This window comes from Pantoea rwandensis (assembly GCF_002095475.1).
Taxonomy (GTDB): Bacteria; Pseudomonadota; Gammaproteobacteria; order Enterobacterales; family Enterobacteriaceae; genus Pantoea; species Pantoea rwandensis.
In genome coordinates this window covers 1-57,671 of record NZ_MLFR01000024.1, presented here as the reverse complement: position 1 = coordinate 57,671, position 57,671 = coordinate 1, and the positions used below count along the sequence as shown (strand labels likewise).

The window sequence follows — 57,671 nt, the reverse complement described above, 5'->3', positions numbered from 1 at the left end:
TGTTGACGCAACTTTCTGGTGGCGAATGGCAGCGCGTTAGGCTGGCTGCTGTGGTATTGCAGATGCATCCGGCGATCAACCCTCGTGCAAAGTTGCTGATACTGGATGAGCCGATGACAGCGTTGGATGTCGCGCAGCAACGTGCGGTGGATAAACTACTCGTCGACCTGTGCTCTGCGGGTCTTACCGTGATTGCCAGCAGCCACGACCTTAATCACAGTCTGCGTCACGCGAATGCTGTATGGCTAATGCACGAGGGCAGGGTTGTACGTCAAGGAGAGGCTAGCAGCGTGCTCACTGCAGCACATCTGGCGCCGATCTACCTGACTGTCTTTGAACAGATAGAGACAGCACAAGGCCCGCTGCTGTTTATCCCTTGAATATCGTTGCCTGAAAGGCAGATTTGCCGCTAAAGTGTCTGCCGGGCGACGGATTTAAGGACTATTCTGATGCGACTGGCGATTTTTATTCTGATTATGCTGTTGGCTGGCTGTAGTAGCCATCGTGCGCCCCCTCCAAATGGACGCTTGTCTGATTCCATCACCGTGATCGCTCAACTTAATGAGCAGTTGAATCACTGGCGCGGAACACCCTACCGTTACGGTGGTTTAAGCCGTGGCGGTATTGATTGTTCAGGTTTTGTTTATCTGACTTTCCGTGATCAGTTCGCCATGCAGCTGCCACGATCAACCCTCGATCAGACCGATATTGGTACGCGTATTGATAAAAGCGATTTGCTGCCTGGCGATTTGGTGTTCTTCAAAACCGGAAGCGGGGAAAATGGCCTGCACGTGGGTATTTACGATACGGACAACACTTTTATTCACGCGTCGACCAGTCAGGGCGTCATCCGCTCCTCACTGGATAATGTTTATTGGCGCAAAGTATTTTGGCAGGCTCGGCGCATCTGATTGGTTATCCTGTCAGCCTCGACCTCAGATTATGTCTGATGGAGTGCGGGGGAGGACTTATTGAAAGATGAGTCCCCGATTTACCTCTCATTTAAAATGGCACTTTACCTATAGTGGCTTTAATACTAAAAATAGCGCTTAATATATTTAATCATTGCGGATATTAACCTTGGCTATTTGGCTTAAGTATTATTAAAGGCTTAATCAGGCATAAATCATCCTCTCTTCCAACGTTTGGTACTATTGCCTGGTTGTTTTCATTGATATACGATGCGCCAATTGCCACTTCATCTGGCTGTAGAAATGAAAGTCCATTTATCTGCCGACTATCAGTCGGAAACCTGGTTTTATCCAGCATACACTTTGGCGGGTCAGCTGACTTCGGTCGAGCTGGTCACGCAATTCGTTCACGACAGCGCTCCAATTACGCTGCCGCAGGATCTGCTGTTGCCGCAGCTGGATGACGCCCAGCAATTACGCTTACTACAGAGCCAGCTTTCATTGCTGGAAAAGTACCGTGACTTTTTTGAGCTGCATCAAATTACCGCATTGGTTCGTATTGATGATTCCATGGCTATGACGCTGCTGGAAAGCGAATTTCTGTTAAGGAAATTTAAACAACTTCCTTTTATTATTCTGGATATAAACGAAACCTTTCCTCAATTAGCCAAAGGGAAAGATCAGCCCCTGCTCGCTGCGCTTCAGCGTGAATTTCGTTTATCGCTTTCACAGTTTGGAGCAGGTAAAGCACCGGCGACAGCGGTGTATGATAATCTTTTTAGTGTGTTAAAACTGGATAAAGCCTTTATTCAGGGGCTTGCAAAACGTACATCCTTTACGCCATTCATTCAAACGGTGATAGATAACTTCTCTGACTATGCTGACCAAATGATTATATGTGGTGTAGACAATAGTCTGATGCTAGAGAAAGTGAGTGAAATCCATGGCGCACATTTGCAGGGCAGTTTGTTCCCGGTGGTTAAAGCGGAACGGTTAAGCGATCTTATTTATCCCGATGTGACTCTGCACAACCCCTCTCAGCAGTAAACCTTCATCTGTTATCCGTGCCGCGTCGGCGTTACACTCATCACTACTTTTAAAACTCAATGCAGGTGCGTGATGTTTGTGCGCCCTCGGGAGTATTAATGCAATTTATTAATCGTTGGCAGCAAGAATTGCCCGGATTCTACACCGCGCTGGCCCCAACACCGTTGGCTGGCGGGCGTCTGTTTTACTACAATGCGCCACTGGCGAACGACATGGCGCTAGACGAGTCTCTCTTTCAGGGGGAAGGCCACGGTGTCTGGAGTGGTAGGGCATTATTGCCTGGGATGGCTCCGTTGGCGCAGGTCTACAGTGGACACCAGTTTGGTGTGTGGGCTGGGCAACTGGGAGATGGACGCGGAATCTTACTGGGCGAACAGCAACTGGAGAAGGGTCGTAAACTCGACTGGCACCTAAAAGGTGCGGGTCTGACGCCATACTCTCGTATGGGTGATGGTCGCGCTGTTATTCGCTCGAGCGTACGTGAATTCCTCGCTTCTGAAGCGCTACACCACCTTGGGATACCCACTACGCGCGCGCTCGCGCTCGCGATTGGTGATGAGCCGGTGTTGCGTGAAACCCAGGAACGCGGTGCGATGCTGATGCGCATTGCGGAAAGCCATCTGCGCTTTGGTCATTTTGAACACTTCTATTATGGTGGCGAACAGGACAAGGTTCGTCAATTGGCCGATTTCGCCATTCATCATCACTGGCCGCACTTAAAAGATGACGCCGACCGCTATCTGTTATGGTTTACCGATATCGTTAAACGCACCGCCAGCTTAATTGCCCAATGGCAAAGCGTTGGCTTCGCGCATGGCGTGATGAATACCGACAATATGTCGATTCTTGGATTGACACTGGACTACGGTCCCTATGGCTTCCTGGACGACTACCAACCAGGCTTCATCTGCAATCACAGCGATTATCAAGGCCGCTACGCGTTTGAAAATCAGCCAATGATTGGACTGTGGAACCTGAATCGTCTGGCACACGCGTTATCAGGGTTGATGACGACGGAACAGCTCAAGCAGGCGCTTAGCCATTACGAAACAGAGCTGATGCGAGTCTGGGGTGAGAAGATGCGCGCCAAGCTGGGGCTGTTAACAGCCGATGCCAATGACAATGCGATCCTCACTCAGCTACTCTCGTTGATGACGCAAGAACACAGTGATTACACCCTGACGTTCCGACTGCTGAGTGATACGCAGCAGCAAGAAAGCCGCTCTCCATTGCGTGATGAATTTATCGATCGTGAAGCCTTTGACCGCTGGTACGACAGCTATCGTCAACGTCTGGTGCAAGACGAGGCGACTGATGAGCAACGCCAGGCCGTGATGAAAGCCGCTAATCCAGTGCTGGTGTTGCGTAATTATTTGGCTCAGCAAGTGATTGAAGAGGTTGAGAGAGGGGAAAAAACGGCGCTGGAAACCCTTCATCTGGCCTTACAGCAACCGTTTAATGACGCTGCCGTTAGCGCTGAATTACGCCAACGGCCGCCAGAGTGGGGTAAAACGCTGGAGGTAAGCTGCTCTAGCTAAGCTAATTAGAACCGGCTGTCTACGGCGGCAGCCAGTTTCTCCAGCACTTCCGCACTGTCTTCCCAGCTCAGGCAGGGGTCGGTAATTGATTGACCATAAGTTAATGGCTCCCCGCTGACCACTTTCTGATTGCCTTCCTGCAGGAAGCTCTCAATCATCACACCCGCCACAGCACGAGAACCAGCGCGTATCTGTGCGGCAACTTCATCCGCGACGTCACGCTGCCGGCGATGCTGTTTCAGGCAATTACCGTGGCTGAAATCGATAACTAACTGCTCTGGCAAATTGAAATCACGCAGGTTGGCCGCTGCCGCATTGACGTCTTCCACATGGTAGTTTGGCTGACGGCCGCCGCGTAAGATGACATGACCATGCGGGTTTCCGCTGGTCTGATAAATGGTCATTTGGCCATGTTTATCCGGTGACAGGAACATATGGCTGACGCGAGAGGCGCGAATCGCATCGACCGCGATCTGCACATTGCCATCTGTACCGTTTTTGAAACCGACTGGGCAAGAGAGCGCAGAGGCCATTTCCCGGTGAATCTGGCTCTCGGTGGTGCGTGCGCCAATCGCCCCCCAGCTGATCAAATCGGCAATAAACTGCCCGATCACCATATCGAGGAATTCAGTGGCGGTAGGCATGCCGATGGCATTGATATCCAGCAGCAACTTACGTGCGATGGCGATGCCACGATTGACGTCGAAGCTTCCATCCAGATCCGGATCAGAGATCAGCCCCTTCCAGCCCACCACGGTACGCGGTTTCTCAAAGTAGGCGCGCATCACGATTTCCAGACGGTCTTTATAGCGCTCACGCAACACATTCAGACGTTCAGCGTACTCAATCGCCGCTTTTGGATCGTGCAGCGAGCAGGGGCCGATAATGACCAGAAGGCGTGGATCTTCACCCGTCAGAATACGGGCGATGCGTTGACGAGCGGCGGTAACATTGGTGGCAATCTCTGCTGAGATAGGGTGCTCTTGAGCAAGCGCCGCTGGCGTCAGCAGGCTGCCGATGCGCGCAGTACGCAATTCATCAGTCTTGTTCATTGGGATTCTCAAAATTCTGTTCTTCGCAACGGTGAAATACCGGGAAGTGATGGTGGTCACAATAAACCAATAGCTCGCGAATTCAACCCACTAAACAGAAAGGTGAGCAAAACATAACGGAAGCCAGGCTTTACGGCCTGGCTTACACATTAATACATACTGCGGCGCAGCCCCATAATGTCGAGGATTTTGGTGGCAATTTCCTCCACCGAATAATTGGTGCTGTTGAGATAGCGGATCTGATGCGTGCGGAACAGCGCTTCGACTTCACCGACTTCCAGGCGGCACTGACGCATTGATGCGTAACGGGTATTTTCAGCACGTTCCTGGCGGATAGCGGCGAGACGTTCGGGATCGATGGTTAACCCAAACAATTTGTGTTGATGAGCACGTAACGCCGGCGGCAACTTAAGGTTATCCATATCATCGGCGATGAAAGGATAGTTGGCCGCACGAACACCAAACTGCATCGCCAGATAGAGGCTTGTCGGCGTTTTGCCGCAACGCGAAACGCCAAGCAGAATGACTTGTGCGTCTTCTAGACCGCGCAATGAAATCCCATCATCGTGGGCCAGGGTGTAATCAATCGCGGCAATACGCGCATCATATTTACCCAAGTTGCTGGCAGTAAGGCCGTGGGTACGATGCGCCACCGGCATTGAAGGGACGCCCAACTCGCTTTGTAATGGCCCGACTAAGGCCTGCACGATATCCTGGCAAAAGCCTTCGCTTTCCAAAATGATCTCTCGGACATCTGGCGTCACAATTGAAAAGAAGACTAAGGGCCGCACACCGCTCTGCTGGTAGAGCGCGTTTATCTGCGCCTTAACCGCTTGTGCGCGCTGCACATTCTCTACAAACGGCAAGGTGACACTGGTGGTATCAACAGGAAACTGGGACAACACGGCATGACCTAAAACTTCCGCGGTGATGGCGGTGCCATCAGAGATGTAGAACACACTACGTTCAGTGCTCATAGGCGGGGAATCCTCTTGTTTACTTTTGCGTAACAATATCGTCTTCAATATTTCATTTTAATTAATAATAAAACGAAATATCCATGTCGAAGGTGATAATGTCGTCAATGAGCATCACTTTGATAACGCATATTAGGTGAAATGCTGTTTTAAAAACGGCTATTTACTCGCATTTTTTGTTTATCATCAAAAATAAAATCTGAACGTGTTGCGCAACAAAAATCAATGCCTAACCCTCTGAAAGTGTGAAAAATATCGCAATGGCAGTTTGTTAGCACTAAATAAGTGCGTTGCGCAACGTTAGGCCCGCCGAGTACTAATCTGATTTTGTCTTTCTTTTTCTGCTTTAACGATTCAACACTTAGTCTTTATTAATTGGTTGTGCCAAGCTGTTTTGGCTTATAGCAAAATGTTCCATGTGCTCCAATCATTTAAATGAAGGATAATCTCAATGTCCAATCAAGACCAACAGTCGCTAGTGCTCTGGTACAACCAGCTTGGCATGCATGATGTTGATCGCGTGGGGGGCAAAAATGCTTCCCTGGGAGAAATGATTACTAACTTGTCGTCACTGGGTGTATCCGTGCCAAACGGTTATGCGACGACATCTTACGCCTTTAATCTGTTTCTCGATCAAAGCGGACTGAACCAGCGTATTTATGATTTGCTGGACAAAACGGATATTGATGATGTTGAAGAGCTGGCGAAAGCTGGTAAACAAATTCGTCAATGGGTTGTCGATACACCTTTCTTGCCTGAGCTTGAGGAAGCGATTCGCACCGCCTACGAGCAGCTCTCTTCTGATGATGCTGAGGCTTCGTTTGCGGTACGTTCATCGGCCACCGCTGAGGACATGCCAGACGCCTCCTTTGCCGGGCAGCAGGAAACATTCCTCAACGTGCAAGGGTTTGACGCGGTGCTGGTGGCCGTGAAGCACGTTTATGCTTCTTTATTTAACGATCGTGCCATCTCATATCGTGTACACCAAGGCTATGACCATCGTGGTGTAGCTTTGTCTGCCGGTATTCAGCGCATGGTGCGATCCGATCTCGCTTCATCGGGCGTGATGTTTACTATTGATACCGAATCCGGTTTCGACCAGGTGGTCTTTATCACCTCGGCGTTCGGCCTCGGTGAAATGGTGGTTCAGGGTGCGGTTAACCCTGATGAATTTTATGTGCACAAACCGACGCTGGCGGCGAATCGCCCGGCCATTGTGCGCCGCACCATGGGCTCCAAAAAAATCCGCATGGTGTACGCCGACTCGCAAGAGCACGGTGAACAGGTACGCATCGAAGACGTCGATCAGGAGCAGCGCGATCGCTTCAGCCTGACCGATGACGAAGTGCAGGACCTGGCGCGCCAGGCGGTGCTGATTGAACAGCACTACAAACGCCCGATGGACATCGAGTGGGCGAAAGATGGACACACCGGCAAGTTGTTTATCGTGCAGGCCCGTCCAGAAACGGTGCGTTCCAATGGTCAGGTGATGGAGCGTTACAACCTGCAAGGAAAAGGCAAAGTTCTGGTTGAAGGACGTGCCATCGGTCATCGCATCGGCGCCGGTGAAGTGAAGGTGATTCACGATATCAGCGAAATGCATCGTATTGAGAAAGGCGATGTGCTGGTGACGGATATGACCGACCCGGATTGGGAACCGATCATGAAAAAAGCTTCCGCGATTGTGACTAATCGCGGCGGTCGTACCTGTCATGCTGCGATTATCGCGCGTGAGTTGGGTATTCCGGCAGTAGTGGGTTGTGGTGATGCGACCGACCACCTGAAGGATGGGCAAAAAGTCACCGTTTCATGTTCGGAAGGTGATACGGGTTACGTCTACCACGATCTGCTCGACTTTGAAGTCACTAGCTCGCAAGTGGATACCATGCCGGACCTGCCTCTGAAAATCATGATGAACGTCGGTAACCCGGACCGTGCATTTGATTTTGCCTGCCTGCCCAATGAAGGGGTCGGTCTGGCGCGTCTGGAATTCATTATCAACCGTATGATCGGCGTGCACCCGAAAGCGTTGTTGGAATTTGACCAGCAGACGCCTGAGTTGCAGCAGCAGATTCGTCAGATGATGAAAGGCTTTGACAGTCCGGTTGAGTTTTACATTGCACGTCTGACTGAAGGAATTGCGACGCTGGGTGCCGCGTTTGCGCCTAAGCGAGTGATTGTCCGCCTGTCGGATTTCAAATCGAACGAATATGCCAACCTCGTCGGTGGCGAACGTTACGAGCCAGAGGAAGAGAACCCGATGCTGGGCTTCCGTGGTGCTGGACGCTATGTGGCTGACAGCTTCCGTGACTGCTTCGCATTAGAGTGTGAGGCAGTGAAACGTGTGCGTAATGAGATGGGTCTGACGAACGTCGAAATCATGATTCCATTCGTACGAACTGTGGATCAAGCCGCGGCGGTGGTGGAAGAACTCGGTAAGCAGGGGCTGAAACGCGGTGAGAACGGATTGAAGGTGATCATGATGTGTGAGATCCCGTCAAACGCCTTGCTGGCTGAACAGTTCTTACAGTACTTCGATGGTTTCTCAATTGGTTCGAACGACATGACGCAGTTGGCGTTGGGTCTGGATCGTGACTCTGGCGTAGTTTCTGCACTGTTTGATGAACGTAATGAAGCGGTGAAGGCGCTGCTGTCAATGTCGATTCAAGCAGCGAAGAAACAGGGCAAATATGTCGGCATTTGTGGTCAGGGGCCGTCGGACCACGAAGACTTCGCTGCATGGCTTATGGAGCAGGGTATCGACAGTCTGTCGCTCAATCCAGACACCGTGGTACAAACTTGGCTAAATCTGGCCGAATTGAACGCCACGAAACAGTGATCAGCTAACAATTAGGACGCATTCATAAGGATTCTGAAGCGTCCTTGCTAAAATCATCAAGGCCAGCATTGCTGGCCTTTTCTTTATGCATAAAAAACACAAAAAAAAGCCCATCACAGGGGATGGGCAAAGACTACACACAGCAATTCTTCACTTTACTCAGGGGAAAAAGGTTGTTTATAAATCAGTGGTTTGATTTCAAACATAGGAAACATGTTATTCATCAGGCCTGCTGGCGTCTTTAAGAATCCTCTTATTAGTTTAAAGCTGATAATCTTTTGTGGCCTTTTTTAACGATTGCATCGCACAATTCAGTTCGAAAAATAATCATTCCGTAAGCGAAACTCTACTAAATCGGCTAAATCTGCGTTTTTTCTTAAAAATCGCTTATGGAAAAAAAGTGATGTGGTAGGAAACTATGTGGTGGGGATTAACATGTATTAATGCCCAGTGAGTAAGGCAAGGGGTGTGTTGAAGAAAGCGGTGCCATGAACTGCACCGCTTGATTTAATTTTGGAGGTTAATCCTCGTCATGTTCAGCAAGGGCTTCGATAGCCGTCTGCGGATCATCATCAGGGGCGGGCGCTTCATGCATCCATACGGAAACCAAACGATAGGATACCGCCAACACTACCGGACCAATAAAGAGTCCGATCATGCCAAAAGCTATCAAGCCGCCAATAACGCCGGAGAGAATCAAGATCATCGGCAAATCTGCACCCATCCGAATCAGCATCGGACGAAGCACGCTGTCCAGTGTGCCGACCACGCAGCTCCACACCAACAGGATCGTGCCCCATGTTGTGTCGCCACTCCAGTAGAGCCAGATGATCGCTGGCACTAGCACCACTAACGGCCCGAGCTGCACCAGACACGTCAGAATCATCAACACCGTGAGCAAGGTGGCATAGGGAATGCCCGAAATCGCCAAACCAATACCGCCCAGTACACCCTGTACTAGCGCGGTGACCACTACGCCTAAAGCCACAGCACGAATGGCCTGACCGGCCAGCAGCACTGTCGCATCACCTCGGCGCCCACCCATGCGGTAAGCAAAATGGCGAATGCCGTGACCGACCTGCTCACCTCGCCAGTAGAGCAATACGCTAAACAGGAGCATCACGGCGAGGTGAATCATAAAGCGGCCAAAGTGCCCGGCCTGTGCCACAAAGAAGCCGGTGGTGCGTCCAATATAGGGCTGTAATTGATTTAATATCGCTGTCCCGCCGCCATCGACCATTTTGTGATAACTGGAATAGCTTTTTTTACCAATGTAAGGAATGTCGCGCAGCCAGGCAAAATCAGGCAGTACGAGGTGGCGCTGAGTCGCCCAGGCAATCACTGGCGCACTGTTATCGATCAAGCCACTGACTAACAACGCAATCGGAATGATAAACAGCAGAAGTAACAGAATGGTCATGGCGATGACCGCCAGCGATCGTTTTCCCCACAGCAGATGCTGCAAACGAATCATTAATGGCCAGGTGGCAATCACCACCATGCTGGCCCAGGCAAAGCCAAGAATAAACGGCTGTACGACCCACAGACAGGCGATGATCATGATCAAAATGAACATCAACGAGAATAGCAGTTGCGGTAGATCCATACCGCGTTGCAGGCTTTTCATCACAACGTTATGACCTCAATTAATCCTTCATGGTGGGCCGCGTTGGCCCTGATTAATGATGATCTATTTCCTGAAATTTAAACAGAAAAAAGCAGGCTTTGCGGGGGGCATTCCTGAAAAAACAGCGGGAGACAAAAAAGTATGATAAAACCAATGGTTGAAAAAAATAACCACGCAAACGTTTACAACATCTCGGTCACGCAATAATGATCCCACAGATTTCCCAAGCACCCGGCCTCGTTCAGCTGGTGCTGACATTCCTGCAGTCATTGAAAGAGCAAGGTTTTACCGGCGATACCGCCACAAGTTATGCCGATCGGTTGTCGCTCTCGACCGATAACAGCATCTATCAATTGTTGCCTGATGCGGCACTATTTCCGCGATCAACCGCAGACGTCGCGTTGATTGCCCGATTAGCAGGCGAAGCGCGCTTTAATAGCCTGACGTTTGCGCCACGCGGCGGCGGAACAGGCACCAATGGTCAATCGCTCAACCAGGGCATCGTGGTGGACATGTCGCGCTACATGAATCGCATCCTTGAGATCAATCCTGAACAGGGTTGGGTGCGGGTCGAAGCGGGCGTTGTGAAAGACCAACTTAATGCATGGCTAAAACCTTATGGTTTTTTCTTCTCGCCAGAACTGTCTACCAGTAACCGCGCCACATTAGGCGGCATGATTAATACCGATGCTTCGGGCCAAGGCTCGTTGGTTTACGGTAAAACATCCGACCATGTCGAAGGCTTACGCGCCGTCTTGCTCGGTGGTGATATCCTTGATACCCGTGCCATGCCCACCGAGTTAGCTGAGCAGCTGGCCGCCACACCCACGGCAGAGGGGCGCATTTATCACGAAGTGTTGACGCGTTGTCGTGAGCAACGCGATTTAATTCTGGAAAAATTCCCGAAACTCAACCGTTTCCTGACCGGTTACGACCTGCGCCATGTGTTTAGCGATGACCTGCAAACCTTCGACCTGACGCGCCTGTTGTGCGGTGCAGAAGGCACACTGGCATTTATTACCGAAGCGCGCCTTGATATCACGCCAATCCCCAAAGTGCGTCGTCTGGTGAATATCAAATACGATTCGTTCGACTCTGCACTGCGCAATGCACCCTTTATGGTTGAAGCGAAAGCGTTGTCTGTCGAAACCGTTGATTCGAAGGTGCTTAACCTGGCGCGTGAAGATATCGTCTGGCATTCAGTCAAAGAACTGATTACCGATGTGCCTGATAAAGAGATGCTGGGCCTGAATATCGTCGAATTTGCCGGTGATGATGGTGAGTTAATTGAACAGCAGGTGAGTCACCTTTGTGCACGCCTGGAAGAGCTGATGCAGCAGCACCAGGGCGGGGTCATCGGCTATCAGTTGTGTAATGATTTGAGCGGCATTGAGCGTATTTATAATATGCGCAAAAAAGCGGTGGGACTGCTGGGGAACGCCAAAGGGCGGGCCAAACCGATTCCGTTTGTTGAAGATACCGCGGTTCCACCAGAACAACTGGCTGATTATATCGTTGATTTCCGTGCCTTACTCGACAGCCACGGTTTAAGCTACGGCATGTTTGGCCACGTTGATGCGGGAGTGTTACACGTGCGTCCGGCGCTGGACATGTGCGATCCGCAGCAAGAGCTATTAATGAAACAAATCTCCGACGAAGTGGTGGCTTTGACAGCACGCTACGGTGGACTGCTGTGGGGCGAGCACGGCAAAGGCTTCCGCGCGCAATACAGCCCGGAATTTTTTGGCGAGACGCTGTTTAACGAGCTGCGGCGCATTAAAGCGGCTTTCGATCCCGACAACCGCTTAAATCCCGGCAAGATCTGTACGCCGCTCGGCAGTAATGAGCCGATGATGCAAGTCGATGCAGTGAAGCGCGGGACTTACGATCGTCAAATTCCCGTGAACGTGCGGACAGACTGGCGGGGCGCGATGGAGTGCAACGGCAACGGTTTATGTTTCAACTTTGATGCGCGCAGCCCAATGTGCCCATCGATGAAAATCACCCGCAACCGCATTCATTCCCCTAAAGGGCGTGCGACATTAACGCGCGAATGGCTGCGCTTGCTCTCAGAGCAAGGTGTTGATCCCGGTGTGCTGGAACAGGCGCTGCCGAAGCAAGGTGCAAGTTTGCGGACGTTAATTCAACGCACCCGCAACTCCTGGCATGCTAAGCACGGTGAGTATGATTTTTCGCATGAGGTGAAGGAGGCGATGTCAGGTTGCCTGGCCTGCAAAGCCTGTTCTACTCAGTGCCCGATAAAGATCGATGTGCCGAGTTTCCGCTCGCGCTTCCTGCAGCTTTATCACACCCGTTATTTGCGACCGATGAGTGATCATCTGGTGGCCACCGTAGAGAGTTACGCGCCACTGATGGCGAAAGCACCTAAAGTGTTCAACTTCTTCCTGAAACAGCCGTGGGTTCGCGACCTGAGTAAAACGCATATTGGTATGGTGGATTTGCCTCTGCTTTCCACGCCGAGCCTGAAACAGCAGCTCAGTGGTCACCCCGCGATGAACCTGACGCTCGAGCAGCTTGAATCCATGGATGTTACTCAGCGTGAAAATTGCGTGTTAGTGGTTCAGGACCCTTTCACCAGCTACTACGAAGCGCAACTGGTGACCGATTTCGTGAAGTTGATTGAGAAGTTGGGTTATCGCCCCGTACTGCTGCCATTTTCACCGAACGGAAAAGCGCAGCACGTTAAAGGCTTCCTGCAACGTTTTGCGCGCACGGCAGGTAAAACGGCTGAGTTCCTTAACCGGGTGGCAAAACTCAACATCCCAATGGTGGGTGTCGATCCGGCTACTGTGCTCTGTTATCGCGATGAATATAAAGAAGTGTTGGGCGACCAGCGTGGTGAATTTAACGTACAACTCGTGCATGAATGGCTCGAGCAGGCGTTGGCCGCTCGTACCGAACAAATTGCCAGTGGTGAGGCGTGGTATCTGTTTGCACACTGCACGGAAGTGACGGCGCTGCCTTCTACACCAAATCAATGGCAGGGGATATTTGCTCGATTTGGTGCAAAACTCGAGAACGTCAATGTGGGTTGCTGTGGTATGGCAGGGACTTACGGCCATGAGAGTAAGAACCTGGAGAATTCGCTGGGCATCTACGAACTCTCATGGCATCCACAATTACAGAAGTTGCCGCGTCAGCGTTGCCTGGCGACGGGTTTCTCCTGTCGAAGCCAGGTAAAACGTGCGGAAGGCAATGGTATGCGCCATCCACTACAAGCATTGCTGGAAATGATGTAAACAAATTGTAGGAGCCGTCACAAAGCTGGATTAGAATATCCAGCCTGCGTGGCGGACGAAATCACTCTGCAGGCTGGTGGCTTGATCCCACTGGCCGCTGAGCGCCAGTTGATGACACAAGCGAGTCAAAGACAGGCGCGCCAGTTGATAGGCCTGAATACGGAACAAACGGTCGCGATCGGCATTCCCCATCTCCTGCACTAAGCGGTGATGGAGCTTGCCCATGGCATGTAAATAGCTTTGGTCGTCGCCGTTGAGTTCGCAGATTTCTGCCATATCCAGGCAGGTGTCGTTAAAGCGGCGCAGTTGGTCGATAGTACAATCGGTGCGGGTGAGCTTAGCCTGAGCCATATAGAAGTCGACGGTGATATCACGCACCGAAAACTTATATTCATCGATTTTGTGCTGTAACCAGGCCGAGACGGTAAGCGTCATATCGCTACCTTTAATGGGTTAATGATAATCATTATCATATTCAACCACGGCAGGAATGCAATTCCCGCAATGAAATTTTATTGATTTCCTTTGCCTGTTACTAAAATCGGCAATAACAATCTCTTTACATTTGATAAAGGCGTAACCTATCAATCAGAGTGATAACGTAAAGTTGGATTTTTAAATTTTACGGCATTTGAACGGGTTACGCAGGCAAGGCGCGCACGGGATTGCCGCCCACAAGCTGGTGTGAAGGGACTATGCTTAATAAAGCAACAGTAAAAAACAGCACGAGATGATTATCCCTGCAAAACAAGAGGTTGAAGTGATATCCGATATCACTACCATAGGGGGATAGCCTGAAAAGGCCCAGACATACGAGGTAGCAACATGTCATCAGTAAATGCAGCTTCTTTTTCACCCGAAGATTTCGTCTGGAAAGGGCTCACGCTGACCGAATCGGCAGCGAAACAGATTCTTAGCCTGGTCGAGCAGGACCCTGAAGTTAAAGGCCTGAAACTGGGTGTGAAGCAGTCCGGCTGTGCCGGTTTTGGGTACGTTATGGACCTGGTGAAAGAGCCTGCCGATGACGACCTGACGTTTGAGCAATTCGGCGCAAAATTGTTTGTGCCACTTCAGGCGATGCCGTTTGTTGACGGTACCGAGCTGGATTATGTCCGTGAAGGCCTGAACCAGATTTTTAAATTCAACAACCCTAAAGCTCAGCACGCCTGCGGGTGCGGTGAGAGCTTTGGCGTCGAGTAAGTGAAATATGTCACGACATAGCGAAGCATCTGACGATGTACAAATGTGGGAAGGTAGCCTGAATTACAAAGAAGGTTTCTTTACCCAGTTGCAAACCGACGAATTGGCACATGGCATCAACGAAGATGTCGTGCGCGCAATTTCGGCCAAACGTAACGAACCTGAGTGGATGTTGGAATTTCGTCTCAAGGCCTTCCGTGCCTGGTTAGAGATGGAAGAACCACATTGGCTGAAAGCGAACTACACCAAGCTCGATTATCAGGATTACAGCTATTACTCTGCGCCGTCCTGCGGCAATTGTGATGACAGCTGTGCCTCTGAGCCGGGTGCAACCCAGACTTCTGGCAGCGTTGCTTCCAGTGACTACCTGACCAAAGAAGTGGAAGACGCGTTCAACCAGTTGGGCGTTCCGGTACGTGAAGGTCGCGAAGTGGCAGTTGACGCCATTTTCGACTCCGTTTCCGTTTCTACTACCTATCGTGACAAGTTGGCGAAGCAGGGCATTATTTTCTGCTCATTCGGTGAAGCCATTCACGATCATCCAGAGCTGGTGCAGAAGTATCTCGGCACGGTGGTTCCGCACAACGACAACTTCTTTGCTGCGTTGAACTCTGCGGTGGCCTCAGACGGTACGTTCGTTTACATCCCGAAAGGCGTGCGTTGCCCAATGGAGTTGTCGACTTACTTCCGTATTAACGCCGCGAAAACCGGTCAGTTTGAACGTACCATTCTGATTGCCGATGAAGACAGCTATGTGAGCTACATCGAAGGCTGCTCCGCGCCTGTGCGTGATACCTACCAGCTGCATGCCGCAGTGGTAGAAGTTATCATCCATAAAAATGCTGAAGTGAAGTACTCCACCGTTCAGAACTGGTTCCCAGGCGGTGAAGGCGAGGGCGGTATCCTCAACTTCGTGACCAAGCGTGCGCTGTGTGAAGGCGACCACAGCAAGATGTCCTGGACCCAGTCTGAGACCGGTTCAGCGATCACCTGGAAGTATCCAAGCTGCATTCTGCGCGGTGATTACTCTGTAGGCGAGTTCTACTCGGTTGCACTGACCAGCGGTCGCCAGCAGGCGGATACCGGCACCAAAATGATCCACATTGGTAAAAACACCAAGTCGACCATTATCTCGAAAGGGATATCTGCCGGTAAGAGTGAAAACACCTACCGTGGTTTGGTGAAAATCATGCCTACCGCCACCAACGCGCGTAACTTCACCCAGTGTGACTCAATGCTGATTGGCCCGGATTGCGGTGCGCACACTTTCCCGTATGTGGAAACGCGCAACAACACTGCCCAGTTGGAGCATGAAGCGACGACGTCGCGTATTGGTGAAGACCAGATGTTCTACTGTCTGCAGCGCGGTATTAGCGAAGAAGATGCGATCTCAATGATCGTCAACGGCTTCTGTAAAGACGTTTTCTCCGAGCTGCCACTGGAATTTGCTGTGGAAGCGCAAAAACTGTTGGCTATCAGCCTTGAGCACAGTGTGGGCTGATGCCACACGCGTTGCCGGAAGCAATGTGAAGGAAAGAATATGTTAAGCATTAAAGATTTACAGGTTAGTGTTGAAGACAAAGAAATTTTGCGCGGTCTGAACCTTGAAGTGAAACCGGGTGAAGTTCACGCCATCATGGGACCTAACGGTTCAGGTAAAAGTACCCTGTCTGCAACACTGGCTGGTCGTGAAGATTACGAAGTCACTGGCGGTTCTGTTAGCTTCAAAGGTAAAGACCTGTTGGAGTTGGAGCCGGAAGAGCGCGCGGGTGAAGGCATCTTCATGGCGTTCCAGTATCCAGTCGAAATCCCTGGTGTGAGTAATCAATTCTTCCTGCAGACGTCGGTGAACGCCGTACGTAAATACCGTGAGCAGGATGAGCTGGATCGTTTTGATTTCCAGGACTTCATCGAAGACAAAATTAAACTGCTGAAGATGCCAGAAGATTTGCTGACCCGTTCAGTCAACGTCGGCTTCTCGGGTGGTGAGAAGAAGCGTAACGACATCTTGCAGATGGCGGCGCTGGAACCTGAACTGTGTATTCTTGATGAAACCGACTCCGGTCTGGACATCGATGCGTTGAAAATCGTGGCAGAAGGCGTGAACAGCCTGCGCGACGGTAAGCGTTCATTCATCATCGTGACGCACTATCAGCGCATCCTGGATTACATCAAGCCAGACCATGTGCACGTGCTGTATCAGGGCAAAATCGTTAAGTCTGGCGATTTCTCGCTGGTTAAACAGCTGGAGGAGCAAGGCTATGGCTGGCTTACCGACGAAGAGTGATAACGCCCTGCAACAGTGGCATCACCTGTTTGAGTCGCGCGGTGACGCGCGCTCATTACAGGCACAGCAGCACTGGCAGCAATTAATGCGTCTCGGCTTGCCAACGCGCAAGCATGAGAACTGGAAGTACACCGCGCTGGATGGTCTGTTGGCCCATCAGTTCGTGTTGCCAGAAGAGCAGGCAGTTACCGCTGAGCAGGTCGCTGAACTGGCGCTGCCGCTGGACGCCATTCAGTTAGTGTTTGTAGATGGCCGTTTTCAGCCTGAGCTGAGCGCGCGCGACACTGAACTGTTTGACGTGCAGCACAGCCGTGCTGCTGAACGCCGTCCTTTGCCTGCGGCCGTGCAGCCGGAAGTGTTCCTGCACCTGACCGAGAGCCTGGCGGAAGAGGTCACCTCCATTCGTTTGGCGCGTGGCAAATCTGCGGCTCGACCGCTCTATTTGCTGCACATCACCAGTGGCAAAGCCGATGCGCTGAATACCGTGCATCATCGTCACCATTTAGAGCTGGAACAAAGCGCTGAAGCCGAGGTGATTGAGCACTATGTGACGCTGAACGGTGCCTCGCACTTTACCGGCGCGCGTTTTACATTTGCTGTCGCAGACAATGCCAAGCTGAAACACATCAAGCTGGCCTTTGAAGAGAGCAGCAGTTACCACTTTGCGCACAATGACATTGTGATTGGTAGTGATGCGCAGGTCAGCAGTACCAGCTTCCTGCTGGGTGCCGGCTTGTCACGTCACAACACCAGCGTGCAGCTCAATGGTGAAAATACTGAGCTGGCACTGAACAGCCTGATCTTGCCGATCAATTCAGAAGTGGCGGATACCCGTAGCTATCTGGAGCACAATAAAGGTCATTGCCTTAGCCGTCAGCTGCATAAAACTATCTCACGTGACAAAGGCCGTTCAATCTTCAACGGTCATATCAAAGTGGCGAAGCACGCACTGAAAACTGACGGACAGATGACCAACAACAACCTGTTGCTCGGTCGCCTGGCGGAAGTGGACACCAAACCACAGCTGGAAATTTATGCTGATGATGTGAAGTGCAGCCACGGTGCCACTATTGGTCGTATTGACGACGAGCAGATGTTCTATCTGCGCTCGCGCGGTATTACCGAAGAAGCGGCGCAGCAGATGATCATCCATGCGTTCGCGGCGGAGTTGACCGAACTGCTGGAAGAAGAGTCACTGCGTCAGATAGTATTGCAACGCATTGCTGCGCGTTTCCCCGGAGTTGAGTCATGATTTTCGATCTCGAACGAATCAGAGCGGAATTTCCGATTCTGAAACGTGAGGTCAACGGACATCCGCTGGCCTACCTTGATAGCGCGGCCAGCGCTCAGCGCCCGCTCGCGGTTATCAATGCGGAAAGTTATTTTTACCAGCACGGCTACGCAGCCGTGCATCGTGGTATCCACTCGCTGAGTGCTCAAGCCACCACCGACATGGAAAATGTGCGCACGCAAGCTGCACGCTTCCTCAATGCGGCAACGCCTGAAGAGATCATCTTCGTTAAAGGCACCACTGAAGCGATCAATTTGGTTGCTAACAGCTGGGGCGGCAGCCAATTGCAGCCGGGCGATAACATCATCATCACGGAGATGGAGCATCACGCCAACATCGTACCGTGGCAGATGGTGGCGCAGCGTACCGGCGCTGAAATTCGCGTTTTGCCTCTCAATGAGCAAGGTGAGTTAGCGCTGGAGCAACTGGCGGGACTGATTGATAGCCGCACGCGTTTGCTGGCGGTGACGCACGTCTCTAACGTGCTGGGTACGGTCAACCCGGTGAAAGCGATTGTCGCCCAAGCGAAAGCTTTGGGCGTAGTGACGTTGGTGGACGGTGCACAAGCCGTGATGCATCACCAAGTGGATGTGCAGGACATTGACTGCGATTTCTACGCCTTCTCAGGCCATAAAATTTATGGCCCAACCGGCATTGGTGTGCTGTATGCGCGTAAGGCGCTGCAGGAAATCATGCCGCCTTGGGAAGGCGGTGGTTCGATGATCGATCAGGTGGTACTACCAACTGGCACCACCTGGAACAGCACACCATGGCGTTTTGAAGCAGGTACACCTAACACCGGCGGTATTATTGGATTAGGTGCGGCACTGACGTGGATCAGTGAAATTGGTTTAGACGTGATTAATGAGCGTGAAAGCGCGCTGATGCGTTACGCATTGGATAAGCTCGCCTCGGTGCCCGATCTTATCGTCTACGGCCCTGAACAGCGGAGCGGCGTGGTTGCCTTCAACCTTGGCAAGCATCATGCGTTTGACGTCGGCAGTTTCCTTGATCAATACGGGATTGCCATCCGCACTGGCCATCATTGCGCGATGCCGCTGATGCGTCACTATGCGGTACCAGCAATGTGTCGTGCCTCTTTTGCTTTGTACAACAGTGAAGAAGAAGCCGATCGCTTGGCAGCAGGTTTGACCCGTATTCATCGTCTGCTGGGTGGTTGAGCAGATATCAGGAGTAATCCATGGCGAATTTGCCAGACAAAGAGAAACTCGTGCGCAACTTTAACCGTTGCGCAAACTGGGAAGAGAAGTACCTCTACATCATTGAGCTCGGAGCGAAATTACCAGAATCCTCTGAAAGCTTACAGCAGCCAAAGTATGTGATTTCAGGTTGCCAGAGCCAGGTGTGGATCAGGATGACCCCGCAAGCGGATGGCTCCATCGCCTTTGAAGGTGACAGTGATGCCGCTATTGTTAAAGGTTTGATTGCCGTCGTGTTTAGCCTGTATCAAGGGCTGAAATCACAAGAAATTCTCGACCTGAACGTCGGTCACTGGTTTGGCGAATTAGCGCTGACCCAGCATCTCACACCGACACGTTCGCAAGGATTGGAAGCGATGATTCGCGCGATCCGTCATAACGCTCAAAGCCTCAGCTAAGATACACTCTCCAGACCCCGGCATGACCGGGGTCCGTTCCATCCGACAAAGAGAAAATTGCATGAAACCAGCGTTACGTTTAGCCGGTGCATTGCTGTTGTCCTGCTTCGGGCTTTCTGCACCTGCATTTGCTACGGAATATCCCCTGCCAGCCGATAACAGCCGTTTAATTGGCGAGAACACCCTGACCACTGTCCCAGACGACAAACGGCCCTTAGAGAGCATTGCATCGCACTATAAGATTGGCATGCTGGGCATGTTAGAGGCGAATCCAGGTGTGGACCCTTGGTTACCTAAAGCCGGTACGCAGTTAACCGTCCCGTTGCAGATGCTGCTGCCGGATGCCCCGCGAGAGGGCATCGTGATAAACCTTGCGGAACTGCGCCTGTATTACTATCCGAAAGGTGAAAATCGCGTGGTGGTGTATCCGATCGGTATAGGCCAATTAGGCGCCGCAACACCGAGTATGGTTACCAGCATCAGCCAGAAGATCCCCAATCCTACCTGGACACCCACCGTCAATATCCGTAAACGATATGCCAAAGAGGGCATTACCTTGCCTGGCGTGGTGCCAGCAGGTCCGGATAACCCAATGGGGCTGTTTGCCATGCGTTTGGCGCGCGGTACCGGGCAGTATCTGATACATGGCACCAACGCTGATTTCGGTATTGGCATGCGCGTCAGTTCCGGTTGCATACGTTTGCGTCCCGATGACATTGAAGCGCTGTTCAACAGCGTGCCCAAGGGAACGCGAGTACAGATTATTAATGAGCCGATCAAATATGCAGTGGAGCCGGATGGAAAACGCTACGTAGAGGTGCATCAGCCGCTTTCACGAAATGATAAAGACGATCCACAGACCATGCCGATTGCGTTGACGGCAAAATCGAAGGCGTTCATCAATAGTCAGAAAAGCGACACCGCACTGATTAAAGAAGTCATTGCGCGTCGTTCTGGGATGCCTGTGCTGGTCAGCAGTGGCGAGCCGGTTAATGAGGAGACCACGTTACCTGCCGTGCTGCAAACGCAGCAGAATGGGGCACAGGTGGGACAAGCGACAATTAGCCAGGCAATGGGCGAAGCTGCCGCAAAACCTTAATTCAGGGGCCAAATTCAGGACAAAAAAAATGGTGCCACATGGGCACCATTTTTCAAACCAGAACTCTTACTTACGGTAAGAGTGAGCCTGGTTGTCCAGACGCTGGTTAGCGCGAGCTGCGTCATCTTTAGCAGCCTGAACGTCAGAACGGATTGCGTTCACGTCGTTGCTCAGCTGGTCAACTTTAGCGTTCAGAGTCTGAACGTCTGAAGACAGCTGGTCAATTTTAGCGTTGCTTGAGCAACCAGCCAGCAGAGTTGAACCCAGAATTACCGCGCCCAGTACCAGTTTAGTACGATTCATTATTAATACCCTCTAGAATTGAGTTAATCTCCATGTAGCGTTACAAGTATTACACAAAGCTTTTTGAGTTGAGAATAAATTTTTGATGAGAACATGCTTAAATTTGATCGTTCGCTCAAAGAAACAGCGTTTCGCAGAAGATGATGAAAATATTTAGCTAAAACAGAGAGATTTAATCGGACTAACCTTAATTGTGCGGGATATTGAATAGTTATTATCGATTGGAAAATTCTGGATTTTGTATTAGCGCAGGAATAAAAAAAGCGCCAAAAAAAGGCGCTTTTAAATAAAACTTCAGCTAAAAATCAGATTAGGTGGACAGATGCCGTGTTGGTCGTGCCACTTGGAACCAATGCACCCGATACCATCACCACAACGTCGCCTTTCTGCGCATAGCCACTTTCCAGTGCCATTTCTTTACCAATACGGTAGAAATCATCCGTAGAAGCAATTTCGGTCACCAGACGTGTCTCAACGCCTTTGCTCAGAATTAGCTGGCGTGCGGTGGTCGCATTGGTGGTCAGCGCTAAAATGGTGGCATCCGGGAAGTACTTACGAATGGCTTTCGCTGACTTTCCGCCTTCGGTCGCCACAACAATTAATGGTGCTTCCAGTTTTTCTGCGGTCTCTACTGCACCGCGGCACACCGCTTCAGTGATGCGCAATTTGCGTGAGTCTTGCAGTTCATCGATACGTGACTTCATCACGCGGTCGGTGCGCTCACAGATGGTCGCCATGATGGTGACAGATTCAAGTGGGTATTTACCCTTGGCACTCTCACCAGACAGCATCACTGCATCCGTACCGTCCAGGATGGCGTTCGCCACATCGCCAGCTTCGGCACGGGTAGGTCGCGGGTTTTTGATCATTGAATCGAGCATCTGCGTAGCGGTAATCACCACTTTGCGCGCTTTATTACACTTCTTGATCATCATCTTCTGCGCGAAGATCACTTCTTCAACCGGGATTTCAACACCCAAGTCGCCGCGCGCAACCATGATGCCGTCAGAGGCTTCAAGGATTTCGTCGAAGTTATTCAGGCCTTCCTGGTTCTCGATTTTGGAGATGATCTGAATATGCTCACCGCCATGTGCTTTCAGGTGTTCACGAATTTCCAGCACATCAGAACGTTTGCGGATGAACGAAGCCGCAACGAAATCGACGCCTTGTTCACAACCGAAAATCAGGTCGCGTTTATCTTTTTCGGCCAGTGCTGGCAGCTGGATAGAAACACCTGGCAGGTTAACACCTTTGTTTTCGCCCAGGTCACCGTTGTTCAGTACGTTACATACGACAGTGTTTTCAGTCACTTCAGTAACCTGCATACCAATCAGGCCATCATCGACCAACACGGTGTTGCCGATTTTCAGGTCTTCGGTGAAACCTGCATAGGTAACAGCAACACGTTCGCTGTTACCAATCACTGATTGATCGGTGGTGAAAGTGAAAGTCTGACCGGCTTTCAGTGAAACATCGTTGCCGCCTTCCAGTTTCATGGTGCGAATTTCAGGACCTTTGGTGTCCAGCAGAATCGCGGCCTGACGACCGGTTTTTTCCATGACGGCACGCATGTTAGTGATGCGCTGACCATGTTCGGCGTAATCCCCGTGAGAGAAGTTCAGGCGCATGACGTTCATGCCCGCTTCCAGCAGTTGAGTCAGCATCTCTTCAGATTCGGTTTTCGGACCGATAGTACAAACAATCTTGGTCTTTTTCATGTCAGGTTTTCTGTAAGTTGTGATGGATGATAGAGGTCGGGATTCGCCGCGCTTGGCAGCGAAGTGAAAATGTGTGTGGTGTTGGTTTGGATCGTACAGAAGTAAGAATAGGTGACAGAGACTAAGCGTGCAGAGAAGTTATGCAGTACGCGAGGGAACTGGCAGAGCAGTGTTGCGCAAATCATTTGAGTTGTTTGCATAGGCACGTTAGCGCTGAAACCTTTCAGGTGGACAACGCGGCATAGTATAGACGCTAAGTATGCGAAAACCAATATAAAAGCTAAGAGAGAAAACGATTCAGATCAAGGAAAGAGGTGTTGCGCAAAGAGAGAGAAAACTAAGAGTGGTGCGCTCTAATGGACTCGAACCATCGACCCCCACCATGTCAAGGTGGTGCTCTAACCAACTGAGCTAAGAGCGCAACATGCTGTCAGGGCGACAGCGGGGACGAATATTAACGGCAGGTTGCGATGCTGGCAAGGGAAAAAATGAAATTCCCTGACGACTGACCAGCATCTGTGCGACCCGCTGTTTTTTTAGGCATCGCAGGGCCGAATATCGGCCCATTCAGCCACTTAGCGCGCGGCGCGCGACAAAATGATTTGTGCAGGCAGACGTTGCAGACGGCAAATGCGCCAAATCATCATGACGGCAGCCGATGTCAAACCGACAATAAATCCGCACCAGAAACCTGCTGGGCCAAGTTCAGGCACGATCCAATCCGTCAGCGCCAGGATATAACCCACCGGCAATCCCAACACCCAATAAGCAATAAAGGTGATAAAGAAGATCGAGCGTGTGTCTTTGTAGCCACGCAAAATCCCGCTGCCTATCACCTGGATTGAGTCTGAGAACTGGTAAATTGCGGCCAAGAGCATTAACTGCGCTGCCAGCGTGATGACCTCTGGATTAGTGGTGTAAAGCGCGGCGATATGTTCACGGAACGTCACGGTAAATATTGCCGTGATCGCAGCCATACTGATGCCAACGCCTTGGCCGGTCCAGGCCGCCACGCGAGCTTGCTCGGCAGAACCTTGTCCAAGACGATAACCCACACGTATGGTTGTGGCCACGCCAAGCGATAAAGGCAAGACAAACATCAGTGAGCTGAAGTTAAGGGCAATCTGGTGGCCAGCGACTTTGACGATACCCAGTGGAGAAACCAACAGCGCGACAACCGCAAACAGAGTCACTTCAAAGAACAGAGCCAATGCCACCGGCAGTCCTAAAGTGAACAGTCGTGAAAGAATCACACGTGAAGGTGCTGACCAACGAGTCGTCATTTTGATATCTCGCATGCTGGCCATGCGCTTCACCCAAAAACGCATCACGATAAACATCACCCAGTACACAGAGGCGGTCGCAACACCGCAACCGACACCGCCAAGAGCGGGCATACCGAAATGACCATAAATGAAGACATAGTTCAGTGGGATGTTGACCATCAGTCCAAGGAAGCCCAGCAGCATGGCAGGTTTGGTTTTTGACAGACCTTCACACTGGTTGCGCGAAACCTGGAAGAACAGATAACCCGGTGCGCCCCAGAGTAACGCGTGCAGGTAACCCTCGGCTTTAGCGGCCAATTGCGGATCAATATCATGCATGGCATGAATCAGATAACCCGCGTTCCACAGCACCACCATGATCAGTAACGCCACTGCCAGCGCCAGCCAATAGCCTTGGCGCACCTGTTCTGCGATGCGTTCGCGTCGGCCTGAACCGTTGAGTTGCGCAACGGTGGGCGTCAAAGCCAGTAGGAGACCATGGCCAAAGAGGATGGCGGGAAGCCAGATAGAGGTGCCGACAGCAACGGCGGCCATATCCGTGGCGCTTACCGCACCGGCCATAATGGTATCCACAAACCCCATCGCTGTCTGAGCCACCTGAGCAAGGATGACCGGGATCGCGAGGGCCAGCAATTGACGCGCTTCTGTTAAATACTTCTGCACGTAACACCTGCTTATAAGATGAAGAGAGTGGGGGAAATCCCCATAGAATGCGCGGCATAGTGTAGCGGGCGCGTTGCGTTACACCAAACTTTGATCGCATTTTATAAAGCTATTTGTGTAAAGTTTGAACTCCGGCAAATTAAACGCTGCCGAGTAAGCTGTGATAAACTGGCACAAACTTCACTAAGGCTGAAATTATGTTTACTGGAATTGTGCAGGGCACGGCCGAAATTATTGCCGTTGAAGAAAAAAAACTGTTTCGCACCCACATTGTACGCTTACCGGAAGAGCTATTACCGGGGTTGGCATTGGGCGCATCCGTTGCGCACAACGGCTGCTGCCTGACCGTCACTGCCATTGAAGGCGATTGTGTTAGCTTTGATCTGATTAAAGAAACGCTACGCATCACCAACCTCGGAGAATTAAAGGTGGGTGATGTGGTGAATATTGAGCGCGCCGCTAAATTTAGCGACGAAATTGGCGGTCATTTAATGTCCGGCCATATTATGACCACCGCTGAAATTTGCAAAATTATTCAGTCAGAAAATAACCGTGAAGTATGGTTTAAATTGCAGGATGCGTCGCAAATCAAATATATCCTGCATAAAGGCTTTGTCGGTATTGATGGCATCAGTCTGACGGTGGGGGATGTGACCAAAAGCAAATTCTGTGTACATCTCATTCCCGAAACGCTGGAGCGCACCACATTAGGCGCGAAAAAACTGGGCCATAAAGTCAATATCGAGATCGATCCGCATACGCAGGCGATTGTGGAGACCGTTGAACGCGTGCTGGCACAACGTGAAGCCGCTGCCGTTGCCGCCATCGCACACGCGGATGATGCAGAATAAGAGCCATAAAAAAGGCGCCGCTGGCGCCTTTGTTCATCAGTTTAGGGGTTAACGGGCAACCCGTAATCCACCCTCTTTACCACGCTAAACACCACCTGCCAAAGCTGTATATCACGCGCGCGGAATGCACCTGCACAGGCATTAAGATAATAAGAGAACATGCGTTTAAAGCGGTCACCGTACTTCTCTGAAAGTTGCGGCCACGCTTCCAGGAAGCGTTCATGCCAGGCCATCAAGGTCGTGTCATAATCGGCCCCGATGTTATGCCAGTCTTCCATAATAAAATGCTTTTCACTGGCATCTGCAATCTGGCGCACCGAAGGTAGGCACCCGTTAGGGAAGATATATTTATCAATCCATGGGTCGACGTTCATATCGGTGGTGATGGCACCAATGGTATGCAGTAAAAATATGCCTTCGGGTTTGAGGTTGCGGTCGGCAACATCAAAGTAAGTGGCATAGTTTTTCGGCCCCACATGCTCAAACATACCCACAGAGACGATTCGATCAAATTGCAAATTCAGATCGCGATAGTCCTGGAGCAGAATGGTGACATCAAGACCTTCACAACGCTGTTGTGCCATTTTCTGCTGCTCTGCCGAAATAGTGACGCCATGAACCTTAACGCCATAATTGCGTGCGGCAAATTCCGCGAGCCCACCCCAACCGCAACCAATGTCGAGCAGTGTCATGCCCGGCTCTAGCTGCAGTTTGCGGCAAATCATATCCAGTTTATCGTGTTGCGCCTGTTCCAACGTCTTAGCGTCTTTCCAATAGCCGCAGGAATATTGCATGGAGGGATCAAGCATCAGCGAAAAAAGGTCGTTACCGAGGTCGTAATGTTCTTTGCCAACAATCCAGGCTCTTTTCTTCGATTGCAGATTGGTCAAACGCGCTGCGGCGATACGCAATGTGTCTTTAAAATGACGAGGGAGTTGTTTATCCAGGTGTTGTTTGAGAACGCGATGGAAAAACATATCCATTTGCTCGCAATCCCACCAACCATCCATATAACTTTCACCTAAGCCGAGCGATCCTTCCTGCAGGACGCGCTTAAAAAAGTCTGGATTTTTTACCTGAATATCCCAGGGGCGTGTGCCATTGATAGCAACATCAGCGCGTTCCAGTAATTCGTTGACGATGCGAAACCAGTGGTTTTCTTCAAGGCTCACTTCTTCTATACACGATGAACTCATAGCTTCTCCATCACCTTTCCGATTCAAACCTGAGAAAAGAATAGTCAATTTCTCCAGGCCTGTGAGAGAACTCACGGTAAATCCGTGCGCCATATATCCGACGTTTTACAGAGGTATGAATCTGAATAGAAATGTCTGGCACAAATCAGGAGTGGAAGATCGTGCAGACGCCATCCCAACGACAAAGTCGCTTAAAGTTGATGCAATTATGTTATTGATTTGTTACAGAAATGCTGACCCACTGAGTATATGCTCACGTGGGTCAATATTCAACGAGTTATCGTTAGTTTGCTAACGAAAGTCATTTCGTCAGTGATTATCTTCGCAAGGATGGGAGTTGTGAGCAATATCACTTTGTGCGCTTAAGTTGCGCTGCCAGATGAAGCCCGCCCAAGCAAGCACCACGGTGGCGACCATGACCAAAGTCGTGTTATACAGCGCCTGCTGTAAGCCAGCGGAGACGATCAAACTGGCGATAAAGCACAAGCCAAGTTGAAGGAGATTCTGCAATCCTGCTGCTTTACCCGTAGCATGTGGGAAGGGTGCTAATGCGCTGGAAACCACGATGGGATAAATAGCACCATTTGCCAGCGCCATACCGCAGAAAGGGAGAAGTAGCGCAGCGAGCGAAGGCTCAGACGTCATTGCCACGACAAACAAGCTCAAAATACTCAGGCTATAAAGCACCAAGAGCCAGGGCAAGAGCTGCGCACCTTGATAACGATCAAGTAGTGCGCGGCAGCCAAACCCACCGATTAAGAACGCGATAGTTTGCGGAATGTAACTCAAACCGATATCCGCAGGCGTTAACCCCGCAGAAGCCAGGATAAATGGCGACCCGGTAAGCCAGGCAAAAAAACTGGCCGAACAGGCTGAGTAGATCAACACGTTGCCGCTGTAGAGACGATTAGCCAGTACATTCAGCCAACCAGGTTGCGCACTCAATTTGGTAATTTCATTTTTTGGATTGGACAGCTGCAGGGTGCCGATCAAGAGTAGAACCGCGATGAGGGTCAGCACGATAAAAATGCTGCGCCAATGGAAATGCCCCATCAGCCATGCCCCGAGCAGAGGGGCTAAAGCGGGCGAGAGCGCCACCAAGGGCATAATCGTGGCGAAGACTTTATTGGCCTGTGCTTTTGGGTAACGATCCACCACCAGCGCTTGCCAACTTACGGCCGCGGCGCAGACACCGATAGCCTGCACGAAGCGTAGTGCCAGCATCATTTTGACGTCCGTCACCCACAACATCCCCAAACATCCCAAAGCAAAGATGGCTAAACCGGCCAGCAAAATGGGTTTGCGTCCAAAGCGATCCGATAATGGTCCCCAGAACACCTGCGCACAGGCGAATCCACCCAAAAACAAACTCAGACTAGCGCTGATGGTGCCAGGTGAGGTGGCGAAATCGCGTTGCATATCGCCAAACGCGGGCAAGTACATATCGGTGGCAAGGAAGCCGAGCATACTCAGCACGGCCAGATAGGGCATAAATCCTTTTGACGACAACATAATTTTTCTCATAGGTACAGTGAACGCCAGGGAGTGTAAAAGAGTGCGTCACGCTTTGTGAAACGCTAATATTTGAGGTCTGCTGTTAAAATTTTTGAAGGCAAAATCATGTGGTCTGAATATGCGCTTGAAGTGGTGGATGCAGTGGCTCGCAGTGGCAGTTTTAGTGCCGCCGCGCAGGAACTACACCGCGTGCCTTCTGCGGTCAGCTATACCGTACGTCAGTTAGAGACCTGGCTAGCCGTTCCGCTGTTTGAGCGCCAGCATCGGGAAGTTGTATTAACCCCCGCAGGCGAGCATTTTGTGCGGGAAGGGCGGTCTGTTATCAAAAAAATGCTGGCAACACGTAGGCAGTGTCAGCAACTGGCCAATGGCTGGCGGGGACAACTCAGTATTGCCGTGGATTGCATTGTGAAACCGCAGCGAACGCGTCAGCTGGTAAAGGATTTTTATCGCCACTTCCCGGATATGGAGCTGATCATCAGTTATGAAGTGTTCAACGGCGTGTGGGATGCACTGGCAGATGGGCGCGTTGATGTCGCTATCGGTGCAACACAGGCGATTCCGGTCGGCGGGCGTTTTGCGTTTCAGGACATGGGCGCCCTAAACTGGCGTTGCGTTGTGAGTCCCGATCATCCCTTGGTGGGCAGCAAAGCATTGGATGATGAGACCTTGCGCGCTTGGCCGTCACTGGTATTAGAAGATACGTCACGTGCGCTTCCGCGACGTATGACCTGGACGCTGGATAATCAGCGGCGTTTAGTGGTGCCGGAATGGGAAACCGGGATAGATTGCCTGCAAGCCGGTTTATGCGTAGGCATGGTGCCGGGGCATTTAGCACGACCCTTGCTGGACAAGGGAATGTTAGTTGAACTGACGCTTCCGCAGCCGTTTCCAGAGAGCCCCTGCTGCGTCAGTTGGTCAGAACAGCGTGCTTCACCGGCGCTCACGTGGTTGCTGGCTTACCTTGGGGATGCCGAAACGCTGAACCATGAATGGCTCAGCGAAAATAGGACTTAGCGGCGGTAGTCGCGGAAAGGACCATCGGTTACCGAGCGGCGCTCTATCAATGTTGGCTGCACTTCGATAGTTTGCGGCTCTTCACGCTTGCTGGTAATACGATCCAACAGCATCTCGAGTGCTTTTTCACCTAACTGTGCTTTTGGCTGGTGCACGGTGGTCAGTGCGGGTGTGAAGTAACGCGCGTTGCGCACGTTATCGTAGCCAATCACTGAAATGTCCTGCGGTACGCGTAAGCCCATTTCATCGGCCGCGCAAATTGCCCCCATTGCCATAATGTCACCGCCGCAGAATACGGCGGTGGGCCGCTGTTTCTGGTTGAGAATCTGCTGCATAGCCTGATAACCGGACTCAGGTTCAAAGTCACCTTGCACGATCCACTCTGAGCGCACAGTGATTCCGGCTTCATTCATCGCCTGCATAAACCCAGCATGGCGACCACCACCCGTGTTGCGCTCCATCTGGCCCGGAATAGCGCCGATATCACGATGACCACGTTCGATCAGGTAACGTCCCGCCAGATAGCCGCCGTGGAAAGCGTTATCCTGCACGGTATCGGTGAAATCACCGCGCGAAGCGCCCCAATCCATCACCACCATAGGGATATTACGGTTCTCTTCCAGCATCTGCAGGAGGTCATCGGGATATTCAGAACACATCACCAACAGACCATCTACGCGCTTCTGCGCCATCATGGAGAGATAAGCCCGCTGTTTCTGCAAATCGTTATGCGCGTTACCAAGAATCAACGTATAGCCACGCTCGAAACAGTGGTTCTCAACCGCTTCAATGATTTCGGCAAAGTAGGGTGCTTCGCTGGAGGTCGCCAATAAACCCAGTGTCTTGGTGTGATTCACTTTTAAGCTTCGCGCGACAGCGCTGGGGGAATAGTGCAATTCTTTAATTGCTTCCCAGACGGCGTTACGCGTCTCTTCTGCGACAAAACGCGTTTTGTTGATGACATGCGAAACCGTGGTGGTAGAGACACCAGCGCGCTTTGCTACATCTTTAATTGTTGCCATGAAAAAGGTACTCCCCGGCTTATCGCAACGTACTGATAAGTATATGGTTAAACGTTTGCGTCTGCGAAGGTTTTTGCGCCCGAAAATGCGGGTCAATACTGCCTGTTCAGGCAGAGAAAATCACTTCAGCAGGCTGTAAATACAGCATGCGCAAAATCGGTTGCGCAACGAAAGGCGGCGATTCTAGCAAGCTGGCGCGGATAACACGAGATTTTTGCCTAGCGCTGTGCGAAAATTGTTTTAACCACAATAAGTGTGTGACTAAGGAGCAGTGATGAGTACAGACATGAAGCTGGCGCTAATGACCACGGTTGGCGCACTGTTAATGATTGTCGCTTTTAGCTTTACGGCCATTCTTCATTAATAAAAATGGCATAAAAAAAGCCGGAGCTGATTCAGCGTCCGGCTTTTTTATGTGTTGCGCAACAACTAGCGAATGGTTTTTGGTGTCATCATGCGGCGTGCGCCGACATAGTGTTTTTGCCAATAATCTTCACCTAAAGCGCTAATCTGGATATCTTTGCCGGTGCGTGGCGACTGAATAAATTTGCCATCGCCAAGATAAACTCCAACATGGTCAGCTGCACCGCGATTGTTAATGCGGAAAAACACCAGATCCCCTTTCTCCAGCATTTGACGCTTGATGGGTGCCGCATCGTGCAAGTGATACATTTCATTCGCGGTGCGCGGGAATTTATATTTGACCAAATCTTTGTAGGCGTACCACACCAAGCCACTGCAATCGAATCCTGTATTCGGTGAGGTGCCGCCCCACTGATAAGGTTTACCCAGTTGTCCCATCAATTTATTCATCGCAGTAGCACGTGCCTTTTGATAACGCTGGCGGTGCGATTTGCTCATTCTGATGCCAGTTAATTCCTGGGTTTCATCATCCAACTCAGGCAACTTTTTTGCTAAACGTTGATGGCCGTACTTTTTAGCTGGGGATTTCAGCAGGCTTTTTTTGCGGGTGGTTTTGTGTAACGCAGTCTCAGTTTTAGTTTGTTTTTTCAGCTTCAGTTTCTGCACTGTCTTGTGCACGGACGACAGGCGAGACTTCTTAGCCGTTGTTTTAACCGGGCGTCGCTTGCGGCGCTCATCTTCACGCGCACCTTTTTTCTCAGCATTGTGCAAACTGGCATTAACGGGTGCATGCGGTGACGCAGAAGCCACATTAAAGAACAGTTGGGCGAAAGCCAGTATGAAAAGCGTAATCAGTAAACGCATAGTCCGGTTACAAGTTAAGCAGTCTGGTAGAGAAACAGGCTGCGGCTAAGTAAGAGAAATCTGATCAACGATCAGCGCCGAAGCAATTCTAATCCACTTTTTTTCTAAAAGGTAAGGCCTTTTTCTATTAATCTGTTACTCGACTTTTTTTGCCGTGAAAATGAGCGATTTCAGCTGGTTAACGCAGCGTAATTATTGCTAATTATTAATTTATTCATGCTTGCTAATGATATGAAAATGTTATTTAAGGCGACTGGACTTAACAAACATGGCGATCGGCATAACGTGAACGCAAAATCCCGTTTTCAGTGCGGGCCTGAAGTCGCTACAATAAACAAACACGAAGTGAAGCATTAAGGAAGGCAATAATGAGTACTGTTGAAAAAATTCAGCGCCAGATCGCAGAAAATCCGATCCTGCTGTATATGAAAGGTTCGCCGAAACTGCCAAGCTGCGGTTTCTCTGCCCAGGCTGTGCAGGCACTCTCTGCCTGTGGTGAGCGCTTCGCGTATGTGGATATCCTGCAGAACCCGGATATCCGTGCAGAACTGCCAAAAATCGCTAACTGGCCAACGTTCCCGCAACTGTGGGTTGATGGTGAGCTGGTGGGCGGATGCGATATCATCGTTGAGATGTTCCAGCGTGGTGAATTGCAGCCGCTGTTAAAAGAAACCGCTGAGAAATACAAAGAAGCGGAATAATTGCGAAGGCCGACATCTGTCGGCCTTTTCTTTGGTCATCAATCAAGATGATGCGTCGTCTTCTTCCGTCTGTTCATCAGTGAACGCTAACGGCCAGCCGCCTAATCGTTTCCAGCGATTCACCAACTCACAAAACAGCGTAGCCGTTTGCTCGGTGTCATACAGCGCTGAGTGTGCCTGGGTACTATCAAAATCCATTCCCGCCGCTTTACACGCCTTGGCGAGCACGGTCTGACCGAGAACCAACCCGCTCAATGCTGCCGTATCAAAGGTGGCAAACGGATGAAACGGATTGCGTTTCAGGCTGGCGCGCTCAGCGGCCGCCATGACGAAATTCAGATCGAATGTCGCGTTGTGCGCCACAATAATGGCGCGATTACAGCCATGATCTTTGGTGCCTTTGCGCACCATTTTAAAGATGGCATGTAGCGCTTCATATTCACTCACGGCACCGCGCAATGGGTTGGTAGGGTCGATGCCGGTAAAAGCCAGTGCTGCGGGATTAAGAATCGCGCCTTCGAACGGTTCCACATGAAAGTGCAGCGTCTCATCACGGTGTAGCCAACCGTCCTCATCCATCTTGAGCGTGGTGGCCGCAATTTCCAGCAGCGCATCAGTTTGAGCATTGAAACCGGCGGTTTCGACATCAATAACCACAGGATAAAAACCACGGAAACGTTGATGGAGAGCGTTTAAGGCGTTCGAATCAGACATCAGGATCTCATAGCTAGAAATGGGGCAGCGCGCATTATGGCAAAAATTACGGAAGGGTGCAGCAGGAGAGGGAAGTCAGCCTGCAAATTAGCAGGCTGACAAACGGCATTAATTGCCGAGGCCGTGACCGGCGTGTTTGTTTTCAATCAGCTCGATTTTATAGCCATCAGGATCTTCCACAAACGCAATAATGGTGGTGCCACCCTTAACCGGACCCGCTTCACGGGTGACGTTGCCGCCAATACTGCGGATACGTTCACAGGTTTCCGCGACGTTATCTACGCCCAGCGCGATGTGACCATAAGCATTGCCCAGATCGTATTTCTCGACACCCCAGTTATAGGTCAGCTCAATCACTGCACCTTCACTCTCTTCGGTGTAGCCCACAAATGCCAGGGTGTATTTGTATTCGGTATTTTCGCTCTGACGCAGTACGCGCATGCCCAGCACACGGGTATAAAAGTCGATTGAACGCTGCAGATCGCCAACGCGTAACATGGTATGAAGTAAACGCATAACATCCTCTTTTTAAAAGTCATCAGGGAATGACAAAGACTATCAAGTATAGCCAGTTAACGCCCTTAAGAAACAGCACTGCCGCACATCCGGTGCGGCAGTCTCTTATTACAGGGTTGGATAATCGGTGTAGCCTTCAGCGCCGCCACCGTAGAAGCTTTCCGGACGCTGTGGATTCAACGGTGCGTCTTGCTGTAAACGCGCCACCAAATCCGGGTTGGCGATGAAGTCACGGCCAAAGGCCACCGCATCGATCAGCCCTCGTGCAATCAGATCATCCGCTTTCTCAACAGTATAAGCACCGGCACCAATGATCACACCAGGGAAGATAGCACGCACTTTCTCACGGAAAGCATCGCTATAAGGCTGACCGCCGGCCCAGTCAGGTTCGGACAGGTGCAGGTAAGCAATCCCGCGTTTGCCCAATTCCGCGATGTACCACAGTGCGGCTTCCTCTTCATCTGGGCCATTTTCAAGATTCTGGAACGCCCCAATCGGCGATACACGAATACCGATACGATCGGCTGACCAATTTGCAATGGCGGCATCCACCACTTCCAGCGCAAAACGGCCACGCTTCTGGATGGAACCACCGTATTCATCGGTACGCTGGTTGGAACCTGGTGCCAGGAACTGATGCATCAGATAGCCGTGCGCGGAGTGCAGTTCCAGTAAATCAAAATTCGCATCGCGTGCATTGGCTGCGGCCTGGCCGAAATCTTTCACAATTTGCTGGATCTCGTCCACGCTCAGTTCACGTGGCAAGGACGTATCTTCACGATACACGCTGCCATCAGCGGCACGCAGCGAGGTGCGTGTACCGGCTACCAGCGCTGAAGGCGCGACGGGCGCTTTGCCTTCTGGCTGCACGGTGTGATGTGAAATGCGTCCGGTGTGCCATAACTGCACGGCGCTATGACCCTGAGCAGCATGAATGCTCTCGTTGATCAGTTTCCATGCGGCGATTTGATCAGGGGTATGCAACCCTGGCGCACCCGCATAACCTTTCGCCTGGAAAGAGATTTGCGTTGCTTCGGTGATGATCAGACCGGCACTGGCGCGTTGCTGATAATACTCTGCCATCAGCGGAGTAGGGATATCGCCCGGCTCAATGCTACGCAGACGCGTGAGTGGGGCCATAAATACGCGGTTTGGTACGGTAATCGCACCCACTTTAAGCGGGGAGAACAGTTGTTTACTCGCCATGATGACTCCTGTAATAGACCGGTCGTCTAGAAACTAAGGTTTTTAAAAATCAGTGGCCACTTAGCCACTGTTCGATGGTTTCGAGTGCCAGACTGATAGGGCCTGGCTCACGGGAAATTTTGCTCTGCAAACTGGCACCCAGCCATAACAAATAACAGCGTTGTGCAAGTTGTTGCGGTGTTTGCCCAAAGGGTAAATCTTGCTCAGCGGCCATTTCGGTAAGACAGTGCGCATAGGCCGCTATCATGGCCGATGCACCATGCTGTAACGCATCGCGCATCGGTTCCGACAGGTCACACACTTCTGCCGACAGTTTCACGCCGAGACAACCGACAATGTGACCCTGCTCGATAAACAGCGTTTCACCATAACGGAAATGGTTGAGCAATCGTGCACGCGCAGAAAGCCCCGGCTGGTTAAGCTGCTGTTCAATCTGCTCGAGATAATGGCTGAAGTAGCGCTCCAGGAGCGCCACACCAAAGGCTTCTTTCGAACGAAAGTAATGGTAAAACGAGCCTTTCGGCACTTCCGCCAGCGCCAGCATCTCGCTCAGGCCCATTCCGGTAAAACCGCGTTGCAGGCAAACCTGCTCGCCAGTAGCGAGCAGATGTTCACGGGTTTCGTTGCGTTGCACAGTCTTGTTCATGGCGAGCAGAATATTAGACCGGTCGGTCTAATGCAAATACTAGGCGGCATTTTGGCACGATCTGATCATATCCAATTGAGGTTGATATTCCTGTGTCTGGACATTGAATAGACCTAAAACCGTATGGAAAAGATTATCTTGCGACACTTTTTCTTTTGCTGCTTGCTGACGCAAACAGGTCTCATCAATGTGATAAGCGGCGGCATAGCCCGACGACATCCACATCAGCAGGGGGATGTGAGTCTGCTGCGAAGGAGCAAACACATAAGGCGCACCGTGCAAATACATCCCATGTTCACCCAGTGACTCACCATGATCGGAGAGATAGATCAGCGCCACATTGAAACGATCACTTAACGCTTTCAGCTTATCAATGGTGCGACTTACCATGTCGTCGGTGTACAACAGCGAGTTATCGTAAGTATTCACCAGTGCCTGATGATCACAGTCTTGAATCTGATTGCTGTCACAGGTCGGTGTGAAACGACGGAAAGATGCGGGATAGCGCTGGTAGTACGCCGGACCGTGGCTGCCCATCTGATGCAGCACGATAATTCCGTCATTGTGCAGGCTATCCACGTAGTTATCGAAACGGTGAAGCAGCACATCATCAAGACAGAAGCCATCATGACAATATTGAGGCAATTTCCATTGCGTCATATCCGTATGCGGCACACGGTCGCAGGCACCTTTACAGCCACCATCATTCTCACGCCACAACACACTGACGCCAGCGTGTGCCAGGATGTCCAGCACACCTTCCTGATGATGGGCCAGATTGGCATCATAATGTTCACGCGGCATATTGGAGAACATGCAGGGCACGGAAATGGCGGTCTCGGTGCCACATGAACTGGTATCGGGATAATAGATAACCTGCTGTTTTCTCAGTTCGGGATTCGTTTCACGGGCATAACCGCCCAGTGAAAAGTTCTCTGCACGCCCCGTTTCTCCCACCACTAATACCACCAGCGTTTTCTTCTGCTCAGTGCTGATCAGCGGGCCTTTTTTCGCATCCTGGCCGATTTTGACCAACGCCTGGCTACCTTGCAAGTAACGTTCGTCAACGTAGTGCCCGGTGCCACTCACGATATTGGCGGGCGTGATCATTTTGACCAATCCTTTGTTATTACGGATCAGCGAAGCGTAATCTTTATAAAACAGCACGGCCATCAGCAGAATGAGCAAAATAGCCCCCAGCGCGCCTGCTAAGCGCTGTAGCAGACTCCACCACCAGCGCTGTCCGGTTTTAATGCGCACCAAAAAAATCACCGCAACGGGCACGATGCCCATCAGAACCATCCACGCCACATAGCTGCTGCTGACCAGTGCCCCTGCTTCTTGCGCATCCGACTCAAACACGTTTTGAATCATGTTGGTGTCGATAACCGTGCCAAAGCTATGCATGAAATAGTTAGCGGCAGCACTCGCCAACACCAACACAATCAGCAACGGTTTGCGGACATAGGGCCAGGCCAGCAGTGAAAAGATCAAATAGAAAGCAGCGGCTAGTACCACTGGGATACTGGCCGCGAATAAATAGTCATGCAAACGATCGTAGGGGATAATTTCCCATGCGCGTAGCAAGAACAAGGCATTGAGTATTAAGGTAAAAAACAGGGCGGCAATCAGATTAAAGCTACTGGTATGGCACTGGAGTCTAATCGGCAATTTCATGAAAGCTCAATAACTGGGTGGAATGTGACAATCGTATGAATTCAATATGAGGAAAACCTTAACACTTGCTAAACACTAGCAATTCAGCGGATTAGAAAGGGATATGATTGGTAAAAATACATGACTGAAGTGCTGGGTGGGTGAAATTCAGGCAAATTGCGTATAGGCTTTGAACAATGTCACGAAGCTGTTATCAATAAGAAGCTTGTTGTTAAACCCGGAGTTGATGTGGCCGAACAATTAGAGTTTTTCCCGGTTCCCAGCCCATGTCGCGGCATTTGTCAGAGTGACGCTCGCGGTTATTGTCGCGGTTGCCTACGTAGCCGGGAGGAACGTTTTAACTGGATGAAATTCACCGATGCACAAAAGCGTGATGTATTGCGTTTGTGCCGCCAGCGTTGGCTACGGCTACATCGGCAGCAAAAAGTCGATGAGAATCATGATCCAGAACAGCCGTCGCTGTTTTAAGAAAACGACGATTTGTCTTTCCGTTATACTCCCGGTTTCGGATTTGCGTTCAAGGGAGTTTAACGATGTTACAACCGCAAACTATCGCTCCGCAGGGCCCCTCTTTTTCACCATTGATTGTGGGTTACTGGCGTTTGCTCGAGTGGGGGATGACACCGCAACAGCTTGTCGTCTTTATCGAACATCATTTGTCACTTGGTATTAGCACTGTCGATCATGCCGATATTTATGGCGATTATGGCTGTGAGGCCGCATTTGGCGATGCGTTGCGTCTGGCACCGGCATTGCGTGAAAAACTGCAAATTGTCACCAAATGCGGTATTGCCACGCGTGCTAAACCCGAGCATCAGATCGGGCATTACATTACCGAAGCCAGCCACATCCTGCACAGTGCCGAAAACTCTTTACGCCATTTCAGCACCGATTATCTCGATCTGTTATTGATTCACCGTCCAGACCCTTTGATGGATGCTGATGAGATAGCAGAAGCCTTTATGGCGCTGCATCAAAGTGGAAAAGTGCGTCATTTTGGTGTGTCTAACTTCACGCCAACTCAGTTTACACTGCTGCAGTCGCGTCTGCCCTTTAGCCTCGTCACCAATCAACTGGAGATTTCTCCGCTTGAGCAGTCCAGTATTCTCGACGGCACACTTGACCAGTGCCAGCAGGTACGCATGCGACCGATGGCGTGGTCATGTCTTGGGGGCGGGCGTTTGTTTAATGATCCGCACTACCAACCCTTGCGTGATGAACTTGAGCAGGTTAAGCAGGAAATCGGGGCCAGCAGCATTGAACAGGTGGTGTATGCATGGATTATGAAGTTGCCTAGCCGACCATTGCCAATTATCGGTTCAGGTAAAACCACACGCGTCACAGAAGCCGTAGGTGCCTGCCAGCTCACGCTAAATCGCCAGCAGTGGTTCCGTATTCGCAAAGAGGCGCTCGGTTATGATGTGCCCTGAAGCGTAAAACAACGTCAAATTACGGCAGCCTGGCGTTTTCCTGTCCAGGCTTACAAGGCATTTCAACCGTAAGGAGACGTTATGAAGAGAATCCTGATTGCCGCAGTAGCATTGGCCACTGCCTTGGGGGCGCAGGCCGCCTCTGAAGAGGTGACATTGCATCAGGTCACGGCGCAAGGTATTGGTGCCTCGATTGGCAAAGTGACCATCAGTGAGACGCCGTATGGTCTGCAATTCGCACCCGCATTGAGCGGGCTCAAACCGGGTGTTCACGGCTTCCATGTGCATGCCAAAGGCAGTTGTGAACCCGGCACCTCGGATGGCAAAACTGTCGCGGCGGGTGCGGCAGGGGGGCATCTTGATCCGCAAAATACCGGCAAACATCTTGGGCCCTACGCCGATGGACACTTAGGTGATCTGCCTGCTATTTATGTGACTGATGAGGGTAAAGCCGATTATCCCGTCGTCGCACCGCGCATTAAATCGCTGAGTGAAGTTAAGGGTAAGGCGTTGATGGTGCATGTCGGTGGCGATAATCATGCCGACCATCCACAACCGCTGGGCGGGGGTGGCGCGCGTTTTGCCTGTGGTGTGATTTGATCTTACAGGCGGCAGGATGTTCTGCCGCCTGTCTCTTGCCGATGAAAAATTCTGACCCACTTTCCCGCTACACTCCGCACGCTATCCATCCTATGATGTTGATTCAGGAATAGAACCTTTCAGGGGCCGGAATGAAAGCGCGTGGGATTTTGCTGTTATGTTTTATGTTGGCAGGATGCGATCAACCTAACGATACGCAGCTCAGATTAGATGCCAGCCGGCAACTGCAGCGCACCATCGATACCAATCCACTGCGCGCCAGTTGTGAAAGTATTGCGCGAGGCCGCGAATGGCTCACGCAGCGCACGGTTGAACAGTTGGAAGCCAAGGGTTGCCAGAATGTACTGCGCAGTGCCACTGAAACCAACTTCACTCACAGCGAAACGTTCCACCGGGCTCTCACCACGGTGTGCGGTGGCATTGAGGGTAAAAGCTTTACCGGCACGATGATCAATCGCCGCTTCATTTACTCATCAGAAGAGAAAGCGCTGGTGATTGAACCGATGACCGATCAGGACAAAACGCGCTTTGAAGGGCAGAAAACCTTACAGCAGTTGCAAGACGATTTTAACCGTCAAATGACGCAGTACTGCCAATAATCAATCGGGTACGGCCTGACTCAATTGTGCCAGTGAGCAGCGCAGCCGCCACAGGATACCTGCGAGGGTGTTGGTTTCACTGTCTGGCTGAAGCTGTAGTTGCGCAATCATCGCCTCCAGCTCGTCGAGAGTCGCCTGCAGTGAAGCATGGCGTACACCACGCAGGCTCATGATGCGTTGCAGATCTTGCAAGCTGCTGTCGCGCACTTGTGCCAGAGTGGCTGAGGCTGGCTGCCAATCGCGCAGTTGCCAGACGATATGTGAACAGTTAAGGAGTACTACCCCCCAACGCAGTAGCCAAACCCGCGCCTGCTCATCGCGGCTTTGACTCAATTGGCTGATGTGGTGATAAATCTGCGATTCAAAATGGCTCTCGCTCAATCGTGGATGACGACGCAATTGATCCAGAAAGGCATGGCGTAACGCACGAATATGACGACGGCTGCGGCGTGCATCGGAGCTCGGACGTAAAACCTGAAAGGCCATCCACGCCAGCAATACACCACACACTTTCGCCAGATTCTCATTGAGAAAGCTTTGGTAATCCCAGTCTGGCGGATTCGTCACGGCGATAAACGACCCCATAAAAACGATAAATTGGCCCCACATACCCGCGCGTGTCTTCTGCTGCAGCTTAAACAGTTGCAAAGTGAGCAGGAGAGGGAACAACAGCAGCATAAATTGCCAAAGCGCACTGATTTGCACCATCAACCCATACTGCAGCAGGAAGCTAAACACAGAGAGCCACAACAGCGTTTTCAGCAATAATGACACGCTGCCGCTGGGTGAGGGGGCAGATGAGTAAAGCACACAGGCAATTGCAGTGAGAGTCAGTGCGGCGGCACCGGCGTCCCATTGCGTTCCAATCCAGAACGCACAGCCCAGCATGATCACGCTAAAAGTGCGCAACGCGCTCCAACTGGCTTCAGCACTGTCGCTTTCTCGTGCCAGTGAAGGTGCATACGGCGGTTGAAAACGGGTATCTGCATCTGCGCGCTCAATCAGGCGAATCCAGCGATTCACATTCAAATAGACCCAACAGAAATAGCGCAAACGCTGAACAAAGGCGCGTTGTCGAAAATCCCCGGTGGCTTCAGGGGTCACGCTGCGCAAAATCAGTGCCAGACGATATTTGTCACATTGCGGCTGCGCCAGTTCATGCAGTAGCTGCTGAATGGCGTGATAGAGCGCTGGCGGCGCATCTGGCCAGTTAAGCAACATGCGACGCAGACTGGATAGGACGCTGGTTAGACGTAACTGCTGATGCAACACATAGTTCAACACATTGTTCTGACGGCGATAGCGATAATGGCTCCAGAAGGCCTGGATACGAAGCAGGTTCATCGTAAGAATCTGGCTAATGACATTCTCATGTGCCGTGCGCACGTTGTCTGTGCTGCTCTGCTGTAGCAGCAGTACTGCATGGTCGAGCAGGCGCGCGTGCATCTGTCGCAGCGACGTCATTAAGGTGCTGCCATCCGAGGTGCTGGGTAAAATCATCATCATTAACCCGGCGCAAAGAATGCCTGAAATGACCTCGCACACGCGTGCCTGGGTGATGTCCCACAACTGCGTTACATCCGTAATGTTCACGCTGCTGAAGGCGATGATCGCAGCGGTATAACCCGCCAGTGAAAAAGCGTAGGCCACGTTGTTTTGATAGTGGTTAGCAATCCAGGTGCAGAATGCCAGCCAACCGGCCATGAAGAAGGCAAACAGCCAAGGTTCATTCAGCGTATGACCCGCAATCAACAGCGCAGCGGTGGCACCCAGCAGGCTGCCCACGATGCGGCCAAGACTTTTGCTGATGGCACCGCCAACGGTTGGAAAGCTCACCACTGCCGCGGAGGTCATGGCCCAGTAGGGCTCATCGAGTTGCAGCGCATAGGCGATGGTCAGCGCCAGACACATCGCGATAGCGTTGCGCAACGCATAACGCCATTGTGAACCGGTTGCTTTCACCCACGGCAGGTTTTGCCATGCTAACCACTGCAGGTTCATCCTGACCTCAATGCGCGATAGTAATGGTGCAGGTGGTACCCGCCACCAGCGGGACATCATCGGGTATGGCGTCTAAGCGAATCCGCACCGGCACGCGCTGAGCTAAACGTACCCAAGGCACATTGGGTTTGATATCGGGAACCAGTCCGCCGTCCGTTGACACGCTTTGGTCGTAAATTGCCCGGCCAATACTCTCTACTTTGCCCTGCAGCCGGGTGCCATTGCTGTACAGCACAATCTGCGCGTCTGCGCCGGGGCGGATATGGCGCAGCTTGGTCTCCTCAAAGTAACCCATCACATAATATGAGTGGCTATCCACCAGCGCGAACAACGGTGTGCCGGCAGTGGCGTAATTGCCTGGACGAAGTGTCAGGTTGCTGATCCAACCGTCAGTGGGGGCGGTAATCGTGGTTTGTTGTAGATTCCAGCGAGCCTGGTCAAGGCCGGCCTGCGCCGCTTTGGTGGTGGCGACGGCAGCGTTAGCGGTGAGTCGCGCGGCATCCATATCCTCGGCGGAGATCACGTTACGCGGCAAACTGGCGCGGCGGTTGGCCTCGTGTTGCGCCTTAGCCAGATCGGATTGTGCTTTAGCCAACTGTGCATCCGCGTTATCAAGGGCAATTTGCCAAGGCACCGGATCGATCTTTAATAAGGTGTCGCCTTTATGCACAAACTGGTTATCCCGCACCGCCAACTCAATGATACGGCCAGAGACTTCAGGCGTGATATCGACCAGCTCTGCACGGATTTTGCCATCACGTGTCCACGGCGACTGCATGTAATAGTTCCACATCCACCATCCTGCAATCAGGGCCAAGGCAAACACCACCAAAGTGGAAAAGTATTTAAATGGGTTGAATTTCATGATGATTTATCCGAGGCTCAGTAACCACAGTGCGCCAGTGACGCACAAAACAAACAGGGAAAGATCCATCAGCGTGGGGTGCCAGATGTCACCGGAGTAGATCCAGCCGCGTAGCAATGGGTGAATCAGCAACCAGAAAAAGAACCCCAGCAGCACCGCTTTAAACAGGGGTGGAAAGAACAGTGAGGCACCGAAAACCAAGTCGGTAAGCGGAGCGGTGGCGGAAAGTGTGGTTATCGACACGTGTCATCATCCTTCATTATCCCAGGTCGCCTCACGAGAGCGTAGTAGAGTGAGGATGCCGTCGAGCCTGAGATTTGTAATTTGTCCTGTAAACTCGCAGAATAGTGTAGAATCTGGCAAGATAGCTAGCAAGCTAATTATAAGGAGATGAAATGGATACGCCCCTCGGAACAGATTTGTCCCGCTTGGTTCGCATCTGGCGTGCCTTGATTGATCAGCGTTTGAAACCGCTTGAGTTGACACAGACACATTGGGTGACGTTACACAATATTCATCAACTTCCGCCAGAACAGTCGCAGATCCAGCTGGCGAAGGCGATCGGTATCGAACAGCCTTCACTGGTTCGTACATTGGATCAGCTGGAAGACAAGGGGTTAATCACCCGTGCGACTTGTGCCAACGATCGTCGTGCTAAGCGTATCAAGCTGACCAAGCAGGCTGAGCCGATTATTGAACAGGTTGAAAGCGTGATTGATGCCACGCGGGACGATATCCTCTCCGGCATCAGCCTGGAGGAGATCAACCAGATGGTGACACTGATTGCCAGACTGGAAAAAAACATTCTCGAGTTACAAAACCGCGAGAAATAAAAAAACCGACGCTAAGGCGTCGGTTTTTTTTATCTTTCCACTCAGCGTGGAGAAACGGTCACTTGGCTGCCGTTGGAAGCCATGACTACGCGCTGGCCCACTGAGTAACGGGTAGCGGCTTGCTTCTGCACCACCATGATGGTGTTGCCATCATCTTTACGAATTTCCAGCTCAACACCATCGGATTTGTTCACTGCACCCTGAACGCCTTGGCCTGCTACGCCGCCCAGTACCGCACCGCCTGCTGTTGCCAGGCTACGGCCGGTGCCACCACCGATGGTATTACCGAGGAAACCACCCAGTACCGCACCACCAATGGCACCAATCACGTTGTTTTCATCGCCGCCCTGGATTTTAACCGGACGAACCGATACCAGAGTACCGTAAGAAACACTTTGTACTTGTTTGGCTTCATTGGCGCTATACACATCACCGGAAAGGGTGTCATTGCTGACACAACCTGCCAGCGTTAGGCCGGTCAGTGCCACGGCTACAAAACGCTTAATCATCAGAAAGCTCCTTAATGCAAAAAAACGCCATGTTCTCGTCCTCTACTGCTTGAGTATAAGACAGAAAGCTGGCAATTGACTCTACGTCCAAATTTTACGCGGCTGAAGCGAAGCATAGACTATCGCCCATCAACAAAAATTCAATTTCGTGCTGAAAATATTTTTGTGTTGCGTTGCTGTGTGCTGCGCAGTTGAAAAACGGAATTTTATCATAGAATTAGCCGCTATTATTTGCCAAGCTAAACAGAGTCTAAGATAAGTCTCGCGCGTGGGTAAGGAACCGCTATGAAATCAGGACGCTACATCGGCGTGATGTCCGGCACCAGCCTGGATGGCGTAGACGTGGTGCTGGCAGCCATTGATCACCATATGGTGGCCCAGCAAGCCAGCTACTGTCACCCAATGCCGTTGGCCATCCGTCAGCAGGTACTGGCAATCTGCCAAGGACAGCCATTGACGCTGTCACAACTCGGCCAGTTGGACACTCAGTTGGGCAAGCTGTTTGCCGAAGCTGTGCTCACTCTGATGCAACAGCAATCGCTGGAAGCCAGCGACATCATGGCCATTGGTTGCCATGGGCAAACGGTATGGCATGAACCGCAAAGTGATGCACCCAACACACTACAGATTGGTGATAATAATCAAATCGTTGCCGCGACGGGAGTTACGGTAGTCGGGGATTTCCGCCGTCGTGATATGGCGTTAGGTGGGCAGGGCGCCCCCTTAGTGCCCGCGTTCCATCAGGCGCTATTAATGGATAGCGTTGAGCGCCGCATGGTCTTGAATATCGGTGGCATTGCAAACTTATCGTTACTGATACCCGGTCAGCCTGTGCGGGGCTTTGACACTGGGCCCGGCAATATGCTGATTGATGCGTGGATCTGGCGCCACAAAGGCCTCGCCTACGATAAAGATGCCAACTGGGCACGCAGTGGTCAGGTGGTGCCCGCACTGCTGGAAGACATGTTAAACGATCCCTGGTTCGCATTATTGCCGCCGAAAAGTACCGGGCGTGAATATTTCAATCTTGGCTGGGTCGAGCGCCAGTTGCAGCGTTTTCCCGCACTGGCACCCCAGGATGTTCAGGCTACGCTTTGTGAACTCACCGTATTAACTATTGTGCAGCAGGTGCAGCTTCATGATGGCTGTGACCGTCTATTGGTCTGTGGCGGTGGTGGCCGTAATCCATTATTGATGGCTCGTCTGGCGGCGCATCTGCCGGGTACGGAAGTAGCGACCACCGACGAAGCGGGTATCAGCGGTGATGATATGGAAGCACTGGCTTTTGCCTGGCTGGCTTACCGCACGTTATCAGGTTTGCCGGGCAACTTGCCCGCCGTGACGGGCGCACGTGAAATGAGTGTGTTGGGTGCAATCTATCCGGCCAATGCCCGAGCAACGCGTTAAGGAGCAAAGCATGAAAAAAGTGGTTATTTTGTTGGGAAGTCTGGTGATGTTAAGTGGCTGCGGTATGCTGCATAAACAGGAACAGACCCCACAAACATTACGCTATCAGTGCGGCACATTGCCGCTGACCGTCACGCTCGACAATGCGAAGCAGCAGGTCAGCTTTATTCTAGATGGTAAACCGTTAACGCTGACGCAAACCGTTTCGGCCTCAGGCGCACGTTACAGTGACGGAACCTATGTCTTCTGGTCGAAAGGTCACGGTGCCTTTGTTGAGCGTAATGATAAAATCGTAATTAATGACTGTGAATTGCAAAACGCGGATGCGTCCGCCCAGTAACCAAGAGAATCAGCATGAGCGACAGTGACAGCTTGCAAAATATTGCCCATTTGCGCCGTGAGTACACCCGTGGCGGGCTGCGACGTAATGATCTGCCAGACAATCCTCTGGCACTGTTTGAACAGTGGTTGAAGCAGGCGTGTGATGCGCAATTGCCGGATCCCACGGCGATGACGGTCGCTACAGTGGACAGCAGTGGACAGCCTTATCAGCGTATTGTGTTGCTCAAACACTATGACGAGCAGGGAATGGTGTTTTATACCAATCTCGGCAGCCGCAAAGCGCTGCAGCTGGCTGACAATCCGCGCATCTCGCTGCACTTTCCTTGGCATTATCTTGAACGTCAGGTGATGGTGTTAGGAGAAGTGGAAAAACTGTCGCCACTGGAAGTACTGAAATACTTCAGCAGTCGTCCACGTGATAGCCAGATTGGCGCTTGGGTGTCGAAGCAGTCGAGCCGTATTTCGGCACGCGGTGTACTGGAAGGCAAGTTCCTCGAGTTAAAACAGAAATTCCAGCAAGGTGAGGTGCCGTTACCCAGTTTCTGGGGTGGATATCGCGTCAAATTCCACACCGTGGAGTTCTGGCAGGGAGGCGAACATCGTCTGCACGATCGCTTCCTCTATCAACGAGACGGCAATGGTTGGTCGATTGACCGTTTAGCGCCGTAAAACTGCGTTTTACCCCCTTCAAACGCTGGCGCAGTTGGCGCCAGCGCTTTATGCTATAGCCCTCTTTTTTTTCGTATCCGCATCTCAGCGGAAAGCTGTGTACCAGCCTAGGTGCAGTCTGATCAATTTGGAGTCAGTGATGACCAGCAGTAACCTGATACAACAATTGCAAGAAAGGGGCTTAGTCGCCCAGGTAACGGATGAGGAAGCGTTAGCAGAGCGACTGGCGCAAGGGCCAATTGCACTCTATTGCGGCTTCGATCCGACCGCTGATAGCTTGCACTTGGGCCATCTGGTGCCGCTGCTCTGCCTGAAACGTTTTCAGGACGCCGGACACAAGCCGGTCGCGCTGGTGGGTGGTGCCACCGGTCTGATTGGCGATCCCAGCTTTAAAGCAGCAGAACGTAAACTCAACACCGCTGATACCGTAGGCGAATGGGTCGAAAAAATCCGCAACCAGGTTGCACCTTTCCTGAGCTTCGACTGCGGCGATAACAGTGCCATTGCCGCGAACAACTACGACTGGTTTGGTGGCATGAACGTGCTGACCTTCCTGCGTGACATCGGTAAACACTTCTCTGTAAACCAGATGATCAACCGTGAAGCGGTCAAGCAGCGTTTAAACCGTGAAGATCAGGGCATCTCCTACACCGAGTTTTCTTACAACTTGCTGCAGGGTTACGATTTCGCTGAACTGAACAAGCGTCACGATGTGGTGCTGCAGATTGGCGGTTCCGACCAGTGGGGTAACATCACCTCAGGTATTGATCTGACTCGTCGCCTGCATCAGCAGCAGGCTTGGGGCTTAACCGTTCCCCTAATCACTAAATCAGATGGCACCAAATTCGGTAAAACCGAAGGTGGCGCGGTGTGGCTTGATGCCAAGAAAACCAGCCCGTACAAGTTCTACCAGTTCTGGATTAATACCGCAGATGCTGACGTCTATCGCTTCCTGAAGTTCTTCACCTTCATGAGCATTGAAGAGATCAATGCGCTGGAAGAAGAAGACAAGAACAGCGGTAAAGCGCCACGCGCGCAATATGTGCTGGCAGAGTTAGTCACCCGTCTGGTTCACGGCGAAGCCGGTCTGACGGCCGCTAAACGTATCACTGACAGCCTGTTTTCGGGCAGCCTGACGGAGATGACCGAAGCGGACTTCGAGCAACTGGCGCAGGACGGTATGCCGGTGATCAATCTGAACGCCGAAGATGATCTGCAGCAGGCGCTGGTCGCGGCTGAGCTGGTGCCTTCACGCGGTCAGGCACGCACCATGATCGGTTCAAACGCCGTTTCGCTTAACGGTGAAAAACAATCTGACGCCGAGTATCGTTTCAGCGAGAGTGACAAACTGTTTGGTCGCTTTACGCTGTTGCGTCGCGGTAAAAAACACTACTGCCTGATTAACTGGCAGTAAGGTTCGAGGGCCGGTTTCCGGCCCTTTTTTATGGCAAGGCAGTACAGGGCAATAATGAAAAATATCCTCGCAATCCAATCTCATGTGGTTTATGGCCACGCCGGTAACAGCGCCGCCGAATTTCCGATGCGTCGTATGGGCGCAAACGTTTGGCCGTTAAATACCGTACAGTTCTCTAACCACACGCAGTATGGCCACTGGACCGGAACCGTGATGCCCGCAACCCATTTGACGGATATCGTTAAAGGTATTGCGGCCATCGACCGTCTGAAGACCTGTGATGCGGTGCTGAGCGGCTATTTAGGTTCTGCTGAACAGGGCGAGCAGATTCTGGAGATCGTGCGTCTGGTGAAAGCCGCCAACCCGAACGCTTGGTTCTTCTGCGATCCGGTGATGGGCCATCCTGAGAAGGGGTGTATTGTGGCCCCGGGTGTTGCGGAGTTTCATTGCAAGATGGCGATGCCTGCGAGCGATATCATCGCGCCCAATCTGTTAGAACTGGAAATGCTCAGCGGCCATGAAGTGGCGAACGTTGAGCAGGCCGTTGTCGCAGCACGCGCATTGGTGGCACAAGGCCCTAAAGTGGTGCTGGTGAAACACTTAGCCCGTGCTGGACGTCGCAGCGATCGCTTTGAGATGCTGTTAGTTACCGCCGATGAGTGCTGGCACATCAGCCGTCCGCTGGTGGATTTTGGCGTACGCCAACCGGTCGGCGTGGGCGATTTGACCAGTGGTCTGCTGTTAGTGGATTTGCTGCACGGTAAATCACTGCAAGACGCGCTGGAGCACATAACGGCGGCGGTGTATGAAGTGATGCTAAAAACCCACGAGATGGGTGAGTATGAGTTGCAATTGGTGGCAGCGCAGGATGCGATTGCCCAGCCGACTCAGTATTTTGCCGCTGAGAAACTGTAACGGTATAAAAGGGCGGCACTTGGCCTAATATTATTCACTTAAGTGCGTTTTTTAGTCGCCATGAATGGCGACCCTACAGTTTTCGGTGCGGTTTTCGTAGGGTACGCATTCATGCATTCCGGGTTAAATACGCACTTATTAGCTTAAGTGAACGGCTTTTGGCCGCCTTTTTTGCACTCAGTTCAACCCTTCGGCCTTCAGTGCGGCCTGCACCGCAGGACGTTCAGCCACGCGATTAAACCAAGCTTCTAACGCGTCCAGTCCGCTCAAATCCAGCTTGATGGCTTTCGCCCAACGCGTCACCACAAACAGATAGACATCGGCCACGGTATAGCGCAGACCCATCAGCCACTGTTTGTCCTGAAGCACGTCATTTACCGCCTGATATTTTTTCTCAAGCTGTGCGCGCACAATGGCTTTGTACTCTTCTGGCGTGTCCGGGCGGAACAGCGGTGAGAAGGTTTTGTGTAACTCGCTGCTGACAAAGCTCAGCCATTCCAGCGTGTGATAGCGTGTCAAACTGCCCGTCGGTGCCAGCAAATTGCGGTCTGGTTTGAGATCTGCCAGATATTGCACGATAGCAACGCCTTCAGTCAGCAAACTACCATCATCAAACTGCAGGGCGGGAACTTGTCCTTTCGGGTTAATCTGCCAGTAATCCTCTCCCTGCTCGGTGACCTTTTTCTGCAGATCGACATTCACCTGCGTAAAATCCAGTCCGCATTCACGCGCAACGATATGCGGTGACAGGGAACAGGCACCGGGCTTGCAATAGAGTTTCATCATGGCTTCTCCTGAAGTGTTGTTGTGATCGAAACAGCATAAATCTGCTAAAAATTTTTACCAGTGACAGCGATCAGGAATTCCGGTCTGCATTGCGTTTTTCTTCAGCAAAACAGGGGAGCGATGGCAACTGATCGAGTGCAAAATCCCAGAACTGACGCACCTTTGGCGTCATGTTTTTGACTCGCTGTGTGACCAGCTGCACCGGTAACGGTGCGGGTTCCCACTCGGGTAATAATCGGATCAGTTTCCCGTCCTGTAGATCATCAATCACCTGGTATGACAGCAAGCGGCCAATCCCCTGGCCGCCGCGTAAGGTTTCCAGCTGGCTTTCAATATCATTGACGCGCAGACGTGGCAAAATGCGCACCCGCAAATCCTGAGCAAAGCGCCATTCACGGGTATGGCGTAGGCTGGTGATCACCACATGTTGGTGGAGGTCTGCTGGATGCGAGGGCACACCTGCGCGTTGCAAATAGTCAGGGCTGGCCACCAAGGTAGAACGGACACTGCCCACTTTGCGCGCCACCATCGAGGAATCCTGTAACTCGCCAATGCGCAGCGCAATATCCAGGCCATTTTCAATCAGATCCTGGTAGCTATCACTTAGCACCACTTCAATTTGCATGTCGGGATGCTGCTGCAAGAAGGCATTGACCAGCGGCATCACGTGTCGCCGACCAAAGGGGACGGGCGCGGTAATACGCAGCAGCCCTTGTAGGCCGCTATGGTGCGCGCTGTCCATCGCATGCTGATAATCGCTTAAGAGTTGCTGCGCCTGCTCAAACAGCTGCCAGCCGGCTTCAGTGGGGGCCAGTTGCCGAGTGGTACGTTCAATTAATGTCGTGCCGAAGCGCGTCTCTAAAGCACTCAGCGTGCGGGTAATGACGGGAGGGGAACGCTGTAGTAGACGGGCTGCGCCTGCCATGCTGCCTTGCTGAATCACCGCGACAAATACTTGTAGCTCTTCAAATCGGTCCATGGTGATTCCAGCAGGATGAACAGGGAGCCGCCATCATGCGGGTAAGAGCTTAAAAAGCGAAGCTTTGACAGCAGGAAACGTTAAAGAAGGTGGAAGAAAAAGCGAGGAAAAGAAAAAGCCGGGCGAACCCGGCTTAATTTTAATCGAAGACGTTACTGATTCGCGTTAACGCTTTTCAGTTCAGTCTGCGCATCACTCTGCGTCATGCGGTTAAGCAGTGGCGCGGTGATCAGCATCAGGATGGCGATGGCACCGGTCGCAATACCAATCTGCTGGAACACATGGCTGTAAACGGCCAGTGAAGCGTGGGGATCGGTCACATCATTCGGTACGGCCATCAGGTTAGCCACTTTACCGGCAATCATCGCTGCGCCAGCGGTGGTGAGGAACCAAGAACCCATGATGAAGCCCATCAGACGTTGTGGCACTAACTGGGCCACCATCGCTAAACCAAGGCCAGAGATCATTAATTCGCCCACACTCTGCAGCGCATAACTGATGATCAGCCAGTTCACGGAAACGATGCCAGCATCGTTGGCGAATTTGGCACCGAACGGCAACACCAGGAACGCAGCCGAGCACAGCACCATACCAATCGCAAACTTATGCGGCATAGGCAGTTTGTCGCCCAGTTTGTTATAGACCGCAGCAAGAATTGGGCTGGCCAGCATGATCCAGAACGGGTTCAGCGCCTGGAACTGCTCTGGCTCAAAAGTGATGCCCAGGATGGCATGTTCAACGTTACGGATGGCGAAGAAGTTCAAAGAGGTCGGCATCTGCATGTACAGCACGAAAAACACAATCGCTTCCAGCATCAGCAGGAAGGCGACGATCATTTTACGACGTGCAGCACCCTGCATTGCGAATGCTTCTTTCGCGAACACCAGCACAATACCGATGGCAATCACACCCAGCGCCATACGCGCGATGCTCTGGTGATGCAGTAACCAAGCTGCGATGGCAATCAAGGCAACCACGCCGACCAGCGTCATCAGCAGTTTACCTACGTGGAGCGGTGCGAAGTCGGGTTTAGAACCGTAGTTTTTAACCATACGCTGGCAGAACAGGAAGTTCAGCAGCGTGATCACCAGACCGACGACCGACAGCGAGAACGCAGCGCCCCAACCGTAGTGGGCAGCCAGCCATGGCGTCAGCATCATGGAGAACAGCGAACCGATGTTGATCGACATATAGAACATGGTGAAGGCACCGTCGATACGCGGATCGTCTTTCTCATAGCAGGTAGACAGCAGAGAAGATGGGTTTGCCTTGAATAAACCACTACCGACAGCAATGGTGGCCATACCCGCATAGACCATGGCGGTGTCGTGGCCAGAGAAGGTAATCAGTGCATAACCCAAAGCCAGCACCATCACGCCGAGAACGATCACGCGTTTAGTGCCGAGCACTTTGTCGCCCAACCAGCCGCCGATGGCAACCATACCGTAGACCAATGCGCTGAACGAGGTGAACAGGGTAATGGAGTCTGCTTCGGTCATCCCCAGTTGTTTCACCAGGTAAACCGCCATGATGGCCTGGAGACCATAGAAGCCAAAACGCTCCCACAGTTCGATGGAGAAGATCAGATAAAACGCTTTCGGTTGCTTGAACGCGTTGAGGCTTACTGCCTCGTCAGTGTGTTTGTTTGCAGTTGACACGTGTACCTCAGTTTATACATAGCCTGTTTTGCGACAGGAATTAAGTCTGCGTCGGGTGGGGTAATCCCGCGCAACATTTTTATTAGAAAGGAAAAACGGCGCCTAATTTGGCTGAATCAGGCCATCAGGGCAAGCATTTTCTGCACGCTGAAATACTTGTAACAGGTAGGGTTAATGCCGTTATAAGAAGATCTAAATCAGTGTTAAATATTGCTGGGTGGGATTATATCAGAATAAACATAGCAGATGGAGATCTTCGGGATCATTTTCCTGATATAAACCGCTTGTGGTGCCTTTTGCAGAATATAACGCTGTAGATGATTATTTATACCAATATTAAGCCCACGCTTGATGGTATTCTAAGCATAATGGGTTGATTATTGAGCGTAATAAGCAATAGGAAGTTTCCAGAAGGCTAATTTGTTGATCCTGCGCACAAAATTACGAATTAATTTCGGTCGTAAAAGAAGAAAACGTTTGCGTGGTCAACGTATGTCGAGTAAATCACCAAGTGGATGGATATTTGACCGCACAAAACGCAGGCATTAACCAAAATGTGCGTAAGCGAAAGTGAGATTAAAAGCTTAAAATTCCGTTTAGACAGTGCGCCAGGTTTGCTGTAACCTCGTTTTTTCCCTGAAAGGACGTAACCATGACGCAGTCAGTTCGTGTCGCCCTTATTGGCGATTACCGTGCCAGTGCCGTCGCGCACCAAGCTATTCCTCCTGCAGTACAGTTCGCCGCAAAGTCCCTCTCACTCGATGTCACCGCAGACTGGATCGCTACCCCAGAGATTCAACAGCATAATATGGCGGATTACGACGCCATCTGGGTGGTACCAGGCAGCCCATACCTTAATGACGCAGGTGTATTCGAGACGATTCGCTGGGCGCGTGAGCACCACAAACCGTTCCTGGGTTCTTGTGGAGGTTTCCAATACGCAGTCGTGGAATACGCGCGAAATGCGTTGGGATGGGAAGACGCCGCACATGCCGAAACCGATAAACATGGGCGTTGGGTGATTGCCCCGCTGGCCTGTTCGTTGGTCGAGCAGCGTGGCACCGTGACGTTCGAACCGGGATCGCGCATTGCGCAGGCGTATGGTGCTTTAGAAAGTGACGAAGGGTATCACTGTAACTTCGGTGTTAATCCCGAATTTAGCGCCGCGTTGGCGACGCAGAACCTAAAAATCACCTCGTGGGATGTGGAAGGGGACGTTCGCGGGGTTGAATTGACCGACCATCCGTTCTTTGTGGCAACGCTGTTCCAGTCTGAACGTGCTGCGCTGCAAAACCGTCTTTCACCGCTGGTAGTCGCCTGGTTGCAGGCCGCAGCGAGCGTAAAGTCTTAACCTGGTTTGCCTGTGCGCACCCGACGAAATTGAGCAGTATCGTCGCAGGGTTGCCCTTGAAGGTGACTTGAAGCACCGGCGCTGCTGTTACGCATCCAGACACAACAGCGGTTTACGCGCGCGTCCTGACTGATGATACGTCTCAATGGCCGCGCGCCACTCCGACAGCGGAAAAATCTCTACCTCGCCACAATCACTGCTGCGCAACAACGACCAAACTTCCGCGAACAGTTGCTGCCACTCAGCTGCGCTGATATCACCCAATGTGTGACGTACATGGAACCAATGTAACAGCGGGCGGGCCGCGTTAACCTGAACAGGTTTACCACTCAACACGCCGTAAGCCACGAAGTGCGCCTGCTCCGGCAGCGTTTGCCAAATGCGCTGCCCAACATCCCCTCCCACGGCATCGAACACCACATCTGAATGGGCGCTGAGCGCCTGAATCGCGTCAACGGCAGATTCCAGCACCGCATCCAAACCCATGGCGTGTAACCTTGCAGCATGCGCAGGCGAGCGATGCACCACAATTACACGGTTCGCACCCTGTAATTGTGCCCACTGAGCCAGCAGCAACGCGCAAGCGGATCCGCCGGCGGTGATCAGGACATTCTTCCCCGCCACTGGCCACGTTTTCAGCATAAGTAGCGCCGCCAAAGGATTGATATAAGCCCGAGCAGCCAGCGTCCCTGTGATGTCATCCGGCACGGGGATCGCTAACGGTGCTTTGACATCGACATAGCGCTGCCAACATCCCATCCCACGTAATGGCAGTACGCGTTTCCCCAACAGGTGTTGGAAAGCGGAGGGCGCCTGAACAACGGTGCCAACGCCTTCATATCCCGCCACCTGAGGCGGCGCAACACGATGACGATAAGCACCGGTAATCGGGATCAGATCGGAAGCATTGATCGGGGAATAGTGCATTTGCACGCGCAACACATCATCGGCGCAAGGGGATAAGGGCGCGGATTCCAGCGTGAGTACCTGAGCGGGATCGCCAAATTGCCGATACCAGAGCGCCAGATTAGGTTCCACTCGCGGCGATGGATCAGAGGTCAGTTTTGGCGTCAAACTCACACAAATCTTCAATCAGGCAGGAGCCACAGCGTGGTTTACGTGCGATACAGGTGTAACGGCCATGTAAAATCAGCCAATGATGGCAATCGACTTTGAAGGCAGATGGCACCACTTTAATCAGCTTATCTTCTACCTCTTCCACATTCTTGCCGGGCGCAAAGCGCGTGCGGTTGCTGACACGGAAGATATGGGTATCGACGGCAATCGTTGGCCAGCCAAAAGCCGTGTTAAGCACCACATTCGCGGTTTTACGTCCCACGCCCGGCAGCGCTTCCAGTGCCGCTCGATCTTCGGGCACTTCACCGCCATGCTGCTCGATGAGAATACGACAGGTCTTAATCACATTCTCAGCTTTGCTGTTAAACAGGCCGATGGTCTTGATGTACTCTTTCACCCCATCAACGCCCAGCGCCAGCACGGCGGCTGGCGTATTGGCGACAGGATAGAGTTTTGCGGTGGCTTTATTGACGCTAACATCCGTTGCTTGCGCGGAAAGGAGCACCGCAATCAATAGCTCGAATGGCGAGCTAAAGTTGAGTTCAGTGGTGGGATGCGGGTTGTCATCACGCAAACGCGTAAGAATTTGCAGACGCTTATCTTTATTCACACGGCATTCCCGGTTTCACCTTGCGGTGCAGCCTCTGGCGCAGCAGCACGATTCGCCGCGCGTTGTTTCATCTTCTGGTCGATTAAGTATTTGCCTGCCAGCAGCATACCTAAGCCAATAAATGCACCCGGCGGCAGCATGGCGAGCAGCATGGGTGAATCAAAGTGGAAGACTTCAATACGCAGCGCTTTAGCCCATGGGCCCAACAGCTGGTCGGCACCGTTGAACAGGGTGCCACTGCCAATCAATTCACGAATAGAACCCAGCGTCACCATGGCACAGGTCGCACCCATGCCAATCGCAAAGCCATCCAGCGCTGAAAGCGGGATGCTGCTTTTAGACGCGACGGCTTCCGCGCGACCCACGACGATGCAGTTGGTCACGATCAGTGGGATGAAGATCCCCAGCGACTGGTAAAGACCATAGGCGTAAGCGTTGATCAGCATCTGCACACAGCTCACCACTGAAGCGATGATCATGACGTAAATCGGAATACGGATTTCTGCTGGCACCCAGCGGCGCGAGGCAGAAATGGCGCTGTTGGTGATGGTCAGGACTAATGTGGTGGCCAGTCCCAGTCCAAGGGCATTGGTGGCCGTTGACGTCACAGCCAATAATGGACACAGGCCAAGCAGCTGAACTAATGCGGAGTTATTTTTCCAAAGGCCGCCGACCAGCAGGGTTTTCGCTTCACTCATGGTGCATCTCCACATTCAGGCAGCGAAGAGAGCTTCGCTGGCAACGTTTCAATCAGCAGGGCGGTACGCTTGGTCGCGTTAACCACTGCGCGGGGTGTAATGGTCGCACCGGTAAATTGATCGAATTCACCGCCATCTTTTTTCACCGCAAAGTTCTTATCGTCGGCACCGTGAACCACTTTGCCGTTAAAACTGTTGATCCAGTCAGAAATACGCAACTCAATCTTATCGCCTAGTCCCGGTGTTTCGTGATGTTCTACCACACGCACGCCCAGAACTTTGCCATGGAAATCGGCACCCACCAGCATCTGAATCGCACCAGAATAGCCGTCTGGCGCGGTAGTCTCAAGCGCGGCTGCAACAGGTTGATCGCCTTTGCGCGCCAGATAGAGATGATGGGGTTTGTCATTACCCAACGCCGCCGCATCGGTCACCAGAAAACACTCTTGCTGAATGTGATTGTCGTACATATCGGTGGGCACCACCTGATCGAGCAGGTTTTTTTGCTGTAGTGCCGTCTGATGTTCCACCGTGGGCTTAGTGACATAGTTCACCACTGCAGTCACGCCGGTGGTAATCACTGCAAATGCCGCCAACGTCACGGCGTTTTTACGAATAGCATCGAACATCATTAATCCTTGCGATGGCCATAAACGCGCGGCTGGGTGTAGTAATCAATCAGCGGCACACAAATGTTCGCCAGCAGAACCGCAAAGGCCACACCGTCTGGATAACCCCCAAAACTGCGAATCAGCCACACCAGCAAACCAATCAGTGCACCGTAAACCAGGCGACCACGGTTGGTGGTAGAGGCGGTGACCGGATCGGTGGCGATAAAGAACGCGCCGAGCATGGTCGCACCTGAGAACAAATGAATCAGCGGCGAGTTCAGCGATTCCGGAGAGAACAACCAACCCAAGGTCGCGCAGAATGCCAGCGATACGAGGAAGCTGACCGGTATGTGCCAGCGAATAGCATTCTTCGCCAGCAGCAGCATCCCACCCAGCAAATAGCCGAGGTTAATCCACTGCCAGCCTAATCCGGCCAACATACCGGTATAAATCGGCTCTGCCAGCAACTGCTCTGCACTGTGCCCCGCACGCAAGCCGGTTTTGAAGGTATCCAGTGGTGTGGCCTGGCTGACACCATCAACACCAAGCTGCAACTGCTGCATAGTTTCACCCGCCAGCGTATGGTTGGTGAAAACCATGCTGAGTGAATCCAGCAGGCCAGGTTTAATGGCTTGCAAGCTGTCAGGCGGCAACCAGCTGGTCATCTGCACCGGGAAGGAGATGAGCAGGACGACATAACCCACCATTGCCGGATTGAAAGGGTTTTGCCCCAATCCGCCATACAGCTGTTTGGCGATCACGATAGCAAAGACGGTGCCAATCACCACCAGCCACCAGGGCGCCAGCGGCGGCAAACTGATGCCCAGCAGCAGCGCGGTGAGCAGGGCGGAATTGTCAGAGAGTGTCGGAACCACCGGTGTTTTGCGCAGACGTAAAATGGCGCCTTCAGCGATCCATGCGGTGGCGGTCGCCAGCAAAACCTGAATCAGAAAACCCACGGCAAAGAAATACCATTGCGCGGCCATGCCCGGCAGCGCAGCCAGCACCACCAGCAGCATGATGTTACCGGTGCTGCGGCGGTTATGGGTGTAAGGAGAACTTGCGATACGAAAAGCCATTTATTCCTCAGTCGTCGAAGGCTGCTGCTGCGCTTTACGCGCTTTGGCACGGGCGACCGCGGCAGCAATTGCTGCTTTGCGTGGGTCGGCGGAGTCAGGAGAGGCAGCAGCCTCCACTTGAGAAGATGATTCAGGTGCTGCATCAGCAGCTTCAGGCGCTTGTTCTGCGGCTGCAGCGGATTTCTTCGCTTTGGCACGGGCAATGGCGGCTTCAACCGCTGCTTTACGCGGATC

General features: G+C 51.9%; 55 protein-coding genes, 1 tRNA gene, 1 other RNA gene and 2 pseudogenes (1 of these 59 running past the window's edge). 28 read left to right on the top strand and 31 right to left on the bottom strand.

Annotated features, from left to right (window positions below):
• From btuD to HA51_RS19625, 4 genes are all read left to right on the top strand, one after another.
• On the top strand, positions 1 to 380 hold the 3' portion of the coding sequence (gene btuD, locus HA51_RS19640; RefSeq protein WP_084936264.1) for a vitamin B12 ABC transporter ATP-binding protein BtuD. Its footprint begins 367 nt before the window's first position; only the last 380 of its 747 coding nucleotides appear in the window; its start codon lies beyond the left edge, outside the window; its stop codon occupies positions 378 to 380.
• Positions 381 to 449: 69 nt separating this feature from the next.
• A complete protein-coding gene (locus tag HA51_RS19635; RefSeq protein WP_084936263.1) occupies positions 450 to 911 on the top strand; it encodes an NlpC/P60 family protein in 462 nt (153 codons plus the stop codon).
• 303 nt (positions 912 to 1,214) lie between these two features.
• Positions 1,215 to 1,958, top strand: a complete 744-nt coding sequence (locus HA51_RS19630) for an EAL domain-containing protein (RefSeq protein ID WP_084936295.1) — start codon at positions 1,215 to 1,217, stop codon at positions 1,956 to 1,958.
• A 98-nt stretch (positions 1,959 to 2,056) separates the two neighbouring features.
• Complete coding sequence (locus HA51_RS19625) at positions 2,057 to 3,496, top strand: protein adenylyltransferase SelO (protein WP_084936262.1); 1,440 nt, start codon at positions 2,057 to 2,059, stop codon at positions 3,494 to 3,496.
• Between the two features lie 5 nt (positions 3,497 to 3,501).
• On the opposite strand, the gene HA51_RS19620 is transcribed toward HA51_RS19625, so the two are convergent.
• Positions 3,502 to 4,548 (bottom strand): 3-deoxy-7-phosphoheptulonate synthase, encoded by a 1,047-nt coding sequence (locus HA51_RS19620; RefSeq protein WP_084936261.1) that lies wholly within the window; start codon positions 4,546 to 4,548, stop codon positions 3,502 to 3,504.
• 149 nt (positions 4,549 to 4,697) lie between these two features.
• A complete protein-coding gene (ppsR, locus tag HA51_RS19615; RefSeq protein WP_084936260.1) occupies positions 4,698 to 5,525 on the bottom strand; it encodes a posphoenolpyruvate synthetase regulatory kinase/phosphorylase PpsR in 828 nt (275 codons plus the stop codon).
• Positions 5,526 to 5,976: 451 nt separating this feature from the next.
• Between ppsR and ppsA the strand changes: the two genes are divergently transcribed.
• Positions 5,977 to 8,364, top strand: a complete 2,388-nt coding sequence (gene ppsA, locus HA51_RS19610) for a phosphoenolpyruvate synthase (protein ID WP_084936259.1) — start codon at positions 5,977 to 5,979, stop codon at positions 8,362 to 8,364.
• 98 nt (positions 8,365 to 8,462) lie between these two features.
• Here ppsA and rprA read toward each other — a convergent pair.
• Together rprA and ydiK are read right to left on the bottom strand one after the other, a co-directional pair.
• Positions 8,463 to 8,570, bottom strand: an RNA gene (gene rprA, locus HA51_RS19605) — antisense sRNA RprA.
• Positions 8,571 to 8,884: 314 nt separating this feature from the next.
• Positions 8,885 to 9,991, bottom strand: coding sequence for an AI-2E family transporter YdiK (gene ydiK / locus HA51_RS19600; RefSeq protein ID WP_084936258.1), 1,107 nt, complete (start codon positions 9,989 to 9,991; stop codon positions 8,885 to 8,887).
• Between the two features lie 206 nt (positions 9,992 to 10,197).
• Here ydiK and ydiJ point away from each other — a divergent pair, with 206 nt between their 5' ends.
• On the top strand, positions 10,198 to 13,251 hold the full coding sequence (gene ydiJ / locus HA51_RS19595; protein ID WP_084936257.1) for a D-2-hydroxyglutarate dehydrogenase YdiJ: 3,054 nt from the start codon (positions 10,198 to 10,200) through the stop codon (positions 13,249 to 13,251).
• 30 nt (positions 13,252 to 13,281) lie between these two features.
• Here the strand turns inward: ydiJ and HA51_RS19590 are convergent, their stop codons facing one another.
• Positions 13,282 to 13,686 (bottom strand): hypothetical protein, encoded by a 405-nt coding sequence (locus HA51_RS19590; RefSeq protein WP_084936256.1) that lies wholly within the window; start codon positions 13,684 to 13,686, stop codon positions 13,282 to 13,284.
• Positions 13,687 to 14,076: 390 nt separating this feature from the next.
• Here HA51_RS19590 and sufA point away from each other — a divergent pair, with 390 nt between their 5' ends.
• From sufA to HA51_RS19555, 7 genes are all read left to right on the top strand, one after another.
• A complete protein-coding gene (sufA, locus tag HA51_RS19585; protein WP_084936255.1) occupies positions 14,077 to 14,451 on the top strand; it encodes a Fe-S cluster assembly scaffold SufA in 375 nt (124 codons plus the stop codon).
• Between the two features lie 7 nt (positions 14,452 to 14,458).
• Positions 14,459 to 15,952, top strand: coding sequence for a Fe-S cluster assembly protein SufB (gene sufB / locus HA51_RS19580; protein WP_084936254.1), 1,494 nt, complete (start codon positions 14,459 to 14,461; stop codon positions 15,950 to 15,952).
• A gap of 39 nt (positions 15,953 to 15,991) precedes the next feature.
• On the top strand, positions 15,992 to 16,738 hold the full coding sequence (gene sufC, locus HA51_RS19575) for a Fe-S cluster assembly ATPase SufC (protein ID WP_084936253.1): 747 nt from the start codon (positions 15,992 to 15,994) through the stop codon (positions 16,736 to 16,738).
• Positions 16,713 to 17,990, top strand: a complete 1,278-nt coding sequence (gene sufD / locus HA51_RS19570) for a Fe-S cluster assembly protein SufD (protein ID WP_084936252.1) — start codon at positions 16,713 to 16,715, stop codon at positions 17,988 to 17,990. Before sufC ends, sufD begins: the two co-directional genes overlap by 26 nt.
• On the top strand, positions 17,987 to 19,210 hold the full coding sequence (gene sufS, locus HA51_RS19565) for a cysteine desulfurase SufS (protein WP_084936251.1): 1,224 nt from the start codon (positions 17,987 to 17,989) through the stop codon (positions 19,208 to 19,210). The genes sufD and sufS overlap by 4 nt, the downstream gene beginning before the upstream one ends.
• Before the next feature lie 20 nt (positions 19,211 to 19,230).
• Positions 19,231 to 19,647: a cysteine desulfuration protein SufE gene (gene sufE / locus HA51_RS19560; RefSeq protein WP_084936250.1), complete on the top strand. Its 417-nt coding sequence runs from the start codon at positions 19,231 to 19,233 to the stop codon at positions 19,645 to 19,647.
• Between the two features lie 61 nt (positions 19,648 to 19,708).
• The gene (locus HA51_RS19555) at positions 19,709 to 20,746 is read left to right on the top strand and encodes a L,D-transpeptidase family protein (RefSeq protein ID WP_084936249.1); all 1,038 of its coding nucleotides are present in this window, start codon (positions 19,709 to 19,711) and stop codon (positions 20,744 to 20,746) included.
• Between the two features lie 66 nt (positions 20,747 to 20,812).
• Here the strand turns inward: HA51_RS19555 and HA51_RS19550 are convergent, their stop codons facing one another.
• The 4 genes from HA51_RS19550 to HA51_RS19535 all read right to left on the bottom strand — a co-directional run bounded on the left by HA51_RS19550 (position 20,813) and on the right by HA51_RS19535 (position 24,716).
• Positions 20,813 to 21,049 (bottom strand): major outer membrane lipoprotein, encoded by a 237-nt coding sequence (locus tag HA51_RS19550; RefSeq protein ID WP_007374746.1) that lies wholly within the window; start codon positions 21,047 to 21,049, stop codon positions 20,813 to 20,815.
• Between the two features lie 305 nt (positions 21,050 to 21,354).
• On the bottom strand, positions 21,355 to 22,767 hold the full coding sequence (gene pykF, locus HA51_RS19545; protein WP_084936248.1) for a pyruvate kinase PykF: 1,413 nt from the start codon (positions 22,765 to 22,767) through the stop codon (positions 21,355 to 21,357).
• 344 nt (positions 22,768 to 23,111) lie between these two features.
• Positions 23,112 to 23,188: transfer RNA gene (locus HA51_RS19540), tRNA-Val, on the bottom strand.
• 154 nt (positions 23,189 to 23,342) lie between these two features.
• Complete coding sequence (locus HA51_RS19535) at positions 23,343 to 24,716, bottom strand: MATE family efflux transporter (protein ID WP_084936247.1); 1,374 nt, start codon at positions 24,714 to 24,716, stop codon at positions 23,343 to 23,345.
• A gap of 197 nt (positions 24,717 to 24,913) precedes the next feature.
• On the opposite strand from HA51_RS19535, the gene HA51_RS19530 reads away from it, so the two are divergent.
• Positions 24,914 to 25,567, top strand: a complete 654-nt coding sequence (locus tag HA51_RS19530; RefSeq protein WP_084936246.1) for a riboflavin synthase subunit alpha — start codon at positions 24,914 to 24,916, stop codon at positions 25,565 to 25,567.
• Between the two features lie 48 nt (positions 25,568 to 25,615).
• On the opposite strand, the pseudogene cfa reads toward HA51_RS19530, so the two are convergent.
• Positions 25,616 to 26,763 (bottom strand): annotated as a pseudogene (gene cfa, locus HA51_RS19525) (cyclopropane fatty acyl phospholipid synthase).
• Positions 26,764 to 27,072: 309 nt separating this feature from the next.
• Positions 27,073 to 28,275 (bottom strand): purine nucleoside transporter PunC, encoded by a 1,203-nt coding sequence (punC, locus tag HA51_RS19520; RefSeq protein ID WP_084936245.1) that lies wholly within the window; start codon positions 28,273 to 28,275, stop codon positions 27,073 to 27,075.
• 108 nt (positions 28,276 to 28,383) lie between these two features.
• Here punC and punR point away from each other — a divergent pair, with 108 nt between their 5' ends.
• Positions 28,384 to 29,295, top strand: a complete 912-nt coding sequence (gene punR, locus HA51_RS19515) for a DNA-binding transcriptional activator PunR (RefSeq protein ID WP_084936244.1) — start codon at positions 28,384 to 28,386, stop codon at positions 29,293 to 29,295.
• Here the strand turns inward: punR and purR are convergent.
• The gene (gene purR / locus HA51_RS19510) at positions 29,292 to 30,317 is read right to left on the bottom strand and encodes an HTH-type transcriptional repressor PurR (RefSeq protein ID WP_084936243.1); all 1,026 of its coding nucleotides are present in this window, start codon (positions 30,315 to 30,317) and stop codon (positions 29,292 to 29,294) included. The two genes, punR and purR, sit on opposite strands and share 4 nt — an antisense overlap.
• A gap of 274 nt (positions 30,318 to 30,591) precedes the next feature.
• Between purR and cydH the strand changes: the two genes are divergently transcribed.
• Positions 30,592 to 30,681: a cytochrome bd-I oxidase subunit CydH gene (gene cydH, locus HA51_RS26990; protein ID WP_139810706.1), complete on the top strand. Its 90-nt coding sequence runs from the start codon at positions 30,592 to 30,594 to the stop codon at positions 30,679 to 30,681.
• Positions 30,682 to 30,746: 65 nt separating this feature from the next.
• On the opposite strand, the gene HA51_RS19505 is transcribed toward cydH, so the two are convergent.
• The gene (locus HA51_RS19505) at positions 30,747 to 31,544 is read right to left on the bottom strand and encodes a C40 family peptidase (RefSeq protein WP_084936242.1); all 798 of its coding nucleotides are present in this window, start codon (positions 31,542 to 31,544) and stop codon (positions 30,747 to 30,749) included.
• Positions 31,545 to 31,909: 365 nt separating this feature from the next.
• Between HA51_RS19505 and HA51_RS19500 the strand changes: the two genes are divergently transcribed.
• A complete protein-coding gene (locus tag HA51_RS19500) occupies positions 31,910 to 32,245 on the top strand; it encodes a Grx4 family monothiol glutaredoxin (protein WP_197063369.1) in 336 nt (111 codons plus the stop codon).
• Between the two features lie 42 nt (positions 32,246 to 32,287).
• On the opposite strand, the gene rnt is transcribed toward HA51_RS19500, so the two are convergent.
• The 5 genes from rnt to eptA form a co-directional block, all read right to left on the bottom strand.
• On the bottom strand, positions 32,288 to 32,959 hold the full coding sequence (rnt, locus tag HA51_RS19495; protein WP_084936241.1) for a ribonuclease T: 672 nt from the start codon (positions 32,957 to 32,959) through the stop codon (positions 32,288 to 32,290).
• 108 nt (positions 32,960 to 33,067) lie between these two features.
• A complete protein-coding gene (gene gloA / locus HA51_RS19490; RefSeq protein WP_084936240.1) occupies positions 33,068 to 33,475 on the bottom strand; it encodes a lactoylglutathione lyase in 408 nt (135 codons plus the stop codon).
• Positions 33,476 to 33,583: 108 nt separating this feature from the next.
• Positions 33,584 to 34,681, bottom strand: coding sequence for an alkene reductase (gene nemA / locus HA51_RS19485; protein WP_084936239.1), 1,098 nt, complete (start codon positions 34,679 to 34,681; stop codon positions 33,584 to 33,586).
• A 49-nt stretch (positions 34,682 to 34,730) separates the two neighbouring features.
• On the bottom strand, positions 34,731 to 35,327 hold the full coding sequence (locus HA51_RS19480; protein WP_084936238.1) for a TetR/AcrR family transcriptional regulator: 597 nt from the start codon (positions 35,325 to 35,327) through the stop codon (positions 34,731 to 34,733).
• 39 nt (positions 35,328 to 35,366) lie between these two features.
• Positions 35,367 to 37,004, bottom strand: coding sequence for a phosphoethanolamine transferase EptA (eptA, locus tag HA51_RS19475; RefSeq protein ID WP_084936237.1), 1,638 nt, complete (start codon positions 37,002 to 37,004; stop codon positions 35,367 to 35,369).
• 228 nt (positions 37,005 to 37,232) lie between these two features.
• On the opposite strand from eptA, the gene HA51_RS19470 reads away from it, so the two are divergent.
• The 4 genes from HA51_RS19470 (at position 37,233) to HA51_RS19455 (ending at position 39,633) form a co-directional block, all read left to right on the top strand.
• Positions 37,233 to 37,472: a DUF1289 domain-containing protein gene (locus HA51_RS19470; protein WP_034821614.1), complete on the top strand. Its 240-nt coding sequence runs from the start codon at positions 37,233 to 37,235 to the stop codon at positions 37,470 to 37,472.
• 65 nt (positions 37,473 to 37,537) lie between these two features.
• Positions 37,538 to 38,434, top strand: coding sequence for an aldo/keto reductase (locus HA51_RS19465; protein ID WP_084936236.1), 897 nt, complete (start codon positions 37,538 to 37,540; stop codon positions 38,432 to 38,434).
• Between the two features lie 81 nt (positions 38,435 to 38,515).
• On the top strand, positions 38,516 to 39,034 hold the full coding sequence (sodC, locus tag HA51_RS19460; RefSeq protein WP_084936235.1) for a superoxide dismutase family protein: 519 nt from the start codon (positions 38,516 to 38,518) through the stop codon (positions 39,032 to 39,034).
• A gap of 131 nt (positions 39,035 to 39,165) precedes the next feature.
• Positions 39,166 to 39,633, top strand: a complete 468-nt coding sequence (locus tag HA51_RS19455) for a hypothetical protein (RefSeq protein ID WP_084936234.1) — start codon at positions 39,166 to 39,168, stop codon at positions 39,631 to 39,633.
• Here the strand turns inward: HA51_RS19455 and HA51_RS19450 are convergent, their stop codons facing one another.
• From HA51_RS19450 to HA51_RS19440, 3 genes are read right to left on the bottom strand one after another with little or no spacing between them, the layout of a single operon-like run.
• Positions 39,634 to 41,634 (bottom strand): FUSC family protein, encoded by a 2,001-nt coding sequence (locus tag HA51_RS19450; protein ID WP_084936233.1) that lies wholly within the window; start codon positions 41,632 to 41,634, stop codon positions 39,634 to 39,636.
• 7 nt (positions 41,635 to 41,641) lie between these two features.
• Positions 41,642 to 42,499: an efflux RND transporter periplasmic adaptor subunit gene (locus HA51_RS19445; protein ID WP_084936232.1), complete on the bottom strand. Its 858-nt coding sequence runs from the start codon at positions 42,497 to 42,499 to the stop codon at positions 41,642 to 41,644.
• Positions 42,500 to 42,505: 6 nt separating this feature from the next.
• Positions 42,506 to 42,742 carry a DUF1656 domain-containing protein gene (locus tag HA51_RS19440; RefSeq protein ID WP_084936231.1) on the bottom strand — a complete coding sequence of 79 codons (237 nt, stop codon included), beginning with the start codon at positions 42,740 to 42,742 and terminating at the stop codon, positions 42,506 to 42,508.
• A gap of 152 nt (positions 42,743 to 42,894) precedes the next feature.
• On the opposite strand from HA51_RS19440, the gene slyA reads away from it, so the two are divergent.
• Positions 42,895 to 43,332, top strand: coding sequence for a transcriptional regulator SlyA (slyA, locus tag HA51_RS19435; protein ID WP_039334192.1), 438 nt, complete (start codon positions 42,895 to 42,897; stop codon positions 43,330 to 43,332).
• Positions 43,333 to 43,373: 41 nt separating this feature from the next.
• Here slyA and slyB read toward each other — a convergent pair whose 3' ends face one another.
• Positions 43,374 to 43,841 (bottom strand): outer membrane lipoprotein SlyB, encoded by a 468-nt coding sequence (gene slyB / locus HA51_RS19430; RefSeq protein WP_034821586.1) that lies wholly within the window; start codon positions 43,839 to 43,841, stop codon positions 43,374 to 43,376.
• A gap of 285 nt (positions 43,842 to 44,126) precedes the next feature.
• On the opposite strand from slyB, the gene anmK reads away from it, so the two are divergent.
• The 5 genes from anmK (at position 44,127) to pdxY (ending at position 48,588) form a co-directional block, all read left to right on the top strand.
• Positions 44,127 to 45,248, top strand: coding sequence for an anhydro-N-acetylmuramic acid kinase (gene anmK, locus HA51_RS19425; protein WP_084936230.1), 1,122 nt, complete (start codon positions 44,127 to 44,129; stop codon positions 45,246 to 45,248).
• Positions 45,249 to 45,258: 10 nt separating this feature from the next.
• Entirely contained in the window at positions 45,259 to 45,588 is a 330-nt protein-coding gene (locus HA51_RS19420) for an MliC family protein (RefSeq protein WP_084936229.1), read from the top strand.
• A gap of 14 nt (positions 45,589 to 45,602) precedes the next feature.
• Positions 45,603 to 46,259 carry a pyridoxamine 5'-phosphate oxidase gene (gene pdxH / locus HA51_RS19415; RefSeq protein WP_084936228.1) on the top strand — a complete coding sequence of 219 codons (657 nt, stop codon included), beginning with the start codon at positions 45,603 to 45,605 and terminating at the stop codon, positions 46,257 to 46,259.
• 139 nt (positions 46,260 to 46,398) lie between these two features.
• Positions 46,399 to 47,673, top strand: a complete 1,275-nt coding sequence (gene tyrS / locus HA51_RS19410) for a tyrosine--tRNA ligase (protein WP_084936227.1) — start codon at positions 46,399 to 46,401, stop codon at positions 47,671 to 47,673.
• Positions 47,674 to 47,724: 51 nt separating this feature from the next.
• A complete protein-coding gene (gene pdxY, locus HA51_RS19405; protein ID WP_211282971.1) occupies positions 47,725 to 48,588 on the top strand; it encodes a pyridoxal kinase PdxY in 864 nt (287 codons plus the stop codon).
• Positions 48,589 to 48,765: 177 nt separating this feature from the next.
• Here pdxY and gstA read toward each other — a convergent pair whose 3' ends face one another.
• The 3 genes from gstA to dtpA form a co-directional block, all read right to left on the bottom strand.
• Complete coding sequence (gstA, locus tag HA51_RS19400; protein WP_211282970.1) at positions 48,766 to 49,371, bottom strand: glutathione transferase GstA; 606 nt, start codon at positions 49,369 to 49,371, stop codon at positions 48,766 to 48,768.
• Between the two features lie 73 nt (positions 49,372 to 49,444).
• On the bottom strand, positions 49,445 to 50,353 hold the full coding sequence (locus tag HA51_RS19395; RefSeq protein ID WP_084936224.1) for a LysR family transcriptional regulator: 909 nt from the start codon (positions 50,351 to 50,353) through the stop codon (positions 49,445 to 49,447).
• A 152-nt stretch (positions 50,354 to 50,505) separates the two neighbouring features.
• Positions 50,506 to 52,011, bottom strand: coding sequence for a dipeptide/tripeptide permease DtpA (dtpA, locus tag HA51_RS19390; protein ID WP_084936223.1), 1,506 nt, complete (start codon positions 52,009 to 52,011; stop codon positions 50,506 to 50,508).
• A gap of 652 nt (positions 52,012 to 52,663) precedes the next feature.
• Between dtpA and HA51_RS19385 the strand changes: the two genes are divergently transcribed.
• On the top strand, positions 52,664 to 53,362 hold the full coding sequence (locus tag HA51_RS19385; RefSeq protein WP_084936222.1) for a CTP synthase C-terminal region-related (seleno)protein: 699 nt from the start codon (positions 52,664 to 52,666) through the stop codon (positions 53,360 to 53,362).
• Positions 53,363 to 53,449: 87 nt separating this feature from the next.
• On the opposite strand, the gene HA51_RS19380 is transcribed toward HA51_RS19385, so the two are convergent.
• The 6 genes and pseudogenes from HA51_RS19380 to HA51_RS19355 form a co-directional block, all read right to left on the bottom strand.
• Entirely contained in the window at positions 53,450 to 54,289 is an 840-nt protein-coding gene (locus HA51_RS19380) for a zinc-dependent alcohol dehydrogenase family protein (RefSeq protein WP_425435769.1), read from the bottom strand.
• Positions 54,290 to 54,413: 124 nt separating this feature from the next.
• On the bottom strand, positions 54,414 to 55,049 hold the full coding sequence (nth, locus tag HA51_RS19375; protein ID WP_084936221.1) for an endonuclease III: 636 nt from the start codon (positions 55,047 to 55,049) through the stop codon (positions 54,414 to 54,416).
• Positions 55,046 to 55,747 carry an electron transport complex subunit E gene (locus HA51_RS19370; protein WP_084936220.1) on the bottom strand — a complete coding sequence of 234 codons (702 nt, stop codon included), beginning with the start codon at positions 55,745 to 55,747 and terminating at the stop codon, positions 55,046 to 55,048. The genes nth and HA51_RS19370 overlap by 4 nt, the downstream gene beginning before the upstream one ends.
• The gene (rsxG, locus tag HA51_RS19365; RefSeq protein ID WP_169718794.1) at positions 55,744 to 56,376 is read right to left on the bottom strand and encodes an electron transport complex subunit RsxG; all 633 of its coding nucleotides are present in this window, start codon (positions 56,374 to 56,376) and stop codon (positions 55,744 to 55,746) included. Before rsxG ends, HA51_RS19370 begins: the two co-directional genes overlap by 4 nt.
• Before the next feature lie 2 nt (positions 56,377 to 56,378).
• Complete coding sequence (gene rsxD, locus HA51_RS19360; RefSeq protein ID WP_084936218.1) at positions 56,379 to 57,437, bottom strand: electron transport complex subunit RsxD; 1,059 nt, start codon at positions 57,435 to 57,437, stop codon at positions 56,379 to 56,381.
• Positions 57,438 to 57,671 (bottom strand): annotated as a pseudogene (locus HA51_RS19355) (electron transport complex subunit RsxC); the annotation flags it as partial.

Coding starts and splice junctions, on each gene's coding strand:
- HA51_RS19635 (WP_084936263.1), top strand. CDS start 450: ATGCGACTGGCGATTTTTATTCTGATTATGCTGTTGGCTGGCTGTAGT.
- HA51_RS19630 (WP_084936295.1), top strand. CDS start 1,215: ATGAAAGTCCATTTATCTGCCGACTATCAGTCGGAAACCTGGTTTTAT.
- HA51_RS19625 (WP_084936262.1), top strand. CDS start 2,057: ATGCAATTTATTAATCGTTGGCAGCAAGAATTGCCCGGATTCTACACC.
- HA51_RS19620 (WP_084936261.1), bottom strand. CDS start 4,548: ATGAACAAGACTGATGAATTGCGTACTGCGCGCATCGGCAGCCTGCTG.
- ppsR (WP_084936260.1), bottom strand. CDS start 5,525: ATGAGCACTGAACGTAGTGTGTTCTACATCTCTGATGGCACCGCCATC.
- ppsA (WP_084936259.1), top strand. CDS start 5,977: ATGTCCAATCAAGACCAACAGTCGCTAGTGCTCTGGTACAACCAGCTT.
- ydiK (WP_084936258.1), bottom strand. CDS start 9,991: ATGAAAAGCCTGCAACGCGGTATGGATCTACCGCAACTGCTATTCTCG.
- ydiJ (WP_084936257.1), top strand. CDS start 10,198: ATGATCCCACAGATTTCCCAAGCACCCGGCCTCGTTCAGCTGGTGCTG.
- HA51_RS19590 (WP_084936256.1), bottom strand. CDS start 13,686: ATGACGCTTACCGTCTCGGCCTGGTTACAGCACAAAATCGATGAATAT.
- sufA (WP_084936255.1), top strand. CDS start 14,077: ATGTCATCAGTAAATGCAGCTTCTTTTTCACCCGAAGATTTCGTCTGG.
- sufB (WP_084936254.1), top strand. CDS start 14,459: ATGTCACGACATAGCGAAGCATCTGACGATGTACAAATGTGGGAAGGT.
- sufC (WP_084936253.1), top strand. CDS start 15,992: ATGTTAAGCATTAAAGATTTACAGGTTAGTGTTGAAGACAAAGAAATT.
- sufD (WP_084936252.1), top strand. CDS start 16,713: ATGGCTGGCTTACCGACGAAGAGTGATAACGCCCTGCAACAGTGGCAT.
- sufS (WP_084936251.1), top strand. CDS start 17,987: ATGATTTTCGATCTCGAACGAATCAGAGCGGAATTTCCGATTCTGAAA.
- sufE (WP_084936250.1), top strand. CDS start 19,231: ATGGCGAATTTGCCAGACAAAGAGAAACTCGTGCGCAACTTTAACCGT.
- HA51_RS19555 (WP_084936249.1), top strand. CDS start 19,709: ATGAAACCAGCGTTACGTTTAGCCGGTGCATTGCTGTTGTCCTGCTTC.
- HA51_RS19550 (WP_007374746.1), bottom strand. CDS start 21,049: ATGAATCGTACTAAACTGGTACTGGGCGCGGTAATTCTGGGTTCAACT.
- pykF (WP_084936248.1), bottom strand. CDS start 22,767: ATGAAAAAGACCAAGATTGTTTGTACTATCGGTCCGAAAACCGAATCT.
- HA51_RS19530 (WP_084936246.1), top strand. CDS start 24,914: ATGTTTACTGGAATTGTGCAGGGCACGGCCGAAATTATTGCCGTTGAA.
- punC (WP_084936245.1), bottom strand. CDS start 28,275: ATGTTGTCGTCAAAAGGATTTATGCCCTATCTGGCCGTGCTGAGTATG.
- punR (WP_084936244.1), top strand. CDS start 28,384: ATGTGGTCTGAATATGCGCTTGAAGTGGTGGATGCAGTGGCTCGCAGT.
- purR (WP_084936243.1), bottom strand. CDS start 30,317: ATGGCAACAATTAAAGATGTAGCAAAGCGCGCTGGTGTCTCTACCACC.
- cydH (WP_139810706.1), top strand. CDS start 30,592: ATGAGTACAGACATGAAGCTGGCGCTAATGACCACGGTTGGCGCACTG.
- HA51_RS19505 (WP_084936242.1), bottom strand. CDS start 31,544: ATGCGTTTACTGATTACGCTTTTCATACTGGCTTTCGCCCAACTGTTC.
- rnt (WP_084936241.1), bottom strand. CDS start 32,959: ATGTCTGATTCGAACGCCTTAAACGCTCTCCATCAACGTTTCCGTGGT.
- gloA (WP_084936240.1), bottom strand. CDS start 33,475: ATGCGTTTACTTCATACCATGTTACGCGTTGGCGATCTGCAGCGTTCA.
- nemA (WP_084936239.1), bottom strand. CDS start 34,681: ATGGCGAGTAAACAACTGTTCTCCCCGCTTAAAGTGGGTGCGATTACC.
- HA51_RS19480 (WP_084936238.1), bottom strand. CDS start 35,327: ATGAACAAGACTGTGCAACGCAACGAAACCCGTGAACATCTGCTCGCT.
- eptA (WP_084936237.1), bottom strand. CDS start 37,004: ATGAAATTGCCGATTAGACTCCAGTGCCATACCAGTAGCTTTAATCTG.
- HA51_RS19465 (WP_084936236.1), top strand. CDS start 37,538: ATGTTACAACCGCAAACTATCGCTCCGCAGGGCCCCTCTTTTTCACCA.
- sodC (WP_084936235.1), top strand. CDS start 38,516: ATGAAGAGAATCCTGATTGCCGCAGTAGCATTGGCCACTGCCTTGGGG.
- HA51_RS19455 (WP_084936234.1), top strand. CDS start 39,166: ATGAAAGCGCGTGGGATTTTGCTGTTATGTTTTATGTTGGCAGGATGC.
- HA51_RS19450 (WP_084936233.1), bottom strand. CDS start 41,634: ATGAACCTGCAGTGGTTAGCATGGCAAAACCTGCCGTGGGTGAAAGCA.
- HA51_RS19445 (WP_084936232.1), bottom strand. CDS start 42,499: ATGAAATTCAACCCATTTAAATACTTTTCCACTTTGGTGGTGTTTGCC.
- slyA (WP_039334192.1), top strand. CDS start 42,895: ATGGATACGCCCCTCGGAACAGATTTGTCCCGCTTGGTTCGCATCTGG.
- slyB (WP_034821586.1), bottom strand. CDS start 43,841: ATGATTAAGCGTTTTGTAGCCGTGGCACTGACCGGCCTAACGCTGGCA.
- anmK (WP_084936230.1), top strand. CDS start 44,127: ATGAAATCAGGACGCTACATCGGCGTGATGTCCGGCACCAGCCTGGAT.
- HA51_RS19420 (WP_084936229.1), top strand. CDS start 45,259: ATGAAAAAAGTGGTTATTTTGTTGGGAAGTCTGGTGATGTTAAGTGGC.
- pdxH (WP_084936228.1), top strand. CDS start 45,603: ATGAGCGACAGTGACAGCTTGCAAAATATTGCCCATTTGCGCCGTGAG.
- tyrS (WP_084936227.1), top strand. CDS start 46,399: ATGACCAGCAGTAACCTGATACAACAATTGCAAGAAAGGGGCTTAGTC.
- gstA (WP_211282970.1), bottom strand. CDS start 49,371: ATGAAACTCTATTGCAAGCCCGGTGCCTGTTCCCTGTCACCGCATATC.
- HA51_RS19395 (WP_084936224.1), bottom strand. CDS start 50,353: ATGGACCGATTTGAAGAGCTACAAGTATTTGTCGCGGTGATTCAGCAA.
- HA51_RS19385 (WP_084936222.1), top strand. CDS start 52,664: ATGACGCAGTCAGTTCGTGTCGCCCTTATTGGCGATTACCGTGCCAGT.
- HA51_RS19380 (WP_425435769.1), bottom strand. CDS start 54,289: ATGCACTATTCCCCGATCAATGCTTCCGATCTGATCCCGATTACCGGT.
- HA51_RS19370 (WP_084936220.1), bottom strand. CDS start 55,747: ATGAGTGAAGCGAAAACCCTGCTGGTCGGCGGCCTTTGGAAAAATAAC.
- rsxG (WP_169718794.1), bottom strand. CDS start 56,376: ATGTTCGATGCTATTCGTAAAAACGCCGTGACGTTGGCGGCATTTGCA.
- rsxD (WP_084936218.1), bottom strand. CDS start 57,437: ATGGCTTTTCGTATCGCAAGTTCTCCTTACACCCATAACCGCCGCAGC.